At 68.0% G+C, this 56,682-nt stretch carries 48 protein-coding genes and 1 pseudogene (1 of these 49 only partly in view); 35 read left to right on the top strand and 14 right to left on the bottom strand.

What is annotated here, in order from left to right; genetic code table 11:
• Positions 1-944: the 5' portion of a DUF3108 domain-containing protein gene (locus tag ACTJLD_RS40105; protein ID WP_440661608.1), read on the bottom strand. Its footprint begins 349 nt before the window's first position; the window shows 944 of its 1,293 coding nt (coding positions 1-944); the start codon lies at positions 942-944; its stop codon lies beyond the left edge, outside the window.
• 113 nt (positions 945-1,057) lie between these two features.
• Complete coding sequence (locus ACTJLD_RS40100) at positions 1,058-1,933, bottom strand: IclR family transcriptional regulator (RefSeq protein ID WP_440661606.1); 876 nt, start codon at positions 1,931-1,933, stop codon at positions 1,058-1,060.
• Positions 1,934-2,090: 157 nt separating this feature from the next.
• Here ACTJLD_RS40100 and ACTJLD_RS40095 point away from each other — a divergent pair, with 157 nt between their 5' ends.
• The 6 genes from ACTJLD_RS40095 (at position 2,091) to rfaE2 (ending at position 8,141) form a co-directional block, all read left to right on the top strand.
• On the top strand, positions 2,091-3,083 hold the full coding sequence (locus ACTJLD_RS40095; RefSeq protein ID WP_060313630.1) for a fumarylacetoacetate hydrolase family protein: 993 nt from the start codon (positions 2,091-2,093) through the stop codon (positions 3,081-3,083).
• 117 nt (positions 3,084-3,200) lie between these two features.
• On the top strand, positions 3,201-4,028 hold the full coding sequence (locus tag ACTJLD_RS40090; RefSeq protein WP_021160148.1) for an enoyl-CoA hydratase/isomerase family protein: 828 nt from the start codon (positions 3,201-3,203) through the stop codon (positions 4,026-4,028).
• An 88-nt stretch (positions 4,029-4,116) separates the two neighbouring features.
• Positions 4,117-4,908, top strand: coding sequence for a PhaM family polyhydroxyalkanoate granule multifunctional regulatory protein (locus ACTJLD_RS40085; protein ID WP_440661604.1), 792 nt, complete (start codon positions 4,117-4,119; stop codon positions 4,906-4,908).
• A gap of 24 nt (positions 4,909-4,932) precedes the next feature.
• Positions 4,933-6,159, top strand: coding sequence for a patatin-like phospholipase family protein (locus ACTJLD_RS40080; RefSeq protein WP_027789015.1), 1,227 nt, complete (start codon positions 4,933-4,935; stop codon positions 6,157-6,159).
• Between the two features lie 465 nt (positions 6,160-6,624).
• Positions 6,625-7,503 carry a diiron oxygenase gene (locus tag ACTJLD_RS40075; RefSeq protein WP_034195849.1) on the top strand — a complete coding sequence of 293 codons (879 nt, stop codon included), beginning with the start codon at positions 6,625-6,627 and terminating at the stop codon, positions 7,501-7,503.
• A 152-nt stretch (positions 7,504-7,655) separates the two neighbouring features.
• Entirely contained in the window at positions 7,656-8,141 is a 486-nt protein-coding gene (gene rfaE2 / locus ACTJLD_RS40070) for a D-glycero-beta-D-manno-heptose 1-phosphate adenylyltransferase (RefSeq protein ID WP_012329309.1), read from the top strand.
• Between the two features lie 16 nt (positions 8,142-8,157).
• Here the strand turns inward: rfaE2 and ACTJLD_RS40065 are convergent, their stop codons facing one another.
• The 6 genes from ACTJLD_RS40065 to ACTJLD_RS40040 form a co-directional block, all read right to left on the bottom strand.
• A complete protein-coding gene (locus tag ACTJLD_RS40065) occupies positions 8,158-8,400 on the bottom strand; it encodes a hypothetical protein (RefSeq protein WP_027789017.1) in 243 nt (80 codons plus the stop codon).
• A gap of 197 nt (positions 8,401-8,597) precedes the next feature.
• A complete protein-coding gene (locus tag ACTJLD_RS40060; protein WP_060373579.1) occupies positions 8,598-9,383 on the bottom strand; it encodes a type III pantothenate kinase in 786 nt (261 codons plus the stop codon).
• On the bottom strand, positions 9,380-10,300 hold the full coding sequence (locus ACTJLD_RS40055; RefSeq protein WP_440661600.1) for a biotin--[acetyl-CoA-carboxylase] ligase: 921 nt from the start codon (positions 10,298-10,300) through the stop codon (positions 9,380-9,382). The genes ACTJLD_RS40060 and ACTJLD_RS40055 overlap by 4 nt, the downstream gene beginning before the upstream one ends.
• Positions 10,301-10,632: 332 nt before the next feature.
• Positions 10,633-11,184 (bottom strand): hypothetical protein, encoded by a 552-nt coding sequence (locus ACTJLD_RS40050; protein ID WP_060083208.1) that lies wholly within the window; start codon positions 11,182-11,184, stop codon positions 10,633-10,635.
• Between the two features lie 199 nt (positions 11,185-11,383).
• Complete coding sequence (locus ACTJLD_RS40045; RefSeq protein ID WP_440661599.1) at positions 11,384-12,229, bottom strand: tetratricopeptide repeat protein; 846 nt, start codon at positions 12,227-12,229, stop codon at positions 11,384-11,386.
• Positions 12,230-12,237: 8 nt separating this feature from the next.
• Positions 12,238-14,307, bottom strand: a complete 2,070-nt coding sequence (locus tag ACTJLD_RS40040) for a bifunctional 2',3'-cyclic-nucleotide 2'-phosphodiesterase/3'-nucleotidase (RefSeq protein WP_440661597.1) — start codon at positions 14,305-14,307, stop codon at positions 12,238-12,240.
• A 302-nt stretch (positions 14,308-14,609) separates the two neighbouring features.
• Between ACTJLD_RS40040 and ACTJLD_RS40035 the strand changes: the two genes are divergently transcribed.
• The 10 genes from ACTJLD_RS40035 (at position 14,610) to ACTJLD_RS39990 (ending at position 23,801) form a co-directional block, all read left to right on the top strand.
• Positions 14,610-15,734 (top strand): MlaE family ABC transporter permease, encoded by a 1,125-nt coding sequence (locus ACTJLD_RS40035; RefSeq protein ID WP_027789023.1) that lies wholly within the window; start codon positions 14,610-14,612, stop codon positions 15,732-15,734.
• Positions 15,731-16,645, top strand: coding sequence for an ABC transporter ATP-binding protein (locus ACTJLD_RS40030; RefSeq protein ID WP_021164214.1), 915 nt, complete (start codon positions 15,731-15,733; stop codon positions 16,643-16,645). The genes ACTJLD_RS40035 and ACTJLD_RS40030 overlap by 4 nt, the downstream gene beginning before the upstream one ends.
• An 18-nt stretch (positions 16,646-16,663) precedes the next feature.
• Positions 16,664-17,593: an MlaD family protein gene (locus ACTJLD_RS40025; protein ID WP_059687446.1), complete on the top strand. Its 930-nt coding sequence runs from the start codon at positions 16,664-16,666 to the stop codon at positions 17,591-17,593.
• A gap of 38 nt (positions 17,594-17,631) precedes the next feature.
• On the top strand, positions 17,632-18,255 hold the full coding sequence (locus tag ACTJLD_RS40020; RefSeq protein WP_440661594.1) for an ABC-type transport auxiliary lipoprotein family protein: 624 nt from the start codon (positions 17,632-17,634) through the stop codon (positions 18,253-18,255).
• Positions 18,256-18,274: 19 nt separating this feature from the next.
• The gene (locus ACTJLD_RS40015; RefSeq protein WP_060199480.1) at positions 18,275-19,426 is read left to right on the top strand and encodes a VanZ family protein; all 1,152 of its coding nucleotides are present in this window, start codon (positions 18,275-18,277) and stop codon (positions 19,424-19,426) included.
• A 317-nt stretch (positions 19,427-19,743) separates the two neighbouring features.
• On the top strand, positions 19,744-20,061 hold the full coding sequence (locus ACTJLD_RS40010; protein ID WP_011694422.1) for a (2Fe-2S) ferredoxin domain-containing protein: 318 nt from the start codon (positions 19,744-19,746) through the stop codon (positions 20,059-20,061).
• Positions 20,062-20,074: 13 nt separating this feature from the next.
• Positions 20,075-20,719 (top strand): alpha/beta hydrolase, encoded by a 645-nt coding sequence (locus ACTJLD_RS40005; protein ID WP_021157030.1) that lies wholly within the window; start codon positions 20,075-20,077, stop codon positions 20,717-20,719.
• A gap of 488 nt (positions 20,720-21,207) precedes the next feature.
• Positions 21,208-22,518 (top strand): D-alanyl-D-alanine carboxypeptidase family protein, encoded by a 1,311-nt coding sequence (locus ACTJLD_RS40000; protein WP_021157031.1) that lies wholly within the window; start codon positions 21,208-21,210, stop codon positions 22,516-22,518.
• A gap of 48 nt (positions 22,519-22,566) precedes the next feature.
• On the top strand, positions 22,567-23,493 hold the full coding sequence (locus ACTJLD_RS39995) for a D-amino acid aminotransferase (protein ID WP_027789029.1): 927 nt from the start codon (positions 22,567-22,569) through the stop codon (positions 23,491-23,493).
• Positions 23,493-23,801, top strand: a complete 309-nt coding sequence (locus tag ACTJLD_RS39990; RefSeq protein ID WP_440661591.1) for an HP0495 family protein — start codon at positions 23,493-23,495, stop codon at positions 23,799-23,801. The genes ACTJLD_RS39995 and ACTJLD_RS39990 overlap by 1 nt, the downstream gene beginning before the upstream one ends.
• Here the strand turns inward: ACTJLD_RS39990 and ACTJLD_RS39985 are convergent.
• Positions 23,785-24,771, bottom strand: a complete 987-nt coding sequence (locus tag ACTJLD_RS39985; RefSeq protein WP_059697008.1) for a transcriptional regulator GcvA — start codon at positions 24,769-24,771, stop codon at positions 23,785-23,787. The two genes, ACTJLD_RS39990 and ACTJLD_RS39985, sit on opposite strands and share 17 nt — an antisense overlap.
• 102 nt (positions 24,772-24,873) lie before the next feature.
• Between ACTJLD_RS39985 and ACTJLD_RS39980 the strand changes: the two genes are divergently transcribed.
• From ACTJLD_RS39980 to lipA, 3 genes are all read left to right on the top strand, one after another.
• Positions 24,874-25,200, top strand: coding sequence for a DUF2917 domain-containing protein (locus ACTJLD_RS39980; protein ID WP_059697016.1), 327 nt, complete (start codon positions 24,874-24,876; stop codon positions 25,198-25,200).
• An 84-nt stretch (positions 25,201-25,284) separates the two neighbouring features.
• The gene (gene lipB / locus ACTJLD_RS39975; RefSeq protein ID WP_027789031.1) at positions 25,285-26,043 is read left to right on the top strand and encodes a lipoyl(octanoyl) transferase LipB; all 759 of its coding nucleotides are present in this window, start codon (positions 25,285-25,287) and stop codon (positions 26,041-26,043) included.
• Positions 26,036-27,028, top strand: coding sequence for a lipoyl synthase (gene lipA, locus ACTJLD_RS39970; protein WP_011886137.1), 993 nt, complete (start codon positions 26,036-26,038; stop codon positions 27,026-27,028). Before lipB ends, lipA begins: the two co-directional genes overlap by 8 nt.
• A 134-nt stretch (positions 27,029-27,162) precedes the next feature.
• Here the strand turns inward: lipA and ACTJLD_RS39965 are convergent, their stop codons facing one another.
• Positions 27,163-27,576, bottom strand: a complete 414-nt coding sequence (locus ACTJLD_RS39965; RefSeq protein WP_272546113.1) for a hypothetical protein — start codon at positions 27,574-27,576, stop codon at positions 27,163-27,165.
• Positions 27,577-27,904: 328 nt separating this feature from the next.
• Here ACTJLD_RS39965 and tauA point away from each other — a divergent pair, with 328 nt between their 5' ends.
• The 3 genes and pseudogenes from tauA (at position 27,905) to ACTJLD_RS39950 (ending at position 30,721) form a co-directional block, all read left to right on the top strand.
• Positions 27,905-28,921 (top strand): taurine ABC transporter substrate-binding protein, encoded by a 1,017-nt coding sequence (gene tauA / locus ACTJLD_RS39960; protein WP_124674408.1) that lies wholly within the window; start codon positions 27,905-27,907, stop codon positions 28,919-28,921.
• Between the two features lie 38 nt (positions 28,922-28,959).
• Positions 28,960-29,756 (top strand): annotated as a pseudogene (locus tag ACTJLD_RS39955) (taurine ABC transporter ATP-binding protein).
• Positions 29,756-30,721 carry an ABC transporter permease subunit gene (locus ACTJLD_RS39950; protein WP_027789034.1) on the top strand — a complete coding sequence of 322 codons (966 nt, stop codon included), beginning with the start codon at positions 29,756-29,758 and terminating at the stop codon, positions 30,719-30,721. The pseudogene ACTJLD_RS39955 and the gene ACTJLD_RS39950 overlap by 1 nt, the downstream one beginning before the upstream one ends.
• A 51-nt stretch (positions 30,722-30,772) precedes the next feature.
• Here ACTJLD_RS39950 and ggt read toward each other — a convergent pair whose 3' ends face one another.
• Together ggt and ACTJLD_RS39940 are read right to left on the bottom strand one after the other, a co-directional pair.
• Entirely contained in the window at positions 30,773-32,650 is a 1,878-nt protein-coding gene (ggt, locus tag ACTJLD_RS39945; RefSeq protein WP_049098519.1) for a gamma-glutamyltransferase, read from the bottom strand.
• A 71-nt stretch (positions 32,651-32,721) separates the two neighbouring features.
• On the bottom strand, positions 32,722-33,684 hold the full coding sequence (locus ACTJLD_RS39940; RefSeq protein WP_021157042.1) for a LysR family transcriptional regulator: 963 nt from the start codon (positions 33,682-33,684) through the stop codon (positions 32,722-32,724).
• Positions 33,685-33,934: 250 nt separating this feature from the next.
• On the opposite strand from ACTJLD_RS39940, the gene ACTJLD_RS39935 reads away from it, so the two are divergent.
• From ACTJLD_RS39935 to ACTJLD_RS39880, 12 genes are all read left to right on the top strand, one after another.
• Positions 33,935-36,067, top strand: coding sequence for a 3-hydroxyacyl-CoA dehydrogenase NAD-binding domain-containing protein (locus ACTJLD_RS39935; RefSeq protein ID WP_060318561.1), 2,133 nt, complete (start codon positions 33,935-33,937; stop codon positions 36,065-36,067).
• 29 nt (positions 36,068-36,096) lie between these two features.
• Positions 36,097-37,305: an acyl-CoA dehydrogenase family protein gene (locus tag ACTJLD_RS39930; protein ID WP_440661589.1), complete on the top strand. Its 1,209-nt coding sequence runs from the start codon at positions 36,097-36,099 to the stop codon at positions 37,303-37,305.
• Positions 37,306-37,319: 14 nt separating this feature from the next.
• Complete coding sequence (locus ACTJLD_RS39925) at positions 37,320-38,456, top strand: acyl-CoA dehydrogenase family protein (protein WP_091923773.1); 1,137 nt, start codon at positions 37,320-37,322, stop codon at positions 38,454-38,456.
• A gap of 30 nt (positions 38,457-38,486) precedes the next feature.
• Complete coding sequence (locus tag ACTJLD_RS39920; protein ID WP_440661587.1) at positions 38,487-39,692, top strand: CaiB/BaiF CoA transferase family protein; 1,206 nt, start codon at positions 38,487-38,489, stop codon at positions 39,690-39,692.
• A gap of 288 nt (positions 39,693-39,980) precedes the next feature.
• Entirely contained in the window at positions 39,981-40,286 is a 306-nt protein-coding gene (locus tag ACTJLD_RS39915; RefSeq protein WP_333978657.1) for a DUF485 domain-containing protein, read from the top strand.
• An 11-nt stretch (positions 40,287-40,297) separates the two neighbouring features.
• Positions 40,298-41,992: a cation acetate symporter gene (locus ACTJLD_RS39910; protein ID WP_226157225.1), complete on the top strand. Its 1,695-nt coding sequence runs from the start codon at positions 40,298-40,300 to the stop codon at positions 41,990-41,992.
• Between the two features lie 269 nt (positions 41,993-42,261).
• Positions 42,262-44,340 carry a type VI secretion system Vgr family protein gene (locus ACTJLD_RS39905; RefSeq protein WP_440661585.1) on the top strand — a complete coding sequence of 693 codons (2,079 nt, stop codon included), beginning with the start codon at positions 42,262-42,264 and terminating at the stop codon, positions 44,338-44,340.
• 17 nt (positions 44,341-44,357) lie between these two features.
• Positions 44,358-47,018 (top strand): peptidoglycan DD-metalloendopeptidase family protein, encoded by a 2,661-nt coding sequence (locus ACTJLD_RS39900; RefSeq protein WP_440661584.1) that lies wholly within the window; start codon positions 44,358-44,360, stop codon positions 47,016-47,018.
• Between the two features lie 5 nt (positions 47,019-47,023).
• On the top strand, positions 47,024-47,761 hold the full coding sequence (locus ACTJLD_RS39895) for a hypothetical protein (RefSeq protein ID WP_440661583.1): 738 nt from the start codon (positions 47,024-47,026) through the stop codon (positions 47,759-47,761).
• A 484-nt stretch (positions 47,762-48,245) separates the two neighbouring features.
• Positions 48,246-49,535 carry a dicarboxylate/amino acid:cation symporter gene (locus ACTJLD_RS39890; protein ID WP_059489813.1) on the top strand — a complete coding sequence of 430 codons (1,290 nt, stop codon included), beginning with the start codon at positions 48,246-48,248 and terminating at the stop codon, positions 49,533-49,535.
• Positions 49,536-49,539: 4 nt separating this feature from the next.
• Positions 49,540-51,549: a sensor histidine kinase gene (locus ACTJLD_RS39885; RefSeq protein WP_440661582.1), complete on the top strand. Its 2,010-nt coding sequence runs from the start codon at positions 49,540-49,542 to the stop codon at positions 51,547-51,549.
• A gap of 94 nt (positions 51,550-51,643) precedes the next feature.
• Complete coding sequence (locus ACTJLD_RS39880) at positions 51,644-52,999, top strand: sigma-54-dependent transcriptional regulator (protein WP_027789045.1); 1,356 nt, start codon at positions 51,644-51,646, stop codon at positions 52,997-52,999.
• A gap of 97 nt (positions 53,000-53,096) precedes the next feature.
• Here ACTJLD_RS39880 and ACTJLD_RS39875 read toward each other — a convergent pair whose 3' ends face one another.
• Positions 53,097-53,633 carry a TlpA disulfide reductase family protein gene (locus tag ACTJLD_RS39875; RefSeq protein WP_027789046.1) on the bottom strand — a complete coding sequence of 179 codons (537 nt, stop codon included), beginning with the start codon at positions 53,631-53,633 and terminating at the stop codon, positions 53,097-53,099.
• Between the two features lie 160 nt (positions 53,634-53,793).
• On the opposite strand from ACTJLD_RS39875, the gene ACTJLD_RS39870 reads away from it, so the two are divergent.
• Positions 53,794-54,366: a hypothetical protein gene (locus ACTJLD_RS39870; RefSeq protein WP_440661579.1), complete on the top strand. Its 573-nt coding sequence runs from the start codon at positions 53,794-53,796 to the stop codon at positions 54,364-54,366.
• A 332-nt stretch (positions 54,367-54,698) separates the two neighbouring features.
• Here the strand turns inward: ACTJLD_RS39870 and ACTJLD_RS39865 are convergent, their stop codons facing one another.
• Positions 54,699-56,303, bottom strand: coding sequence for a YifB family Mg chelatase-like AAA ATPase (locus ACTJLD_RS39865; protein ID WP_440661577.1), 1,605 nt, complete (start codon positions 56,301-56,303; stop codon positions 54,699-54,701).
• Between the last annotated feature and the right edge of the window lie 379 nt (positions 56,304-56,682).

Below are 56,682 nucleotides of genomic sequence, written 5' to 3'. Positions count from 1 at the left end.
AAGTGCCGCGCGCCGATGATGCCGGCCTGCGTCTGCACCTGCTCGTCGCCGATCACGGTGATCGGCCAGGTCTCGCCGCTGTTGTTGTCGATCACGAAGAACTGCTGCGTGACGCCCGGCTTGTACGCAGACGGATTGCCGCGCACGAGCCCCGACAGCTGCATCAGCATGCTGAAGCGGTCCTGTATGCCGTCGGGCAACGGTGCGTTGTTCGGCGTGCGCGTGAACACGACCTGCCGGATCTCGCGATTGAAGATCGCGATGTCTTCCGGACGCTTGCCGCGCTTCTCGACGTAACGGTCGGGCGCGACGCCGAACGCGTCGATGCGGCCTGCGCTGCGATAGGAGAACGGGCCGACGAACGGCACGGGCATCGACACCGACAGGTCGTAGGTGCGCCCGTCGGTACGCCAGTGGATCGTGCCGATCATGTTCTGCATGCCGTTGTAGAACGTGTCGTACTGCAGGTCGCCGGAGGGCGGCGCGATGAACTTCACGCCGTTCGTCGCGGGGCCCGGTGTCGTGGCGCTGGCGGCACCCGCGGCCGACGCAGCGAGCGCGCCCGAGGCGCCCGGTACGCCACTCGCCGCGGACGCGGCGGCCGGCGGCTCGCCGTGTTCGGCCGTTTGCGTCGACGTGAGGATCGGCTCCGGCGCGGGTTTCGGCGCGGCGGCCCTGGGGGCGGCCGGTGCGGGCGCGGCCGGATGCTCGACCGGCTTCGGCGCTGGTGGCGCGGGCTGGCGCTCGATCGGCTGCGGTTTCAGCAGCTCGATCTGCACGGGGATTTCGGCGGGCGCGGGCGGCGTGAACGCGTCGCGGTTGCGCATCAGCCAGAACGCGGCGAGCGCGTGCAGCACCAGCACGACGACGAGCGCGATGCCCACGCGCAGCCAGCGGCGGGGCAAGGCGTGACTCGGGCGGATGTCGGCAGGCTGCATGGGCATCGGAACAGGATCGGGGCGCTCGCGTGATGTCGGGCGCGCGGCGCGCGCCACAGGAATCGGACTGTCGAATGCGCCGCGCGTTCGCGCGCGTGCCGTGACGGGGGCGGAATGCGTCAGGCGTCGCGCGCGTCGGGACTATAGCCGAGTTCGTAAGACAGTTTCTGCGTGCATGCGCGCAACGCCGTGTCGATCTCGCCGCCCCATGCAATGTCGAACGAGCCTTCCTGGCCGAGTGCGACGATGGCGAGCGCGAGTTCGCCGACCGCATCGAACACGGGCATGCAGAACGCGTGGATCGTCGGCAGCAGCATCCCCTCGACGCGCGCGGCCTCGTGCTTGCGCACGTCGGCGAGCACCGCCTCGACCTCGTCGAGCGTGCGCGGGCCGCCATGGTGCGGCGAGCGGCGCGTATCGGCGAGTTCGCGCTCGAGCATCGCGGCGGTCTTGCTGCGCGGCAGGTACGCGGCGAACAGCAGGCCCGTCGCGGAGCCGAGCAGCGGCATCACGTCGCCGAGCTTCAGCGACGCCTTCGCCGGGTGGCTCGATTCCATCCAGTGCACGATCGTCGGCCCCTGGTTGCCCCACACCGCGATGCCGACCGTCTGGTCGAGGCGGTCGCGGAATTCGGTCAGCGCGATCCGCGCGAGCTTCACGCCGTCGACGCGCGCGAGCCGCGCGAGCCCCATCTGCAGCGCGAAGCCGCCGAGCTCGTAGCGGCCCGAGACGGGATCCTGCGACACCACGCCGAGACGCGAGAAGCTGACCAGGTAGCGGTGCGCCTTCGCAGGACTCATGCCCGCGCGCTGCGCGAGGTCGCGCAGCATCATCGCGCGCGGCTCGCTCGTCAGCACGTCGAGCAGCCGGAAGCCGACCTCGATCGACTGGATGCCGGAACGGACTTTCTCGCTGTTTTCGCCGTGCTCGCCGGAAGCGGCGTCGTCGGTGTCGGAGTCGGCGAGATCGTCATCGGGAAGCGGGCTGGCGGGCATGGGCGGCGGGTGCGCGAAAATGCGGCAGGTATGGGGGTGAAAAATCGGGGGCGAAAAATCGGGGCGAAAACGGCGTGCACGATCGTGGCGCGCCGCCGGGATTCACCATCGTAAAATAGATTCCCTCCATCGTCACTACAACGGCAGAGTCCCCCTTATGAAACTTGCTTCGCTGAAGGACGGCACGCGCGACGGCCAGCTGATCGTCGTGTCGCGCGACCTGCACACCGCGGCGATCGCCGACGCGATCGCACCGACGTTGCAGCGTGTCCTCGACGACTGGGCGTTCTACGCGCCGCAGCTGCGCGACCTGTACGACGCGCTGAACCACGGCCGCGCGCGCAATGCGTTCGCATTCGATCCGGCCAACTGCATGGCGCCGCTGCCGCGCGCGTTCCAGTGGGCCGACGGCTCCGCGTACGTGAACCACGTCGAGCTCGTGCGCCGCGCGCGCGGCGCCGAGATGCCGCCCGAATTCTGGACCGACCCGCTGATGTACCAGGGCGGCAGCGACGATTTCCTCGGCGCGCGCGACGACGTCGTGTGCCCGTCGGAGGAATGGGGCATCGATTTCGAGGCGGAAGTCGCGGTGATCACCGGCGACGTGCGGATGAGCGCGTCGCCCGACGAAGCGCTGAAGGCCGTCCGGCTCGTCACGCTGGTGAACGACGTGTCGCTGCGCAACCTGATTCCGGCCGAGCTCGCGAAGGGCTTCGGCTTCTTCCAGAGCAAGCCGGCCACCGCATTCGCGCCGGTCGCCGTGACGCCCGACGAGCTCGGTGACGAATGGCGCGAAGGCCGCGTGCACCGGCCGATGATCGTCCACTGGAACGGCAGGAAGGTCGGCCAGCCCGATGCGGGCACCGACATGGTGTTTCACTTCGGCCAGCTGGTCGCGCACGCGGCGAAGACGCGCAACCTGCGCGCCGGGTCGATCGTCGGCTCGGGCACGGTGTCGAACAAGGACGCGAAGCGCGGCTACTGCTGCATCGCCGAGAAGCGCTGCCTCGAGACGATCGAGCACGGCGCGCCGCAGACCGGATTCATGCGCTACGGCGATACCGTGCGCATCGAGATGTTCGACGCGGCCGGCAAGTCGATCTTCGGTGCGATCGAGCAGTCGGTCGCCCCGCCCGACGGCGCGGCGTAAGCCGCGCGGCGCTTGCGCGAAACCCGGCTTCGGCCTGCGCGCCGGGTTTCGCCTGATGTTTGCCCGCGCGGGCTTGGCTACACTCGATTCAAGAGCCTCGACTCGAAGGAGCGGCACATGGCCGATCTCGCCGCATACGGCGGTTACGAAGCACTGAAGGTGACGCGCCGCGACCATGGCGTGCTCGACATCGTGATGAGCGGCGAGGGTGCGAACCGCAGCGGCCTCGCGACCGCGAACGCGCGCATGCATCGCGAGCTCGCCGACATCTGGCGCGACGTCGACCGCGATCCCGACACGCGCGTCGCGGTGATCCGCGGCGAAGGCAAGGGCTTCTCGGCGGGCGGCGATCTCGCGCTCGTCGAGGACATGGCGAACGACTTCGACGTGCGCTCCCGCGTGTGGCGCGAGGCGCGCGACCTCGTCTACAACGTGATCAACTGCAGCAAGCCGATCGTATCGGCGATGCATGGCCCGGCCGTCGGCGCGGGGCTCGTCGCCGGGCTGCTCGCCGACATCTCGATCGCCGCGAAGGACGCACGCATCATCGACGGCCACACGCGCCTCGGCGTCGCGGCCGGCGACCACGCGGCGATCGTGTGGCCGCTGCTGTGCGGGATGGCGAAGGCGAAGTACTACCTGCTGCTGTGCGAACCGGTGAGCGGCGAGGAGGCCGAGCGGATCGGGCTGGTGTCGCTCGCGGTCGAGCCGGCCGACCTGCTGCCGAAGGCGTACGAAGTGGCCGAACGGCTCGCGCACGGTTCGCAGTCGGCGATCCGCTGGACCAAGTACGCATTGAACAACTGGCTGCGCACGGCCGGGCCGACCTTCGATACGTCGCTTGCGCTCGAATTCATGGGGTTTGCCGGGCCCGACGTGCAGGAAGGCCTCCGGTCGTTGCGCGAGCGGCGCCCACCCGAGTTCCCCGGCGACGCCCCGTTCTGACACGCGCCGGCGCTATGATCGATCCAGGCGCGGCTCGCGCGACCCATGGCGGCCGCCTCGTCCTCACCCAGTCAACCAGGATGCCCGTATGACGACCGATGCCCCCGGCTCCAATCCTTTCGCCGGCTTTGCCGGCTTCAAGCCCGCCGACATGATGGACCGGATGTGGGACATGATGCGGATGTCGCCGTTCGGCGCGATGACGCCGTTTCCGGGCGGCGCGCATGGGCTGCCGCCGTCGCTGTCGAGCATGTCCGACATGATGGCGCCGCTCACGAGCGTCGAGGAACTCGACAAGCGCATCACCGACCTGCGCGCGGTCGAGCAGTGGCTGAAGCTCAATCTCGGGATGCTGCAGTCGGCGATCCAGGCGCTCGAGGTGCAGCGCGCGACGCTCGCGACGCTGCGTGCGTTCGGCGCGTTCGCGCAGAGCTCGATGTCGGCGGCCGAGGAAGCGGCCGTCGCGGCGGCGCATGCGGCGAAATCCGCGTCGGCTGCGCCGGGCGATGCGCCGGCGGCGGAGGATGCCGATGCTTCCGCCGCGGATGCAGCCGCGGGCGACGCCGCGCAGGCCTTCGATCCTGCCGGCTGGTGGAACCTGCTGCAGTCGCAGTTCAACCAGCTCGCGAGCCTCGCGATGGCGCAGCCGGGCATGCAGCCCGCCGCGCCGGGCGATGCGCCGCCGGACGCGGCCGCTGCGCCGGAGCAGGCCGCGAAGCCGGCACCGGCCGCCGCCGCGCCGCGCAAGCCCGCCGCGAAGCGTGCCAAATCGACCGGCGCGACCGGCGCGACCGGCGCGGCCGACGCGACCGGTTCGGCCGCGGCGCGCGCGGCGGCCGCATCGTCGCCCGAAACCCGTCCGCCGAAGCGTTCGACGTGACGCGGCGCAGATAGCAGGTCGATCATGCGGCTCGCGCTCGTTCTGATGGGAGGCGGCGCACGTGCCGCCTATCAGGTCGGCGTGCTCAAGGCACTGGCCGAGATCGCGCGCGAGGCCGATCCGCAGCGGCATACGCTGCCGTTCGCGGTCGTGTGCGGCTCGTCGGCCGGCGCGATCAACGCGACGTCGATCGCGAGCCACGCGGACGACTTTTCCCATGGCGTGCGGCGCCTGCTCGAATTCTGGGAGCCGTTGCGTGCCGACTACGTGTATCGCACCGACTGGCTCGGCATCGCTGCCGCCGGTGCGCGCTGGCTCGCGACGATGACGTTCGGCTGGGCGGCCCGCCGCTCGCCGCGCGGGCTGCTCGACAACGCGCCGCTCGCGCACCTGCTGCAGCGCGAGCTGAGCTTCCACCGGATCGAGCAGATGCTCGAGGCGCGCCTGCTGCACGCGCTGTCGATCACGGCGCTCAGCTATTCGAGCGGCCGGCACCTCACGTTCTACCAGGCGGCCGAGCCGATCCAGGCGTGGCGGCGCGCGCAGCGCACCGCGCGGCTCGTCGACCTGTCGGCGTCGCACCTGCTCGCATCGTCGGCGATTCCGTTCGTGTTCCCGGCCGTGCCGCTCGTGCTCGACGGGCAGATCGAGTACTTCGGCGACGGGTCGATCCGGCAGATCGCGCCGCTGTCGCCGGCGATCCACTTCGGCGCGCACCGGATCGTCGTGGTCGGTGCGGCCGACCCGCGGCCCGAGATTCCGGCCGCGAACGGCACGGGGCTGGTACGCGGCTACCCGACGCTCGCGCAGATCGGCCAGCAGGTGCTCGCGAGCGTGTTCCTCGACTCGATCGGCTCGGACATCGAGCGCATCGAGCACATCAACCGGATGATCGAGCACCTGCCGCACCAGGTCGAGGTGGACAGCGGCTGGCGGCACGTCGACGTGCTCGCGATCGCGCCGTCCGAGCGTATCGAGCTGATCGCCGCGAAACACCTGAAGCAGATGCCGGCGACGATGCGCGGGCTGCTCGGCGCGATCGGCGGCAGCCAGCCGGCCGGCGCGTCGTTTGCAAGCTACCTGCTGTTCGAGGAGGCGTTCACGCGCGAACTGATCGAGCTCGGCTACCGCGACGGGCGCGCGCAGCGCGACACGCTGGCCGGCTGGATCGCGCTGGCGGACGGCGGCAGCGCGCCGGCTGCCGGCATGCCGCGGGACGACGGTCTCGCGACCGGCGAAATACGGGTCTGATGCGCCGGGAGGGTGGCGGGGTTGCATTTTCGCGACGGCCGGCCGCGACCGATCGCCGCACCGCGATTGGCGGCGCGCGACCGGGCAGGCGTCTCGGAACCGTCATGCACGCGTGCTATCATGGCCGCCGCCGTATACACCATATCGAACAGCCCGCCGATCCGGCATCCGCACGGGGCCCTACGGGGAACCCGCCTGGGGCAGGGGACGGGCTCGTCAGCGAGCCGGCCAGCGCCGGCCCCCACTCAGGCAAGCGCGTAGCCGGTTCCGTTCGCACGGAGCGTGGCTGCGGCATGCCGCAACGGCGGCGCGGCCGCCCGGCTGCCGGACGAGCAATCGGCGTCCGGCCGGTCGGTTTCACGCGTAAAATTACAGTCTTGGCCGCAAAAAGCGCGCTTGGCGCGCCTTTGCGGCAACAGTCACGTTTAGAGAAGTCGCATTGCGCAGAACAGGGGTGGGACCATCATGAACACCATGCTTTATCCGGAACTTTACAGGTCGCTCGAAGCTGTCCGCTGGGACATGGAGAAGGACATTCCGTGGGACAAGTTCGACGCTTCGCTGCTCACCGACGAGCAGGCGAAGACGATCAAGATGAACGCGATCACCGAATGGTCGGCGCTGCCCGCGACGGAGATGTTCCTGCGCGACAACCAGCACGACAGCGACTTTTCCGCGTTCATGAGCGTGTGGTTCTTCGAGGAGCAGAAGCATTCGCTCGTGCTGATGGAATACCTGCGCCGCTTCCGGCCGGAGATGGTGCCGACCGAAGAGGAACTGCACGCGGTGCGCTTCGAATTCGACCCGGCGCCGCCGCTCGAGACGCTGATGCTGCACTTCTGCGGCGAGATCCGCCTGAACCACTGGTACCGCTGCGCGGCCGACTGGCACACCGAGCCGGTCATCAAGCAGATCTACGAAACGATTTCGCGCGATGAAGCGCGCCATGGCGGCGCCTACCTGCGCTACATGAAGAAGGCGCTGAACAACTGCGGCGACGTCGCGCGCGCGGCGTTCGCGAAGATCGGCGTGCTGATGGCGTCGGCGCGCCGCACCGAGAAGCCGCTGCACCCGACCAACCTGCACGTGAACCAGGCGCTGTTCCCGCGCGATACCGTGCAGTCGCGCCTGCCCGATCCGGAATGGCTCGAGCGCTGGCTCGACGAACAGATCCGGTTCGACGGCGAGTGGGAAAAGAAGGTCGTCGAGCGGATCCTGCACAACCTGTCGATCCTGTTCGAGCGCACGTTCGCGACCGCGCAGGAGCTGAACCGCTACCGCAAGGAAGTCACCGGCCGCCTGCAGGCCGAAAGCGGCCCGTCGTCGGCCGCGCAGCCGGCCTGAGGCCGGCAGGCGCCGCCGCCGGCGTGAATCGCGCCGGCCGGTAGCGCCGCCGTGCCGTATCCGTTGCATGAAGCCCGCCTGGCCAGCCCGGCGGGCTTTTTATCTGGCGCCGCCGTCGCGCGCGCCGTTGCTCATTTCGTCCGATCTCCACCATGTCCGCCACCTTCGAACGCAAGCTGATCACCCGTGATGCCCTCGTCGCGCTGCGTGCGTCGCTGCCGTCGCCCGTCGTGTTCACCAACGGCGTATTCGACATCCTGCACCGCGGCCACGTCACGTATCTCGCCGACGCGAAAGCGCTCGGCGCGTGCCTGATCGTCGGCGTGAACAGCGATGCGTCGGTGCGCATGCTCGGCAAGGGCGACGACCGGCCGATCAATCGCGAGGAAGACCGCGCGGCACTGCTCGCGGCGCTGGAAAGCGTCGACTGGGTCGTGACGTTCGGGGAAAAGACGCCGGTGTCGCTGATCGAGGCCGTCCGTCCGGACATCCTCGTGAAGGGCGGCGACTACGACATGGACGCGCTGCCGGAATCGGCGCTGGTGCGCGGCTGGGGCGGCCGTGCGCTGGCGATTCCGTTCGAGCACGACCGCTCGACCACCGCGCTGCTGAAGAAGGTGCGCGCGCAGCAGTCCTGAGTACGGCCCGGCGCCGTCAGGGCGCGGACGCCGCGAGCGGGGCGGTCGTGACGGCCGGCGGCGCGATCGGGCCACCGACGACGGGTTGGTCGGTCGCCTGCGCGAGCGGCGTCACGCGCAGCGCATCGGGCCGGACCTGCCGCGACAGCACGCCGGGTTCGCGCGGGCCGGCCGACGGCAGCGGCCCGAACACGCCGCGCGCCACCACGAACGCGAGCATGTTGGCGAGAAAGAGAACAGCGATCAGCCAGCGCAGCATCGTCGAACCTCCTTGTCGTCATCGACGTCGTTCACGTCATTCAGTCGAGCCGGCCGCATGGCCGGCTTTTTCATGGCTTCCGCCGGTCGATTGCACGGGCTGTTGCAGCCGCCCCGCGCGTACCGCTTCGTCAGCGTGCCGCATGTCCGTGCGGACCCGCGTCGCCGCACGCCGGCGCGATGCCCGCGCCGGTTCCGTCAATCCTGCGCGGCTTCGGCCGCAATCAGCGCAAGCCCGGACAGGATCAGTGCGTCGTGTCGCGTATGCGGCACCGTCAGCGCGCGCGCGACGTCGTCCGCCGCGCCGCCGGCCAGCACGAGCCGCACGGGTGCGTGCCACGCGTCGGCAAGGTCGCGCCACGCGCGCTCGATCAGCCCGGCCTGCGCGTACAGGCAGCCGGTCGACAGCGAGCGCGGCGTATCGACCTGGAACGGATCGGCCTGCGCACCCGCGAGCAGGCCGCTCGCGATATCGGTGGTCAGCGTCGGCAGCTGCGCGGTGTGCGTGCCGAGCGCACGCATCATCAGCGCCCAGCCCGGTGCGATCAGCCCGCCGGTGAAGCGGCCGTCCGCGCGCAGCGCCTCGAGTGTCGTCGCGGTGCCGAACGTCGCGATCAGCAGGTGCTCGCCCGGAAACGCCGCGTGCGCGCCGATCAGGCCGGCCCAGCGGTCGCTGCCGAGCTGTTCGGGTGTCGTATAGCCGTTCGTCACGCCGCATTGCGTGTGACGCGAGCGTATCGTCGTGCGCGGCAGGCCCGGCCAGCGCGCGTCGAGCAGCGCGTCGAGCCGGGCGGCCACGTCGGCGCCCGCGACGTTCGAGATCCACGCGCCGCGCGGATGCGGCAGGTTCGACCAGTCGGGATCGGCGCCGCCGTCGCGCGTGTGGCCGAATGCGCCCGTCTCGACGAGCGTGCGCTGCGCATCGGCGAGCGCCCACTTGATCCGGCTGTTGCCGGCGTCGATCAGCAGGTGCGGCTCGTTCATTGCGCTTCGCGCAGCGACACGTCGCCGGCCGCGATCGCCTGGATGCCGTCCGGCGTGTCGAGGAGCAGCTGGCCGGTCGCGTCGATGCCCGTCGCGATGCCGCGCGCGCGTTCGACGCCCTGTTCGAGCAGGACGACTTCGCGCCCCGCATACGCGTGCAACGCATGCCAGCGCGGCACGAACGGCGCGAGCCCTTCGGCGCCGAACTGCGCGAGCGCGGGCGTGAGCGCGTTCAGCGACGCGGCGAGCGTATCGGTGAGGTTGGCCGAGGCGCACGCGATCGACAGCGCAGCAGGCGGCAGCCCGCTCGCGAGCGTCGCTTCGCGCGCGCGCAGCGCATCGACCTGCGCGGCGACGGCTTCCGCGCCGCGGACGTTGATGCCGAAGCCGATCACGACGGCGGTCGCGTCGGCGCTGGCCCAGGCGGTTTCGATCAGGATCCCGCCGAGCTTGCCGACGATGCGCGGCGTGCCGTCGTCGGTGGCCGTCAGCAGCAGGTCGTTCGGCCATTTGAGCGCAACGCGCGAGCGGGCGTCGAGCGGCAGCGTGGCCAGCCCTTCCGCAAGCGCGACGCCGATCGCGATGCTGAGGCCGCCGAGCGCGTCGACGGGGCGCGGCACGATGCAGCCGACCGAGCACAGCAGCGCGTTGCCGGGCTGTGCGAACCACGGGCGGCCCTGCCGGCCGCGGCCGGCCGTCTGCTCGAACGCCACGCGCACGAGCGGCGCGGGCAGCGCGTTCGCGTGGCGCGGCAGCGCCTTGAGCCGGGTGGCGACGTCGGCGTTGGTCGAGCCGGTGGCGGCGACGATGTCGAGCGGCCACGCACGCGGCGCGGCGTCCAGGTGCGCCTCGAGCCGGTTGCGCGCGATGTGCGCGTCGCCGGAATCGGGCGTGTCGGAGGAGGTGGGGGCGTTCATGGCGCCTATTGTAGCGACAGGGGGCGGTGGCGCGCGTCGAGCGGCGCGCGCCACCGGCAGTGATCGATTGGCAGTGGTCGATTGGCAGTGATCGACCGGCAGCGACCGATCGGCAGTGATCGACCGGCAGCGATCGATTGGCAGCGATCGACTGGCAGTGATCGACCGGCAGCGACCGATCGGCAGTGGCCAATCGGCAGCGACCAATCGGCAGCGACCGACCGGTAGCGACGAACCGGCAGTGACCAACCGGCAGTGCCCGACCAGCATCCACCACCAAGGCGGCGCACGGCCGCCCGCATACGCGCGGCGCCGGCGTGCCGCCGCGCGACTCAATGCTTTTCCATCTGCTCCAGCGCCTTGATGTCTTCTTCGGACGTCATTTCGCACGCGAGCAGCGTCTTGCCCTTCAGCGCCGGGCCCTGGCGGGCCGACACGAGGATCAGCGCGCCGCCCGGGCCGCGCACCGTCAGGCGGCGCGAATAGCCTGCCGACGACGCGCCCAGCAGATGCCCCTTTTCAGGCGCGAGCTTGTAGCGTTGCGCGAGCTGGCCGGCGACTTCGCCGTCCACGAGCACGCCGATCCCGGTGCTGGTGAACACGACGTGCTGCGTCGTGAAGCCGTCCCGGTGGATCGGCTCCGGCAGTCGGAAGACCGCGGCGCCCAGCATCGATTCGTCCGGCTTCGGATCGGTGGCCTTGACGGTGTTGTAGATCGAGTCCATCAGGTCCGACGTGAACGGCGGATTGCAGATCGCGGCGTTGAAGATGTCGGGTTGGGCGGGCGGCGCGGCGAATGCAGCGAGCGGCACGGCGGAGAGGGCAATGGCAATGGCGGCGGCGCCGACGGCAGCGGCGCGACGCCCGGACAGGCGAAGGGACATGAATGCAGTTCTCTCAGGTTTTATTGTGAGGCTGCATGTTAATGCATCGCCGCACGCCGGCCGATCGACGGGGAGCGGCCGGGTGGCGGCAATGCAACAGGCCCGCGCCCGCGCGCCGCGATCGATTCCGTTGCCGGATGATCGATGCGCGGAGCGTCGGGGCTTGCCCGTCAGGCAGCCGGTGCGATGCGGGTTCGCGTTACGGCGCGACGACCGGATGCTTCAGCGCATGCGCGGTCTCGATCCACTGCGCGTGGAATTCGTCCGCGTCGGGCTTGAGCCCGAGCTCGCCGTTGCGGTAGGCCATCGCGAGCGTCTGCACGGCCTCCGGCAACTCGTGCTCGGCGGCCCGGCGATACAGCGCGAGCGCGCGTGCGTCGTCGCGCGGCACGCCGCTGCCGTCGCGGTACGCGTTCGCGAGCATGAAGTCCGCGGCCGGGATGTCCGCGCGCGACGCGACCTCGAACCAGTGCGCGGCCTGCACGGGATCGGCGGCGATCCCGTAGCCGCTGCGATAGATCAGCCCGAGGTAATACGCGGCGGCCGGGTCGCCCTGCGCGGCCGCTTCGCCGAGCAGCGTGCGGGCGCGTGCATAGTCCTTCGGCATGTCGCTGCTGCCGAGCAGCAACGCCTTGCCGAGCGCGAGCTGCGCCCGCCGGGCGGCCGGCGCGTCGGCCTTGCCGTTCGCCGTCGCGGCCGTTTCCAGCCAGCCGCGCCCCTCGTCGCGCAGCCCCGGTTCGCGCGCGTCGACGAGCGCGATGCCGAGCGCCGCCTGCGCGTCGCCCGAGCCGCGGCGCGCCAGCGTGCGCAATTGCGCGAGCGCGTGCGGCTCGGTGGCCTGCGTGACCATTGCCTGCCACTCGTCGAGCTGCGCGGCGCTCGGCGTGGAGCCCGCGCCGCGCAGGCCGGTCGCCGCGACGACGGCCGCGACGGTCACGGCCGCCGCCGTGAGGAGCGCGGCCGGCGGAAGTTTCGCGCGCAGCACGCGCCGCGCGGCAGCGGCGAGGCCGGATTCGGCCGGCCGCATCGTCCGGATCGGTTGCATCGCGTGTCTCATTGCGTGAGGTCGATCTCGTAGGTGGCGAGGTTCTTGCCCGAGCCGTCGTCGGCCGCGACCTGCGTGATGCCGGTCAGGCCGGCCGCCGCCGCGTCGCCGAGGCGGTTCGGTGCGGACGCGAACTGCACGTGCGCGACCGAGCTCGCGAGCTTCGTGAAGCGCCAGCTGCGCTGCGCGCCGTCCGCCGTGCGCGTGATCGCGCCGCGCTTCTTGATGAACGCGATCAGCACGTCGCGGTTCGCATCGGGCGACGCGAAGATCGTCTTGCTGCCGTCGAGGCCCGGGAAGTTGCCGCCGCCGCTCGCGCGGTAGTTGTTGGTCGCGACGATGAACTGCGCGTTCGGGTCGATCGGCGCACCCTTGTACGTCAGGTTCCTGATCCGGCTGCCGACCGGCTGCGTGACGTCGATTTCATACGCGAGATCGGCCGACGTGAACATGTCGAAGTTGTAGCCGGGGAAGGTGCTGACGAGCGGCTGCACGGTCGCCTTGGTCGGGTCGATCCGGTTGAAGCGCTTCGCGGCGGTTTCGAGCCAGTTCTTCACGTCGGCGCCGCTGACCTTCACCGCATACACGGTGTTCGGATACAGGTACAGGTCGGCCGCGTTGTTGATCGCGAGCGCGCCCGGTGCGACGTCGGTGTAGTCGGTGCCGCCGCCGAAGCCGCTCTTGAACGGCGCGCTGACCGACAGCACCGGCAGCGACGCGTATTGCGGCAGGTTCGCCTGCACGTAGGTCTTCACGTAGTCGGCCTGCGCCTCGTTGACGATCTGGATCGCGCCCGGATCGCCGACATCGGCGAAGTACGAGTTCATCCGGTAGTCGGTCGAGCCGATCGGCGTCTTCACGTAGTCGATCGTCGCCTGGTGCTCGGCGGCGATCGCGGCGGAAACCGACGGATCGGCCGCCACGTAGCTCTTGTCGGCGTTCTGGATCGGCCGCGCCTCGACGGTCGTCTGCGACTTGTCGACACTCCACGTCTTGCCGTCGAACTTCAGGCCGAGCTTGATCACGCCGAGGTGCTTGCCCCAGTAGTTGGCCATCACGGTCGGCACGCCGTTGACGGTGCCCTTGACCTTGTCGACGCCCGGCAGGTTGAACTGCGACACGGTGCTGTTCGCGTCCGGGAACACCTGGTGCGAGTGGCCGATCAGCATCGCGTCGATGCCGGTCACCTTCGACAGCCACCAGCTGCCGTTCTCCATCGTCGGCGAATACGCGGAATTGTCGAGGCCGCCGTGCGAGATCGCGACGACGAGATCGGCGCCCTTCGCGCGCATCTCCGGAATGTACTTCTCGGCCGCTTCCTTCAGGCCGGTCGTGTAGACCTTGCCGTCGAGCCAGCGCTTGTCCCAGTTCATGATCGCGGGCGGCGTGAAGCCGATGATGCCGATCTTCACGGGCGCGCTGACCGTCTTGCCGTCCGGCGTCGTGGCGGTCACGGTGCGGGTCAGGATCGTGTACGGCGTGAACAGCGGCGCGTTGGTCTTCGCGCTGATCACGTTCGCGAGCACCTGCGGGAAGTTCGGGCCCGCGCATTTCTTCTGCTGGGCCGGCGCCGGCAGGCCGTCGACCTCGAACGTGTTGCCGGTCACCTGCGACAGGTACGGCAGCCCGTAGTTGAATTCGTGGTTGCCGATCCCGCCGCCGTCGAATTTCGCGGCGTTCATCACCTTGTAGATCGCGAGCGTCTGGTCGCAGCCGACCGGCTTCACGAGCGCCTGGTAGTCGGACAGCGCGGTGCCCTGGATCGTGTCGCCGTTGTCGAGCAGCAGCGTGTTCGGGTACTGCTTGCGCGCCTGCGCGATCAGCGTCGACACGCGTTCGAAGCCGAGCGAATTGTCGGCGGCGAGCTTGAAATAGTCGTACGACAGCACGTTGGTGTGCAGGTCGGTCGTCTCGAGCAGGGCGAGCGTGGCCGTCGTGCCGACGGGCGCCTGGGCTGCCGGCGGCGTCGACGGCGGCGAGTTGACGTCGTCGCCGCCGCAGGCGGCGAAGATGAAGGCGAGGCTGGCGAGCGCGGCGATGGCCGGCACGCGACGGCGGGAAAGCAGGGGGAGACGCATCGGTTGTCCTGTTCGGTGTTCTGTTTTATGAAACGCGAGGTGCGCAACGATTGGCGGCGCGGAGCGCCGACGGCCTGATGTGCGGCGCGAGAGAGTATCGAAAGGAAACGTGACGGAAGAATGAAAGGTGGTGACGTCGGCATCGGGCGGCGAGCGGCGGCTTCCCCGCGCACGCGGGGGCGGGCGCCCGGCCGCCCCCGGCTGCGCGCCCCGAGATCGCCGCCCGCACGGAAATCCTCACGTCGCGGCGCCGGGCGGTTCGCTACAATGGCCGCTGTCACCTTTTTGCAAACAACCTGCCCTTGGACTTCGAGACTCCTCCCGGCCTGTCGGTCGACGCCGGCGGCCAGGGCCAGACGGTGCGCCTGACCGGCCAGTGGACCGCGCTCTCGCTTGCACGCAATCGCGGCGCGGTGGCGCGCCGTGTCGCGAGCATCGCGTCCGGGCGCGTGAGCGAATGGGATCTGTCCGGCATCGAGCGGCTCGACCACGTCGGCGGCCAGGCGCTGTGGCGCGTGTGGGGCCGCAAGCTGCCGGACGGCGTCGCATTGAGCGCCACGCAGCGCACGATCTTCGAGCGCATCGAGCGGCTCGACAGCGAGCGCGAGGCGCCCGAGCGCGTCGTGCGCGTCGATCCCGTCACGCGGCTCGGCCAGGCGATCTTCCGGTTCGGCGAGCATCTGCAGGGCGGCATCGCGCTGTTCGGCCTCGTGATCCTCGATGCGCTGTCGGTGTTGCGCCGTCCGCAGACGATGCCGTGGAAGGAGACCTCCGCGAACATCTACAGCGCGGGCGCCCAGGCACTGCCGATCACCGCGCTCGTCGCGTTCCTGATCGGCATCGTGCTCAGCTACCTGTCCGCGCAGCAGCTGCAGATGTTCGGCGCGAACCGCTACATCGTGAACATCCTCGGGCTGTCGGTGATCCGCGAGCTCGGCCCGGTGCTGTCGGCCATTCTCGTCGCGGGCCGCTCCGGCTCGGCGATCACCGCGCAGATCGGCGTGATGCGCGTGACCGAGGAGCTCGACGCGATGCGCGTGATGGGCATCCCGCACGGGCTGCGGCTGATCCTGCCGCGCGTGCTCGCGCTCGGCGTCGCGATGCCGCTGCTCGTGATGTGGACCAACATCATCGCGCTGACGGGCGGCGCGCTCGCCGCGAAGCTCGTGCTCGGGATCGACGTCAACTATTTCGTGCGCTCGCTGCCGGGCGTCGTGCCGATCGCGAACCTGTACATTGGGGTCGGCAAGGGCGTCGTGTTCGGCATGCTGATCGCGCTGGTCGCCTGCCATTTCGGCTTCCGGATCAAGGCGAACTCGCAGAGTCTCGGCGAAGGCACGACCACGTCGGTCGTGACGTCGATCACGGTCGTGATCCTCGCCGACGCGGTGTTCGCGATCCTGTTCCAGAACGTGGGGCTCGGATGAACGCATCGAACGAAACGACCGCGCACGCCGCGGCCATCGGTGCCGGGTCGGTCGGCGAGCGGCCGGCCGCGGCGGCCGCTCCCGGCGATCTCGTGATCGAGGTGCGCAACCTGACCAAGCGCTACGGGCGCAACATCATTCACCAGAAGCTCGACTTCGACGTGCGGCGCGGCGAGATCGTGTCGATCGTCGGCGGCTCGGGCTCCGGCAAGACCACGCTCGTGCGGCAGATCCTCGGCCTCGAGCGGCCGACGTCGGGCACGATCAAGGTGTTCGGCGAGGATACGGCGACGATCGACGACGCGAGCGCGCGGATGATGCGCACGCGCTCCGGAATGCTGTTCCAGCAGGGCGCGCTGTTCTCGTCGATGACGGTGTTCGACAACGTCGCGCAGCCGCTGCGCGAGCTCGGCCGCGTGCCGCCGGACCTGCTGCACGACATCGTGATGCTCAAGCTCGAGATGGTCGGGTTGCCGTGCAAGCACGCGTCGAAGATGCCGGCCGCGCTGTCGGGCGGGATGGTCAAGCGGGTCGGCATCGCGCGCGCGATCGCGCTCGAGCCTGAGCTGCTGTTCCTCGACGAGCCGACGGCCGGCCTCGATCCGCAGGCGTCGGACGAATTCGTCGAGCTGATCGCGACGCTCCACCGCACGCTCGGGCTGACCGTCGTGATGGTGACGCACGATCTCGACACGATGGTCGCGCTGTCGACGCGCGTCGCGGTGCTGGCCGACCGCAAGGTGCTGGTCGCCGCGCCGGTGGAGGAGGCCGCGAACGTCGACCATCCGTTCATCCACGAATATTTCCTGGGGCTGCGCGGGCGCCGCGCATTGCAGGCGCTGCCGCCCGAGCGGCGCGCGAAGCTGCCGAAGGCGGCCCTCGAACCGGCGCTGTCGAGCGTCGAGCTGTAGGAACGAAGGAATCCGCGAATGGAAAACAAATCACATGCGTTCTGGGCCGGCCTGTTCACGATCGCGCTGACGCTCGCGATCGCGGGCACCGTGTTCTGGTTCAACGTCGACCGCACCGTGCGCGTGCCGTACGACCTGCTCGCGCGCACCAACGTGACGGGGCTGTTCCCGGACGCGGCCGTGCGCTTTCGCGGCCTCGACGTCGGCAAGGTGCAGTCGATCGGCTTCGACCGCGCGCACCCGGGGCAGATCCGGATCCGGATCCTCGTCGACCACGACGCGCCGATCACGCAGTCGACCTACGGCAGCCTCGGCTTCCAGGGCGTGACGGGGATCGCGTTCGTGCAGCTCGAGGACACGGGGCGCGACCTGGCGCCGCTGCCGTCGTCGCCGAAGGCGATCGCGCAGATCCCGATGCGGCCGAGCCTGTTCGACCAGATCCAGGAGCGCGGCGACGTGCTGCTGCGGCAGCTCGAACTGGCCGCGAAGAGCGCGAATGCGCTGATGTCGCCCGAGATGCGCGAGCAGTTGCGCGCGACCGCCGAAAGCCTGCAGCACGCGGCCGACGGTGCCGCCACGCTGACGAAGCAGCTCGGGCCGGCGGTCACCGCGCTGCCGGAAACGATGCACGAGGTGAACCGCGCGATGGCGTCGGCGAACACGCTGCTGCAGCCGAACGGGCCGCTCGTGTCGAACCTGAACAAGGCCGGCACGGCCGCCGAGCAGGTCGGCGTCGCGCTGAACGATCTCAACGCGCGCGTGCAGTACGACACGCTGCCGCGCTTCAACGCGCTGGCCGGCAGCGTCGGCGATGCGTCGCGGCAATTGAAGGACGTGGCCGGTGAACTTGGCCGCAACCCGCGCAGTCTGTTGTTCGGTTCGCCCGGCGCGGCGCCGGGGCCCGGCGAGCCGGGCTTCGTCTGGCCGGGCGCGACGGCCGGGCAGTGACACTCATCGAAACCGGAAACATCATGCAGGAACACGCCATGCCACGATTCCTTGACCGCGCGCTGCGTCCGGCCGCGGCCGCGCTTGCCGTGCTGACGCTGACGCTCGCGGCCGGCTGCGCGGGCAACAGCGCGGCGCTGTCGAATGTCCGCTACGACCTCGGGCCGGCCACGCAGGTCGCGACCGCGGGCTCGGCCCCCGCGCTGAAGGTGCTCGACGTCGTCGTGCCCGATGCGCTCGACTCCGACAAATTCGCGTACCGCCTCGCGTACGTGGACGCGCAGCACGTGGCCGTCTATCGCGACAGCCGCTGGACGGCACCGCCCGCACAACTGCTCACGCAGCGGCTGCGCGGCGCGCTGTCGTCGCGCGGCACGGTGCTCGAAGGGGCCGACGGCGTGCGCGCGCCGACCCTCAAGGTCGACCTGAACGAATTCGAGCAGGTGTTCGACGGCCAGTCGCAGAGCTACGGCGCCGTCACCGCGCGCGCGACGCTGACGCTGGACGGCAAGGTGCTCGGCCAGCGCACGTTCGTCGCGCGCGCGCCGTCGAGCACGCCCGACGCGGCGGGCGGCGCCCGCGCGCTCGCGGCGGCGAGCAACGAGCTCGTGTCGCAGATCGCCGCATGGGTCGGCGTCCAGGCGTACGCGGGCACGCCGTGACGCGTGCCGCGCAGCCGCGATGAGCGCGACCGGCACGCCTCGCGCATCGCCGCTCGCGCGGCAGGCCTTTGCCGCTTACGCGGCGCTCATCGTCTACGCGTCGCTGTATCCGTTCGCAGGCTGGGTGTCGCTCGGCATCGGGCCGTTCGACTACCTGTTCGCGCCGATGCAGCGCTACGTGACCGCATTCGACGTCGTCACGAACGTGCTCGGCTACCTGCCGTTCGGCGCGCTCGGCGTGCTCGCGCTGCACCCGCGCTGGCGCGGCGTGGCCGCGACGCTGATCGTGGCCGGGCTCGGCGTGCTGCTGTCGGGCGCGATGGAGGCGCTGCAAACCTACCTGCCGGCGCGCGTCGCGTCGAATCTCGATCTCGCGGCCAACGCGCTCGGCGCGCTGCTGGGGGCGGCGCTCGTCGCGCCGGCCACCGGTGCGCTGCTCGATCGCGGCGCGCTGCGCCGGCTGCGCTTCGCGTGGTTCGAGGACGACGGTGCGACGCCGCTGCTGCTCGCCGGGCTGTGGCCGTTCGCGATCCTGTTCCCGTCGCCGTTCCTGTTCGGCATCGGCGACTGGCCGGCCGCGCTGTGGGAGCGTGCCGACGCGTCGATGCAGGATGCGCTGCTCGCGTGGCTGCCGGCCACGTGGCGCGTGGGCGAATGGCCCGAGCGCGTCGACGGCTGGCTGTCCGACTCCGGGTGGGAGGCCGCGCTCGGTGGGCTGATGCTGTTCGCCGCGCTGGCGATCGCGTCGCTCGCGATGCGGCCGCGCGCGCCGCGCATCCGGCTGCTGATCGCGCTCGTCGCCGCGACGCTCGTGCTGAAGGCGGCCGCGACCTTCATGCAGTCGGCCACCGGCCTCGTCGTCGTGTGGGCGACGCCCGGCGCGCGGCTCGGGATCGAGCTCGGCTTCGCGGCCGCGCTTGTCGCGCTGCACGTGCCGGCGACGTGGCGTGCGACGCTGGCGGCGCTCGCGCTGCTGGCCGGCGTGGCGCTCGTGAACCTGCTGCCCGTCAACCCGTTCTTCGACTTCACGCTGTCGGGCTGGCGGCAGGGCCGCTACGTGCACTTCAACAGCCTCGCACGCTGGCTCGCGTGGATCTGGCCCTACGCGGCGCTGATCTGGCTCGGCCAGCGCGTCGAGCACGCGTGGCTGCCGGCCGTGCTGCGCCGCTGACGCGAAGGTTGCGGCGGTTACGCCGCGATGGCCGCGGCGGCACCGCGGGCAGCGGCGTGCGCCCCTCGTTATAATCGTCCGCACGAGTGCAGTGTTCGGCACCAATCGGCACTTGTGTGCGGCGCCTTCGCACCCGTGGCCGCGTTGCAAATCCTCGCGATGCCGCCAGGCATCGCTGCGGTTTGCGCGTTGCCGCGAGCACGAATCCGCCGGCACGCAAGCGCCGCCGGGCACCGAACACTACACGCCCGTTGCCCCGCGCAGCGGCAACCGCTCCTCTTTCCGCACGGCCTCGCGCCGGGCAGCTCGCCACCACCATGGATTCCTACTACCAGCACCACGTCTTCTTCTGCCTGAACCAGCGCGAACCGGGCGCCGAACGCCCGAGCTGCGCGCAATGCGACGCGCAGACCATGCAGGAATACGCGAAAAAGCGCGTGAAGGAGCTCGGCCTCGCGGGGCCCGGCAAGGTTCGCATCAACAAGGCCGGCTGCCTCGACCGCTGCGAGGAAGGGCCGGTGATGGTCGTGTATCCGGAAGGCACGTGGTACACGTACGTCGACCAGGCCGACATCGACGAGATCGTCGAATCGCACCTGCGCGACGGCAAGGTCGTCGACCGCCTGAAGATCTGAGCGGGCGGGCCGAATGAACGTTCACACGCAGAAGTCGCTGATCGCGGGCCCGGTCGGGCAGATCGAAATCGCGGTCGACCTCCCCGATGCCGTGCGCGAAGGCGGCGCCGCGCCGCGCGGCATCGCGCTCGTCGCGCATCCGCATCCGCTGTTCGGCGGCACGATGGACAACAAGGTCGCACAAACGCTCGCGCGCACGCTCGTGCAGTTGAACTACGTGGTGTTCCGGTCGAACTTCCGCGGCGTCGGCGCGACCGAGGGCGTGCACGACAACGGCACCGGCGAGGCCGACGACCTGCTCGCGGTGCTCGCGCACATGCGCGCGCAGCCCGCATACGCGGACCTGCCGCTCGTGCTCGCGGGCTTCTCGTTCGGCACCTTCGTGCTGTCGCACGTCGCGAAGCGGCTGCGCGACGCGGGCGAGACGATCGAACGGATGGTGTTCGTCGGCACGGCAGCGAGCCGCTGGCAGGTGGCCGACGTGCCCGAGAACACGCTCGTGATCCACGGCGAAACCGACGACACGGTGCCGATCGCGTCGGTGTACGACTGGGCGCGGCCGCAGGAACTGCCGGTCGTCGTGATCCCCGGCGCCGAGCATTTCCTGCATCGCAAGCTGCACGTGCTGAAACGCATCATCGTCGACGCCTGGCGCTAGCCGACGCGCGGGAGGCCGGCGTGACGCCGGCGGCCCGCACGGTGTTGCATGCACGCGCTCCGGCCGGCGCCGGATGCGCATTTTCCCTTTCGCGACATCGCGCCGCGGCGTGCGGCGCGACCCGACTTCTCCTTCGCCTGCGCACACCTTTCGCGCACCTTCGCGTGCGATGACATGCAGCTTGCCGACACCCCGCGCCCGATGAAGACGGACGGCGATCCTGCGCCAGGTTCGCGAAAACGCGCTGCGCGGCCACGTATAATGGCCGGATTCCGCGTCGCCCGCGGCCCGGCTGGGCCCATGCGGCGCTCGTTTCGCCGCCTGTCCGCCCGCTCGCGACGGCCGCGAACCGAACGCGTCCGCACGAGTCCAACCGGCGCGTTTCGCGTCGCCCGACGATTTCGGGCGAGTGCCCGAAACGCCCGCCGCCTTGCCGTTCAACCCTGCGCGTTTCGCACCGCACTTTCTGCCATCAGCCTGAATCGATCATGCGTCTGTCTTCCCAAGGCCTCAAGTCCCTCGCTTCCTCCATCGCCTTCGGCACCGCCGCGCGCAACGTCGCGCTCGGCGTGATGCTGCCTGTCGCGCTCGCGTCGACGATCGTCGTTGCCGAGGCCAAGCCGGCCGCCAAGGCCAAGGCCGCGCATGCGGCGCCGGCCGCCGAGCAGTTCACCGGCGCGCCCGCGACCTACATGCCGGGCGCAGTGCCGCCGCCGGGCGTGAATGCGCGCTCGTGGGTGCTCGTCGATGCGACCAGCAACACGGTGCTCGCGTCGGGCAATGCCGATGAGCGCGTCGAGCCCGCATCGCTGACGAAGCTGATGACGGCGTACCTCGTGTTCGAGGCGCTCGACAAGAAGAAGATCTCGATGGAGCAGATCGTCACGCCGAGCGAAGCCGTGCGCCGCGTCGGCCGCGACGAGTCGCGCATGTTCATCGAGGCGAACAAGCCGGTGTCGGTGCACGACCTCGTGTACGGGATGATCATCCAGTCGGGCAACGACGCCGCGATCGCGCTGGCCGAACTGGTCGGCGGCAGCGAAGGGCAGTTCGTCACGATGATGAACGACGAGGCGGCGCGCCTCGGCATGAAGGGCACGCACTTCGCCGACGTGAACGGCATGCCCGACCCGAACCACTACACGACGGCCGGCGACCTCGCGAAGCTGTCCGCCCACCTGATCCGCGATTTTCCGCAGTACTACAGCATCTTCTCGGAAAAGGAATTCAAGTACAACAACATCCGCCAGGGCAACCGCAACCGCCTGCTGTGGCTGGATCCGACGGTCGACGGCCTGAAGACGGGCCATACGCAGGCAGCCGGCTACTGCCTGATCGCGTCGGCGAAGCGCGCGATCCCGGGTGTGGACGGCCAGCGCCGCCTGGTGTCGGTGATGATGGGCGAGCAGAAGGAAAGCGAGCGCACGCAGGACAGCATGAAGATGCTGAACTACGGCTACAGCGCGTTCGATTCGGTGCGCCTGTTCAAGGGCGGCCAGGCGATGTCGACGCCGCGCATCTACAAGGGCAAGGAAAACACCGTGCAGGTGGGCGTGAAGGGCGACCAGTGGGCGACCGTGCCGCGCGGCCTCGGCGACAAGGTCAAGACGGAAGTCGACGTCAACGCGCCGCTGATCGCGCCGCTCGCGGCAGGCCAGCAGGTCGGCACCGTGAAGATCGTCGCCGACGGGAAGACGCTGTCCGAATTCCCGGTCGTCGCACTGCAGGCCGTGCCGGAAGCGGGTATCTTCGGGCGTATCTGGGACTCGATCCTGCTGATGTTCAGCAAGAAGAAGTAAGCACGACGGGCCTTTGTTTTCACGACTTCATCCCCATCTGTCATAGCCATGAGCCAAGCCGAATTCGAACCGATCGTCTACCTCAGCGTGTCGTCGCAGGAGGAAATGGTGCCGCTGTCGGAAGCCCGTGTACCGGTGCTCGACCGCGGGTTCATCTTCGGCGATGGCGTGTATGAAGTTGTCCCCGTTTATGCGCACGACGGCGCGCACGTGCCGTTCCGGATCGAGCAGCATCTGGCGCGGCTCGAGCGCAGCCTGAAGAAGATCGGCATCGCCAGCCCGCACGACGACGCGGGCTGGCGCGCGCTGATCGAGCGCGTCGTCGCGGCGAATGCCGAAGGGCTCGGCGACGGCAACGCGCTCGTCTACCTGCAGGTGACGCGCGGCGTCGCGAAGCGCGGCCACGCGTTCCCGGCGAACGCGGTGCCGACGGTGTTCGTGATGACGAGCCCGCTGCGCCTGCCGTCCGCCGACGAACGCGCGCAGGGCGTGCGCTGCGTGACGGCCGAGGACCGCCGCTGGCTGCATTGCGACATCAAGTCGATCTCGCTGCTCGGCAACGTGCTGATGGCGCAGCATGCGGCCGAACGCGATGCGTTCGAGACGCTGCAGCTGCGCGACGGCAACCTGACGGAAGGTTCGTCGTCGAACGTGTGGATCGTGAAGAACGGCGAGCTGCTCGCGCCGCCGCGCAGCAACAAGATCCTCGAAGGGATCCGCTACGCGCTGATCGAGGAGCTGGCCGACGAATGCAAGATCCCGTTCGTCGCGCGCGAGATCAGCGAAGTGGAATTGCGCGCGGCCGACGAGATCATGATCACGTCGGCCACGAAGGAAGTGCTGCCCGTTACGTCGCTCGACGATCTGCCCGTCCATGGCGGCAAGCCGGGCCCCGTATTCGCGGCGTTGTATGACGCGTACCAGCGTGCGAAGGCACGCGAGTTTGAACAGTTTGACCTAACCCGGAGAAAATGATGAGCGAACCGACCAAAACCATCGAGGTGACCGGCGCGATCGATACCCGGAAGGAGTCGCTGCTGGAGTTTCCGTGCGATTTCCCGATCAAGATCATGGGCAAGGCGCACCCCGAGTTCAAGGACACGATCTTCAAGGTCGTGGCCGTTCACGACAACGAGATCGACGTCGAGAAGATCGAGGAGCGTGCGTCGAGCGGCGGCAATTACACGGGCATCACGATCACCGTGCGGGCGACCAGCCAGGAACAGCTCGACAACATCTACCGCGCACTGACCGGCCATCCGATGGTCAAGGTCGTACTTTAAGCGCCTTCCATCCTCCTTCCTGCGCGCACTCGGCGGGGGTCTTCCCCGCCGCGCGCCGCGCGTCCAGCTCGTCGCACAGCCGCTTGTATTCGGCGACTTCCTCAAGCAGCCAGGTCCTGAACGCCTGCACGCGCGGCGCGTTCAGCAGCGGCGGCGGACACACGAAAAAATAGTGCCACGGGCTCGGCCCGTCGATGTCGAACAGGCGCACGATGCGCCCGTCGAGCAGGTCGTGCACCGCGAGCGAGCGGCGCACGAGCGCGATGCCCTGGCCGTCGATCGCGGCCAGCAGCAGGTTCGACGAATCCTGGTACAGAATCCCCCGTTTCGGCTCGGTCAGCGTCTTGAGTCCGGCCGCGTCGAACCACGGCCGCCACAGCTCGTCGTCCGAGCGCAGCAGGTTGTAGTGCACGAGATCGGCGGGCGTTTGCGGCAGCTTGCCGCCGTTCAGCGTCGGCGCGCACGCCGGAAAGAACACTTCGTCGAACAGCGGCTCGACATGCAGCCCCGGATAACTGCCGTGGCCGAAGCGGATCGCGAGATCGACGTCGTCGCGCGCGAAATCGGTGAGCGAGTTGGTCGACTGCAGCTCGACGTCGATTTCCGGATGCCGTTCGATGAACGAGCCGATGCGCGGCGTGATGAAGCGCGCGGCGAACGACGACAGCATCGACACCACGAGCCGCCGGTCGCGGTCGCTCGCGCGCACGTCGCGCGTCGCGTCGGCGATGACCATCAGCGCGGTGCGGATCTGCTGCGCGTAGCGCATGCCGGCGTCGGTCAGGCACAGCCGCTTGCCGTTGCGCGTGAACAGCTGCACGCCGAGCTCTTCCTCGAGCGCGCGCACCTGGTGGCTGACCGCGCCGTGCGTGACGTACAGCTCGTCGGCGGCGCGCGAGAAATTCTCGTGACGGGCGGCGGCTTCGAACGCGCGAATCGCGTTCAGCGCAGGCAGCTGGCGGAGGTCCATTTGCTAATTTTCCTCACATCGACGTGAAAATTGGTCGTTTTGTCGGACGCCTTGAAGTGACTACGATTGTAGCCATCGAAGCACTTATTGGCGGAGTCGATCATGCAAGAAATTTCTTCAAGCATCACGTTCGAAATCCCGATGGGCGAAACCGTGCCGTTGAAGGTACAACGCAGCACGCGGCTGGTGGTGCAGTGCGGGCCGGTGTGGGCGACGCGCAGCAACGACGTCGACGATTACTTCCTGGTCGACGGCGAGACGCTGAAGCTGCGCCGCGGCGAGCGGCTGTGGCTCAGCGCGGAAGGCCGGGAGGGCGCGCGCGTGGCGTTCTCGGTGTCGCGGCCGCCCCGGGAAGTCGCGCTCGGCGGGCTGGCACGGCTGCGCGAACGCGTGAGCGCGCTGCTCCACGACGGATGGCGCACCGTCTGACCATCATTTCCTCCGACGGATACCGGCGATCCGTCCCCCCTCCGAGGCCGGCGAGACCGACGGGTTTTCGGTAAACTACCGCCCATGTCCGTTTCGCCGGTTTCCATCGTGTCCACGCCTGTTGCCGTTTCCGCATCGCCCGCCGGGTCCCCGGATCAGCCGGCCCCGCCGGTCACCGTGCGGTGGCGGGGCGTCGAGACTTACGAGACGAGCTTCGACGCGATGCGCGCGTTCACCGACACGCGCACGGCCGACACCGGCGACGAGATCTGGCTGGTCGAGCATCCGCCCGTCTACACGCTCGGCCAGGCCGGCGACCCGGCCCACCTGCTGGTGGCCGACAGCGGCGTGCCGCTCGTGAAGGTCGACCGCGGCGGGCAGATCACCTACCACGGCCCCGGCCAGATCGTCGCCTACCTGCTGCTGGACCTGCGCCGGCGCAAGCTGATGGTGCGTACGCTCGTGACGAAGATCGAGGAGGCCGTGATCGAAACCCTCGCGGCGTATAATCTCGCTTCGGTCCGCAAGGCGGGCGCGCCCGGGATCTACGTGGCGTCCGGCGCGCACGAGGGCGCGAAAATCGCGGCCCTCGGCCTGAAGATCCGCAACGGCTGCAGCTATCACGGGCTGAGCCTGAACGTGAAGATGGATCTGCGCCCGTTTCTTGCGATCAACCCGTGCGGCTATGCCGGACTGGAAACTGTCGACATGGCGAGCCTCGAGGTTGCCGCCGACTGGAACGACGTCGCCCATACGCTGGTGCGCCGTCTGATCGCCAACCTCGACGGCGCATCCGCGGCCGCCGACAAGCCGCAGGCACTGGAACAACATTCGAATGACTGACGTTACCGCTTCCCCCGCACCGGCCGATCCGGCCGCGACCCCTGCCTACGATCCGACCGCCAAGCAGAAGGCGCAGGCGAAGACGGCGCGCATCCCGATCAAGGTCATTCCGATCGAAAAGCTGAAGAAGCCCGAGTGGATCCGCGTGAAGGCGGCCACCGGCAGCTCGCGCTTCAACGAGATCAAGACGATCCTGCGCGAGCACAACCTGCATACGGTGTGCGAGGAAGCGAGCTGCCCGAACATCGGCGAATGCTTCGGCAAGGGCACCGCGACGTTCATGATCATGGGCGACAAGTGCACGCGCCGCTGCCCGTTCTGCGACGTCGGCCACGGCCGTCCCGATCCGCTCGACGCGGATGAACCGAAGAACCTCGCGCGCACGATCGCCGCGCTGAAGCTCAAGTACGTGGTGATCACGAGCGTCGACCGCGACGACCTGCGCGACGGCGGCGCCGCCCATTTCGTCGAGTGCATCCGCGAAACGCGCGCGCAGTCGCCGGACACGCGCATCGAGATCCTGACGCCGGACTTCCGCGGCCGTCTCGACCGCGCGATCTCGATCCTGAACGCCGCGCCGCCGGACGTGATGAACCACAACCTCGAAACGGTGCCGCGCCTGTACAAGGAAGCGCGCCCGGGTTCGGACTACGCGCACTCGCTGAAGCTCCTGAAGGACTTCAAGGCGCTGCATCCGGACGTCGCGACGAAGTCGGGCCTGATGGTCGGCCTCGGCGAGACCGAAGAGGAAATCCTGCAGGTGATGCGCGACCTGCGCGCGCACGACGTCGACATGCTGACGATCGGCCAGTACCTGCAGCCGTCGGAGCACCACCTGCCGGTGCGCGCGTACGTGCATCCCGATACGTTCAAGATGTACGAGGAAGAGGCGTACAAGATGGGCTTCACGCACGCGGCCGTCGGCGCGATGGTGCGGTCGAGCTATCACGCCGACCTGCAGGCGCATGGGGCAGGGGTGGTCTGAGCGTCGCGTTCGCGCGGCAGTCTCATGCAGTCGAAAAAAGCCCGCAGCGATGCGGGCTTTTTTGCTTTTTGTCCGGAGATATGGCGAAGCCGCGGTTTTCGAATCAAGCGATCGAAACATGCGTCCACCTATGTTTATCCGGGCTCTAATTGATCCGTCGTCACCCAGCCTTGGCATTTCTTCTCTTCATAACAAAGCGCGGCAATCTGCCACCGATCGTCGCTGATTATCCATAGCTCCAGGAAATCAAACCGGCTAAGTATCCTTCCGTCACGTTGCATCGAGCCAGTTCCTGAAATCGATGCCCAAAGCCGGCCTTCTTGGAATTCCGTGATCTCATCACGAACATGCAACGCAAAACCGCGCCAAGTTTTTTCGGACAGGTGCCGTTGTATAGACGATATTTGTTGGAGCCTGGTTAGTATCCGGTTTCCTCGCTTGACGAAGAAATGAGGGCTCTCTACAAAATTTAGTTGATCAATGTCGCCGTTCACGTAGGCATCGATCCAGACATCCCTCATTTCCAGTAAGCCGTACTTGGTATTCATGGAGCTCTATTGGATGGTAATTGAGGAGGCGATCCTCCCGGTTCGATATGGAAAACTAACGTTCTCTTTGGCGAATTGATATGGGACTTGTATGAAATGTTGCACGCTTGAAGTAGCGTGCAGGATTCCAGCGGGTGGTCAAGGGAGAACGGTGAGGGCATGTTTTCATGCGCCAATTGCTGCTCGATCGTCGCCTCCATTCACTCGAGCATGGAAAGCAAAGCTGAAACGGCATCGATAGCTTCGCAGGATAAGTTCGCTCCCGCCGCGCGCAAAGCTCCTATAGTCGGCTCTCCCGCAGCAATGCCCGCATTCGAAGGAGAGCCGCATGTCCCGTTTCAGCTTCATCCGCCGCGCCGTCGTCGCGCTGACCGCCTTTGCCGCGCTGGGCGCGGCGCACGCCGAATCGCGCGAAGTCGTGATCGCGTACCAGGACATGGTCGTGCCGTGGCGCTATGCGCAGGCGAGCGGTGAAGTCGAAAAGGCGACCGGCTACAAGGTCACGTTCCGCAAGCTCGACAGCGGCGCCGACGTGATCCGTGCGCTCGCATCGGGCTCCGTGCAGCTCGGCGAAGCCGGCTCGAGCCCGATCGCGGCCGGGCTGTCGCAGGGGCTCGACATCTCGCTGTTCTGGGTGCTCGACAACATCAACGACGCCGAGGCGCTCGTCGCGCGCAACGGTTCGGGCGTCACCAACATCGCCGCGCTGAAGGGCAAGAAGATCGGCGTGCCGTTCGTGTCGACGTCGCATTTCCATACGCTCGTCGCGCTGCAGGCCGCGGGCGTCAATCCGAACGACGTGAAGATCGTCAACCTGCGTCCGCCCGAAGTCGCGGCTGCGTGGGCGCGCGGCGACATCGACGCGACCTACATCTGGGATCCGGTGCTCGCGAAGGTCAAGCAGTCGGGCACCGTGCTCACGACGTCGGGCCAGGTTGCGAAGGAAAGCGGCAAGGCGACCTTCGACGGCTTCGTCGTGAGCCGCAAGTTCGCGCGCGAGAACCCCGAGTTCGTCACGCGCTTCGTGAAGGTGCTCGCGGCCGCCGATGCCGACTATCGCGCGCACGCTGCCGCGTGGAAGGTCGGCTCGCCGCAGGTCGCGGCGGTCGCGAAGGTGTCGGGCGCGAACGCGCAGGACGTACCGGCCAGCCTCGCGCTCTACGCGTTCCCGACGCCGGCCGAGCAGGCGTCGCCGACGTGGCTCGGCGGCGGTGCGCAGTCGGGCGCCGCGAAATCGCTCGCGGCCACGGCCACGTTCCTCAAATCGCAGGGCACGATCCAGACGGTGCTCGCCGACTACTCGGTCGGCGTCGATCCGCAGTTCGTGCAGAAGGCGGCGCGCTGAGCGCGGCCACTCAGCCCACCCGTCGCGGAGTCCTGAACATGAGCACGCTGGAAGTCCGTCAGGTATCGGTCGACTATCCGGGCGAACGCGGCCGGCCGACGACGCAGGCGCTCGCGCGCGTCGACCTGCGCATCGAGGCCGGTGAATTCGTCGTCGCGCTCGGCGCGTCCGGCTGCGGCAAGACAACGCTGCTGAACTGCATGGCCGGCTTCGTCGCGCCGACGACGGGCGACGTGCGCGTCGACGGCGTGCCGGTCACGGGCCCCGGCGCCGATCGCGGTGTCGTGTTCCAGAAATACGCGCTGCTGCCGTGGCTCGACGTGCTCGACAACGTCGCGCTCGGGCTGCGCTTCGCACGCGTGTCGAAGGCCGAACGCGAAGCGCGGGCGCGGGAGATGCTCGCGCTCGTCGGCTCGACAAGCACGCGCATGCGCGCGTGTACGAGCTGTCGGGCGGGATGCAGCAGCGCGTCGGCATCGCGCGCGCGCTCGCGAGCGACCCGCGCGTGCTGCTGATGGACGAGCCGATGGGCGCGCTCGACGCGATGACGCGCGGCACGATGCAGGCGCTCGTGCTCGACGTATGGGCACGCACCGGCAAGACGGTGTTCTTCATTACGCACGATGTCGAGGAGGCGCTGTTTCTCGCGACGCGCCTCGTCGTGATGACGCCCGGCCCCGGCCGGATCGCGGAAACCTTCGAACTGCCGTTCGCGCGCCGCTACGTCGAATCGCGCGATGCGCGCGCGGTGAAGTCTTCACCGGATTTCATCGCATGGCGCGAACGGCTGATCGCGTACCTGCATCGCGACGAGGCCGCCGAGGCGGCGGCGTGATGCACGAACTCGCGCGACAGGGCGCGTCGGTCGGACGCGGTCGGATCAGCACCTTGCACAGGCAGGACAGCATGAGCACGCAGGATTCTTGGGCGGCCGATCGCACGGCCGCGGAGCCCGGGCAGGATCAACGCGCGACGCAACGGCGTCACGCGGCGCGTCCGGCTCGCGCATCGCATCGCTACCGGCTGCCGGGGCAGGGGAAGACGGCCGGGCTGAGCGCGGCGACGGTCGCGGCACTGGCACTGCTGTGGTGGGTCGCGACCCATCGCCAGTGGCTGCCGCCGCTGTTCCTGCCCGCGCCGGAAGCCGTGTGGACGGCATTCGTCGACGCGTGGCACGGCCGCATCCAGGGCGGCCTGCCGTTGTCCGAGCATTTGTTGTGGAGCGCCGCGCGCGTGTTCGGCGCATTCCTGCTCGCGACCGCGATCGGCGTGCCGGCCGGCATCCTGATGGGCGTGAGCCGCATCGCGCGCGGCGTGCTCGATCCGCTGCTGGAGTTTTACCGGCCGCTGCCGCCGCTCGCGTACCTGCCGCTCGTCGTGATCTGGTTCGGCATCGACGAAACGGCGAAGCTCGTCGTGATCTTCCTCGCGTGCTTCGCGCCGATCGCGATGGCGGCCCGCGCCGGCGTGCGCGCGGCGACGGTCGAGCAGATCAACGCCGCGTATTCGCTCGGCGGGAGCTTCGCGCAGATCGTGCGCCACGTGGTGCTGCCGGCCGCGCTGCCGGAGATCCTCACCGGGCTGCGGATCGCGATCGGCTTCGGCTGGACGACGCTCGTCGCGGCCGAGATGGTCGCCGCGACAGCCGGGCTCGGGCAGATGGTGCTCAACGCATCGAGCTTCCTGCGCACCGATATCGTCGTGATGGGCATCCTGATCATCGGCGCGATCGCTTGGCTGTTCGACCTCGCGATGCGGTGGGTCGAGCGGCGGATCGTGCCGTGGAAGGGAAGGGGCTGACGCCACGCAGGCGCGCGGACGACGTCCGCGTGCCGCCACGGCCCGCCACCCTCACTCTCCCATCGCGATCCCTTCCCGCCGCGGATCCGCCCCGCCGAACCACACCGTCTGCCCCTGCACGTTCAGCCGCTGGATTCCCTGCAGCCCCGAGTTCATCTCGACCACCCGCACGTCGTGCCCGCGGCCCTTCAGCCCGTCGGCGAGCGCATCGGACACGCGGCCGCGTTCGAGTTGCGTCGGCCCGTTCATCGACCCGAAGTTCGGCAGCGCGATCGCCTGCTGCATCGTCATCCCCCAGTCGAGCACGCCGACCAGCGTCTTCGCGACGTGATTGATGATCGCGGGGCCGCCGGCCGAGCCGACGATCATCGTCACCTGCTTCGTCTTCTTGTCGAACACGAGCTCCGGCGACATCGCCGAGCGCGGCCGCTTGCCGGGCTGCACGCGGTTCGCGACCGGCCGGCCGTTGTCGTTCGACACGAACGAGAAATCGGTGAGCTGGTTGTTCAGCATGAAGCCGCGCACCATCAGCCGCGAACCGAACGCATCCTCGATGCTCGTCGTCATCGACAGCGCCTGGCCGTAGCGGTCGACGATCGCGATGTCGGAGGTCGACGGCAACTCGGGGCTGCGGTCGTCGGCCATCGCGAGCGTCGCGCCCTGCGGCGTGCCGGCCTGCGCGACGCCCATGCTGCTGTCGCCGATCAGGTGCGCGCGCTGCGCGAGATAGGTCTTGTCGGTGAGGCTCGCCCAGCTGCCGCCCGGCAGCGGCACGAAATCGGGATCGGCGACATAGCGCGCGCGGTCCGCATACGCGAGCCGCCCGGCTTCGCTGAACAGGTGTGCGGCGAACGGCGTCGGCTCGTAGCCAACGTCGTTGCGCACCGGCTTCTGCGCGCCGATCTGCTGCCAGTCGGGCATCGCTTCGAGGATGCCGAGCATCTGCGCGATCGCGAGGCCGCCCGACGACGGCGGCGGCATCCCGCACACCACCGAGCGCCGGTAATCCGCGCACAGCGGCGCGCGCACCTTCGCCTTGTAGCGCGCGAGATCCTGGAGCGACAGCAGGCCCGGGTTGGTCGGGTGCCTGCGCACCTTCGTGACGATGTCGCGCGCGATCGCGCCGCTGTAGAACGCGTTCGCGCCGCGGTCGGCGACTTGTCGCAGCACGGTCGCGAGCGCCGGGTTCTTCAGCACCGTGCCGGCCGCCTTCGGCGTGCCGTCCGGGTTGTAGAAGTACGCGCGCGCGGCCGGGTCGTTCTTCAGGTACTTGTCGTTCGCGATCAGCGTCGCGAGCCGCGGGCTGATCGTGAAGCCGCGCTCGGCGAGCCGGATCGCGGGCTGGAACAGCCGGCGCCACGGCAGCTTGCCGTGCGCACGGTGCGCGGCGTCGAGCATGCGCAGCACGCCCGGCGTGCCGACCGAGCGCCCGCCGACGACACCTTCGTAGAAGCTCATCGGCTGGCCGGTCGGCCCGTAGAACAGGCGGTCGGTCGCGGCGGCCGGCGCGGTTTCGCGGCCGTCGTACGCCTGCGTCGCCTTGCCGTCGAAGTACAGCAGGAACGCGCCGCCGCCGATTCCCGACGATTGCGGCTCGACGAGCGCGAGCACCATCTGCGTGGCGATCGCCGCGTCGATCGCGGTGCCGCCCGCCTTCAGCATGTCGTAGCCGGCCTGCGTCGCGAGCGGATTCGCGGCCGCGATCATGAAGTGCTGAGAGGTCCAGCCCGGCTTGTCGGTCCAGCCGGACGACAGCTCGGGCGCATGGACGCCGGGCAGCGGCACGGCGGCACCCGATGCGGCGGCGACGGGCACCACCGCGCCCGACGGCGGCGTGGACGGGGACGTGCAGCCGGCGTTGAACGCGACGAGCGCGACGGCGGCGAGCAGCGTCCAGGAGCGCGAATGCGGACGAATCCGGTCGAACATTGAACCCTCGGCAGCAGTGAATTCGAAGGAGGCGACGATGCCGGCGCAACGCGGCTGCCCGCCCCGGCGCGCTATTGTCGCCGCGCGGCCGGCGGGTTGTCACCCGACAGGAAACCCTGACGCATCGCGCCGGGCCCGCCCCGGCCGGTCTTTCCGGCCTGTTCGAGGATGAACTCTATGAACGTCGACGTCGCGCGCGTGTGGTGCCGGTTCGGCATGTAGAGCATGTACATGTGCGTGCCGAAGATGCTGAGCCGGTACGCGTCGAGCGACGTGACGACCGTGCCGCGCCGGATGTCGTCCTGCACCACGTAGTCGGGCACGATGCCGACGCCGATCCCGCCGAGGATCGCCTGCCGCAGGAACAGGAAGTTCTCCGAAATCAGCGTGGGCTCGAGCAGCACCTCGTGGCGCTCGTCGCCGAGATACGCGGCGATCCTGAGCTGCCGGCCCATCACCGTCGCGGTGACGACGGGGGAGGCCGACAACGCGCCGAGGCTCGCCGGCATCCCGTGCTCGGCCGCGAACGCGGCCGATGCGCACGCGACGTAGCGCACCGCGCCCATGTCGCGCGCGACGAGGTTCTGCGGCGGCTCGGGCATCACGCGCACGGCGATGTCGATTTCGTCGCGCATCAGGTCTTCCACGCGGTTCTCGAACACGACGTCGAGCACGATGCCCGGATGCAGCCGCTTGAACGCGAGCAGCCAGTCGGACATCACCATCTGCCCGTAGCCGCTCGGCACCGACAGCCGCACGCGGCCCTGCAGGTCCTGGCCGAGCGTCGTCACCGATTCCTGCGCGGCGAGCAGTTCGTTGCGGATGCGCCGCCCGTGCTCGTACAGCTTCAGCCCGATTTCGGTCGGCTCGATGCGCCGCGTCGTGCGCCGCACGAGCTGCTGGCCGATCGAGCGCTCGAGCTGGTTCAGCCGGTAGCTGACGTTCGCGCGGCTCATCTTGAGCCGCTGCGCGGCCTTGCTGAGATTGCCGGCGTCGAGGATCTCGACGAGCAGCGTCAGCGCGTTCAGGTCCATGCGTCGCGTCTCCTGATCCGTCCCGTTTAACGGTCGGAAAGCATTCAGTGTCAAGTCAGACTTGACAGCTTGTAAAAGCGGGAGGGAATTGTCAATGAATCTCGATCAATCGAGAATCGGGTCATGCCCGGCGTACGGCCGGATCTTGTCCCGCTTCGTGCGGGACCGGGGCAGGCGCCCCGGCGCCGCTCGCGTGGCCGCGAGCTACGAACCGGCGTCGACGCGCCTGCCGCCGCGTCAAGGAGACACGATGAACTCACCTGCTTCCCCCACCGGCCCGGCCGGCACCGTCACGCGCGAGCGGCGCGACAAGGTGCTCGTCGTCACGATCGACCATGCGCCCGTCAACGCGCTGTCCGCCGACGTGCGGCGCGGCCTCGCCGACGCGCTCGACGCCGCGCAGGCCGACGACGCGATCCGCGCGGTGCTGATCGTCGGCGCCGGCCGCAACTTCATCGCGGGCGCCGATATCCGCGAATTCGGCAAGCCGCCCGTGCCGCCGTCGCTGCCCGACGTGTGCGAGCGGATCGAGTCCAGCGCGAAGCCGGTCGTGGTCGCGCTGCACGGCGCGACGCTCGGCGGCGGCCTCGAAGTCGCGCTCGCCGCGCATTACCGGCTCGCGGTGCCCGGCGCGAAGCTCGGGCTGCCCGAAGTCACGCTCGGCCTGCTGCCCGGCGCGGGCGGTACGCAGCGCGCGCCGCGCCTGATCGGCGCGAAGGCCGCGCTCGACCTGATGCTGACGGGCCGCCACGCGAGCGCGGACGAAGCGCTCGCGCTCGGCCTCGTCGACCGCGTCGCACACAGCGACGACACGCTCGCCGAAGGCCTCGCCTACGCGCAGGAACTCGTGTCGCTCGGCGCACCGGTGCGCCGCACGCGCGACGCGCAGGGGCTGGCCGACCGTGCGGCCGCGCAGGCCGCGATCGACGCGGCACGGGCCGATCTGCCGAAGAAGTCGCGTGGCCTTTTCTCGCCCGCGAAGATCGTCGACGCGGTCGAGGCCGCGCTCACGCAGTCGTTCGACGCGGGGATGAAGCTCGAACGCAGCCTGTTCCTGCAGTGCATCGACAGCCCGCAGCGCGCGGGCCTCGTGCACGCCTTTTTCGCGGAGCGTGAAGCGGCGAAGGTGCCTGAGGCGCGTCGCGCGAGCGCGCGGCCGGTCGAGCGGATCGGCGTGGTAGGCGGCGGCACGATGGGCGCGGGCATCGCGGTCGCGGCGCTCGATGCCGGGCTGCCGGTGACGATGATCGAACGCGACGAAGCGTCGCTCGCGCGCGGCCGCGCGCACGTCGAGAAGGTGTACGACGGCCTCGTCGCGAAAGGGCGGATGACACCGGCCGCGCACGCCGCGCGGCTCGCGCGTTTCAAGGGCAGCACGTCGTACGACGCGCTCGCCCAGGCCGACGTCGTGATCGAGGCCGTGTTCGAGGACATGGCCGTGAAAAAGGCCGTGTTCGCCGAACTCGCGCGCGCGTGCAAGCCGGGTGCGGTGCTCGCGACCAACACGTCGTATCTGGACATCGACGAGATCGCCGCGAGCATCGACCGGCCGGCCGACGTGATCGGCCTGCATTTCTTCTCGCCGGCCAACGTGATGAAGCTGCTCGAGATCGTCGTGCCGGCGCGCGTGAGCGCCGAAGTGGTCGCGACCGCGTTCGCGCTCGCGAAGCAGTTGAAGAAGACGCCGGTGCGCGCCGGCGTGTGCGATGGCTTCATCGGCAACCGGATCCTCGCCGTCTATCGCACGGCGGCCGACTACCTGATGGAAGACGGCGCGTCACCGTACCAGATCGATCGCGCGGTGCGCGAATTCGGCTTCCCGATGGGGCCGTTCCAGGTCGTCGACCTCGCCGGCGGCGACATCGGCTGGGCGACCCGCAAGCGCCGCGCGGCGACGCGCGACCCGCGCGCGCGCTACGTGGAGATTTCCGACCGGCTGTGCGAGCGCGGCTGGTTCGGGCAGAAGACGGCGCGCGGCTACTACCTGTATCCGGACGGCGCGCGCGTCGGCACGCCGGACCCGGAAGTCGAGGCGATCGTCGCGCAAGAGCGCGCGAAGAAGGGCATCGCGCCGCGCACGTTTACCCACGACGAGATCATGCGCCGCTACCTCGCGGCGATGATCAACGAAGGCGCGAACGTCGTGCACGAGAAGATCGCGCTGCGCCCGCTCGACGTCGACGCGGTGTTCCTGTACGGCTACGGCTTCCCGCGTTATCGCGGCGGCCCGATGCATTACGCGGACACGGTCGGCCTCGCGAACGTGCTCGCCGATATCCGCGCGTTCGCGAAGGAAGATCCGCTGTTCTGGAAGCCGTCGCCGCTGCTCGTCGATCTCGTCGCGCGCGGCGCGGATTTCGCGAGCCTGAACCGCCTCGACTGAACGCCAACCGCATTCGCCACGGACTGACGATGGACCTCAATTTCACTCCCGAAGAGGAAGCCTTCCGCACGGAAGTGCAGCGCTTCCTGCAAGCCGAACTGCCTGGGCGCATCGCGCGCAAGGTGAAGGGCGGCCTGCATCTCACGCGCGACGACATGCGCGAATGGCACGCGATACTCAACGCGCGCGGCTGGCTCGCGAGCCACTGGCCGCGCGAGTACGGCGGCCCCGGCTGGAGCGTCGCGCAGAAGTTCCTGTTCGACAACGAATGCGCGCTCGCGGGTGCGCCGCGCATCGTGCCGTTCGGCGTGAACATGCTCGGCCCCGTGCTGATCAAGTACGGCGACGAAGCGCAGAAGCGCCGCTGGCTGCCGCGCATTCTCGACGGCACCGACTGGTGGTGCCAGGGCTATTCGGAGCCGGGCGCCGGCTCCGATCTCGCGTCGGTGAAGACGAGCGCGGTGCGCGGGCTCGACGCGCAGGGCGAGCACTACATCGTGAACGGCCAGAAGACGTGGACCACGCTCGGCCACTACGCGAACATGATCTTCTGCCTCGTGCGCACCGCGACCGACGTGCGCAAGCAGGAAGGCATCAGCTTCCTGCTGATCGACATGAACACGCCGGGCGTCGAGGTCCGCCCGATCATCACGCTCGACGGCGAGCACGAAGTAAACGAGGTGTTCTTCACCGACGTGCGCGTGCCGGCGGAGAACCTCGTCGGCGAAGAGAACCGCGGCTGGACCTACGCGAAATACCTGCTCACGTACGAGCGCACCAACATCGCGGGAATCGGTTTTTCGACGGCCGCGCTCGACCGGCTGCGCGCGGTTGCCGCGAAGGTCACGAAGAACGGCCGGCCGCTCGCCGACGACCCGTTCTTCGCGGCGCGCATCGCGCGCGTCGAGATCGAACTCGAGAACATGCACACGACCAACCTGCGCGTGCTGGCGGCGGTCGCGGGCGGCGGGGTGCCGGGCGCAGAAAGCTCGATGCTGAAGATCCGCGGCACGCAGATCCGCCAGGAGATCACCGCGCTGATGCGGCGTGCGATGGGGCCGTACGCGCAGCCGTTCGTCGAGGAGGCGCTCGATGCCGACTACGACGGCGAGCCGGTCGGCCCGGACGAAGCGGCGAGCGCCGCGCAGCAGTATTTCAACAACCGGAAGCTGTCGATCTTCGGCGGCTCGAACGAGATCCAGAAGAACATCATCGCGAAGATGATGCTCGGGCTGTAACGAGGAGCGCGACGATGGATTTCCAGCACACAGAAGACCGCCGGATGCTGGCGGACACGTTGAACCGCTTCATCGCCGAACAGTATGCGTTCCCGGTGCGAGACCGCATCGCGCAGTCGGCCGAGGGCTTCGATCGCGCGATGTGGCAGCGCTTTGCCGAACTCGGCACGGTCGGCGCGCTGTTCGCGGAAGCCGACGGCGGTTTCGGCGGCGCGGGCTTCGACATCGCCGTGGTGTTCGAATGCCTCGGGCGCGGGCTCGTCGTCGAGCCGTTCCTCGGCGCGCTGCTCGCGGGCCGCGCGCTGTCGCTCGCCGGCGGCGACGCGCATCGCGACAGGCTTGCCGCGCTGATCGACGGCAGCGCGAGCGCCGCGTTCGCGCACGACGAGCCGGGCTCGCACTACGAACTGACGACCGTGCGCACGCGCGCCGAACGCTCGGGCGACGGCTGGGTGCTCACGGGCGCGAAGGGCGTCGTCGACCAGGCCGCGCAGGCGGCGTTCTTCGTCGTCAGCGCGCGCGTGTCCGGGCAGGACGACGACGCGGCCGGCATCGGCCTGTTCGTCGTGCCGGCCGACGCGCCGGGCGTGTCGCTGCGCGACTACCGGAAGATCGACGGCGGCCGCGCGGCCGAAGTGCGCTTCGAGCGCGTCGTGCTGCCGGCCGATGCGGCGCTCGGCGCGCACGACGGCGAAGCGGGCGCCGAGTTGCTCGAACGCGTGCTCGGCTACGGGCTGCTCGCGCTGTCGGCGGAAGCGCTCGGCGCGATGGACGTCGCGAAGGAGCACACGCTCGAGTACCTGCGCACACGCAAGCAGTTCGGTTTGCCGATCGGCAGTTTCCAGGCGCTGCAGCACCGAATGGCCGACCTGCTGCTCGAAGTCGAGCAGGCGCGTTCGGCCGTGATCAACGCGGCCGCGCAGCTCGATGCGCCGCGCGTGGTGCGCGAACGCGCGCTGGCCGCGGCGAAATTCAGCATCGGGCGGATCGGCACGCTCGTCGCGGAGGAGAGCATCCAGTTGCACGGCGGGATCGGGATGACGTGGGAGCTGCCGCTGTCGCACTACGCGAAGCGCCTCGTGATGATCGATCACCAGCTCGGCGACGAGGATCACCATCTCGCGCGCTACATCGCGCTGTCGAAACAGTAAAGACGAACGACGCGAATGGAGGAGACAAGGATGACGAACGAATCGCGCGTTTTGCCGCTGGCCGGCGTGAAAGTGCTCGACTTCTCGCGCGTGCTCGCGGGGCCGTGGTGCGCGATGGTGCTCGCCGATTTCGGCGCGGAAGTGATCAAGGTCGAGCATCCGGCACGCGGCGACGATACGCGCGACTGGGGCCTGAGGATCGGCGACACCGAAACGACCTACTTCAACAGCGTGAACCGCAGCAAGCGCTCGATCTGTCTCGACCTGCAGACCGACGAAGGGCGGCGGCTCGCGCGCGAGCTGGCCGCGCAGGCCGACGTGGTGCTTCACAACTTCAAGTTCGGCGGCGCGGAGAAGCTCGGGCTCGGCTACGACGCGCTGGCCGAACTGAACCCGCGCCTCGTGCACTGCGCGATCTCCGGCTACGACCGCTCGGGCGCCGAGGCCGCGCGGCCCGGCTACGACCTCGTCGTGCAGGGCGAGGCCGGGCTGATGGCGCTGAACGGCGAAGCCGGCCAGCCGCCGCTGAAGTTCGGCGTCGCGGCGGTCGACCTGTTCACCGGCATGTATTCGGCGCAGGCGATTCTCGCGGCGCTGTACGAACGTCATGCGACGGGGCGCGGGCGGCGCATCGAGATGGCGCTGTTCGACTGCGGGCTGATGATCACCGCGTACTACGGGCTCGACGCGCTGCTGATGGGCGAGGACCCGCCGCGCTACGGCAACGCGCATCCGTCGATCGTGCCGTACGGCGTGTTCGACGCGGCCGACGGCCCGCTCGTGATCACGGTCGGCAACAACACGCAGTTCGCGCGCTTTTGCGACGCGATCGAGCGGCCCGACCTCGCCGCGGACGAACGCTACAAGACCAACCTCGGCCGCTCGGAGAACCGCGCCGACCTGCTGCCCGAGATTCGTCGCGAACTCGCGCGCCGTTCGCGCTCGACTCTGCTCGCGGCGCTGGCCGACGCGGGCATTCCGTGCGGCGAAGTGCTCGGGCTGCACGAAGCGCTGAAGTCGGAACGCGCGACGAGCGCGGGGCTCGTGACGCGGCAGCCGCATCCGGTCGCGGGCGGCGTCGACGTGCTGGCGCCGCCGTACCGGTTCGACGGCGCGCGGCTGCCGGTGCGCAGCGCGCCGCCGGTGCTGGGCGCCGATACGGACGCGGTGCTCGGCGGCTGGCTCGGGATGTCGGCCGACGAGGTCGCGCGGCTGCGTGCGGATCGCGTCGTGTAATTCGATTTGCCGCCACGGCGCGGGCGGGGGAGTCGACGCGCGCCGACCATTCCACACAACACCCTCGCAATGACGAGTTGGTTTGCCCTGCGGGGGCCTGAGTAGGCGCTGAAGCGCCAACTCAGGTCGACCGCGAAGCATGGGACCAGAGTAAGCGCTAAAGCGCTAACTCGGGTCGACCGCGAAGCATGGGACCAGAGTAAGCGCTAAAGCGCTAACTCGGGTCGACCGCGAAGCATGGGACCAGAGTAAGCGCTAAAGCGCTAACTCTGGTCGACAGGAGACACCATGGAGCTTTTCTTCATCGAATCGGTCACGGCGCGCCGCGACTATCAGCAGCTCGTGCGGGCGCGGCGCCGTTTCAGCTTCACGCTGACGGCACTGATGATCGCCACGTACTACGGCTTCATCCTGTTCGTCGCGCTCGCGCCGCACGTGCTCGCGGCGCCGCTGTATCGCGGCGCGACGACGACGGTCGGGATCGCCGCGGGCGTCGCGATCATCCTGGTCGCGATCGGGCTGACCGCGTGTTACGTGCTGCGCGCGAACCGTGCGTTCGACCGCCGCGTCGACGCGCTCCTGCAGCGTTCGTGAAGGAGGCCGACATGCGACGCATCTCGATCGCGCTCCGCGCGCTTGCCGTTCCCGCGGCCCTCGTGTCCTCCGCCGCGCATGCGGTATCGGTCGCGGGCCCGATGCCCGACAAGGTCGAACTGAACCCGGTCGCGATCGGGATGTTCTTCGCGTTCGTGTTCGCGACGCTCGCGCTCACGCGCTGGGCCGCGCGCCGCACGCGCTCGACGCGCGACTTCTACACGGCCGGCGGCGGCATCACCGGGCTGCAGAACGGGCTCGCGATCGCGGGCGACTATATGTCGGCCGCGTCGTTCCTCGGGCTGTCGGGGATGGTGTTCATGTTCGGCTTCGACGGGCTCATCTACTCGATCGGCTTTCTCGTCGGCTGGCCGTTCGTGATGTTCCTGATCGCCGAACCGCTGCGCAATCTCGGCAAGTTCACGTTCGTCGACGTCGTTGCGTACCGCTTCGCACAGCGGCCGATCCGGCTGCTGACGTCCGCGAATTCGCTGACCATCGTCGTGCTGTACCTCGTCGTGCAGATGGTCGGCGCGGGCAAACTGATCCAGCTGCTGTTCGGGCTGTCGTACGGCACGGCCGAGCTGATCGTCGGCGTGCTGATGGTCGTCTACGTGTTCTTCGGCGGGATGACCGCGACCACCTGGGTGCAGGTGATCAAGGCCGTGCTGCTGCTGTGCGGCGCGACGCTGCTCGTCCTGCTCGCGCTCGCCGAATTCGGCTTCAGCGTCGACGAGATGTTCCGCCGCGCGGTGGCCGTGCATCCGGGCGCGCTGTCGATCATGGGCCCCGGCAAGCTGATCCGCGATCCCGCCAACGCGCTGTCGCTCGGCATCGCGCTGATGTTCGGCACGGCCGGCTTCCCGCACATCCTGATGCGCTTCTTCACGGTGCCGAACGCGAAGGAGGCGCGCAAGTCGGTGCTCTATGCGACCGGCTTCATCGGCTACTTCTACCTGCTGACCTTCGTGATCGGCTTCTCGGCGATCGTGCTCCTCGCGCAGCATCCGGAATTCTTCAAGCTGGGCGCCGACGGGTCCTTCAACCTGACGCACGACCTGCTCGGCGGCTCGAACATGGTCGCGGTGAAGCTCGCGCAGGCGGTCGGCGGGAACTGGTTCTACGGCTTCATCGCGGCGGTTACGTTCGCGACGATCCTTGCGGTGGTCGCGGGCCTCACGCTCGCCGGCGCGACGACGATCTCGCATGACCTGTACGCGCAAATGTGGGCGCGCGGCAAGCCCGACGAGCGCCTCGAGATGCGCATCTCGCGCGCGGCGACGATCGCGTTGTCGGCGGTCGCGATCGGGCTGTCGATCCTGTTCGAGCACGTGAATGTCGCGTTCATGGTCGGCCTCGTCGCGGCGGTGGCCGCGAGCGCGAATTTCCCGGTGCTCGCGATGTCGATCTTCTGGCGCGGGATGACGACGCGCGGCGCGGTGCTCGGCGGCGGCCTCGGCCTCGTGTCGGCGGTCACGCTCACGGTGCTGTCGAAGTCGGTGTGGGTCGACGTGCTGCATCACGCGCACGCGGCGGTGTTCCTCGATAACCCCGCGCTCGTGTCGGTGCCGCTCGCGTTCGTCGGGATCGTCGTCGGCTCGCTCGCGGATCGCGGCGAGCGTGCGCGGCGCGAGCGCGCTGCGTTCGCGCAGCAGGAGTTTTATGCGCAGACGGGGGTGCTGGCGGGCGAGGCCGTGCAGCACTGATTCGTGGTTGAGGGCAGTGAAACTCCGAGGATCGAGATCTTTCGGAGTTTCGCTTTTTTGGGGCGAGGCGCAGAGGTAATCGCCAGTAGAGGCGGAATTTGCGACAAGGTGGCCGGGGCAGTCTGGCTCGGTCGCGGATAGGACCAAGGTAACCCACGGATATGGTGGGGGCCAGGTCGGGGGAAAGCGCTATTTTCAGATTCGTCCAATAGACGGGGATCTCGCAATAGTTAATCGTTGCCGCTGGGCGTTCAGCGAGCAGCTTAACTATGGCTATCCAATCTGACCTGCGCTTTACCTTCACCGCGGGCAACGAATCATTCGAGGTCGTCGAGTTCACTCTGCACGAGGGCCTGTCCGAGACCTTTCTCTTGCAGGTTGAATTGGCCAGCGCGAATCCCGCCATCGACTTTGGCGAGGTGCTCGACCGCAATGGCCTGCTCACGATTTGGCAGGGCGGGCAGCCGGTGCGTTACGTGCATGGCGCCATCTCATCGTTCGTTCAGCGTGATACGGGCTTTCGACGCACTCGCTATTCCGCGGTGGTCGAGCCGCGTTTGGCGCGTCTGAAGCTGTCCTCCGACTGGCGCATCTTCCAGACTTTGAGCGTGCCCGAAATCGCCACGGCCGTGCTCAAGGCACACCATCAAACGCTGGACTATGAGCAGCGTGTCACCAACGAGCATCTGGCGCGCGAGTATTGCGTGCAGGCAGGCGACACCGACTACGAGTTCATCGAATGTATCTTGCGCGAGGAAGGCTTCTTCTACGCTTTCCAGCACAAGGCCGATGGGCATCGGTTGATCCACTGCGATCGGCTGTTTATCTTCGGCCGTCAGCAGGGCGAGCCGGTGATCTACAACCCGACGCCCGGCGGCGACCAGCCGCAGCCATGCCTGCGCACCTTCGCCTATACGGAGAACGTGCGTACCGCGCGTCAGGTGCAGCGCGACTACACGTTCAAGAGTCCACGCTATCCGCACGAGTACCCGCGCGAAGGCACAGGCCTCGATCACCAGGGCCGCGGCTACGCGCGCTACGACTATCCAGGCCGCTACAAGCACGAGGGCAGTGGCAAGGCGTTTACGCAGGATCGCTTGCGCGGCCATCGCCGCGACGCATGCATTGCGCGGGTGAACGGTGACGATGCGCGCCTGCAACCGGGAGTCGCGTTCGACCTCACCAGCCACCCGCGTGAGGACATGAACCGCGGCTGGCGTCCGGTCAGCATCGTCCATCACGGCGTGCAATACACCAGCCAGGCGGAGGAGGGCGCCGACGCGCAACAAGGCACGCACTATCGTTACGAAGCGGTGCTGGTGCCCGACGATGCCGAATGGCGCGCCGAGCCGCTGCCGCGCCCGCGCATCGACGGCCCGCAGCCGGCGACGGTGGTCGGCCCCGAAGGCGAGGAGATCTATACCGACGCGTACGGCCGGGTAAAGGTGCAATTCCCGTGGGATCGCGAAGGCAAGTACGACGAGCACAGCTCGTGCTGGATCCAGGTCGCGCAGAACTGGGCGGGCGCGACTTGGGGACATATGGCGATCCCGCGTATCGGGCAGAAAGTGATCGTGGTCAACCTGGATGGCGATCCGGACCAGCCTCTCATCATCGGGCGGGCGTACAACCGCTTGCAGTTGCCGCCGTACGAACTGCCGCGGCACAAAACGCGGATGACGATCAAAAGTCAGACGCACAAGGGCGAGGGCTACAACGAACTGCGCTTTGAGGACGAGAAGGATCAAGAGGAAATCTACGTCCATGCGCAGAAGGACCAGAACATCCACGTCAACCACGACGAAACCACGTTCGTCGGGCATGACCGCAGCGAGCAGGTCGAACACGACGAAACCATCGCCATCGGTAACGATCGCAAAGAGACCGTGGGGCGCGACGAGCAGGTCACCATCGGCCAGGACCGCCGCCACGACATCGGGCAGGACGACTTCCTGAGCATTGGTCGCAACCACACGATCCACACGGGCAAGGACCGTACCGAGGAAGTCGGCAACCATCGTCGCGACAAGACGGCGGCTAACCACACGATGGATATCGGCGGACATCTGACGCAGCGCGTGCAGGGGCATGCCGAGCTGGAGGCGGGGCAGGCCATTCGGCATCGCACCAAGGTCGTTGAGTTGCAAGCCGGCGAGGTAATCCGCCTGCGCGGCCCCGGCGGCACGATCACGCTGGATGACGGCGGTATCACTTTCGACACCATGATGATTCGGTTGAAGGGTCCGCTGATAGCCGACAGCGTCGGTCGTGGCAACCGCGTCGGGATCGACGGCGACCCGCTGTCTGGCGAGCTCACCGATCCGACTGACCTGCCGCTCTCCGAGTAACCTCCAGGAACCCACCGATGCTCATCAGCTATCCATTCTTACGCGCGCCAAAACCGAAGACAGACGAGGCCCAGGATGAAGGTACCGTTGGCCTGGGAGAAAAGAGCGGAAAAGGCACATTTCCCGTCAGTCACCAGTTCGGCTGGCACGGTGGCGTGCATCTGGTGGCGCCGGGCGGCGACGCGAATCCAGAGCCGGTGCGCGCTATCGCCGACGGCGAAATCGTGTACGCGCGCCCCAGCACCCCTAAACCGAAGGCCACGCCCACCGGCGAAGAACGCGACGCCAACCCGCTGTACTACTACGCTGGCTGGACCAGCAACGGTGTTGTCATCCTCAAGCACCGGACTGAAGTCGGCGAGGGTGTCGAGGTTGTGTTCTATTCGATCTACCAACACCTGAGCACTGTGGCGAAGGCGGACTGGAAGAGCGGTGACAAGGTGTATCGCAAGGACCCCATCGGCAAGGCCGGCGACATTTATGGCAAGTCCAACCGTATCCACTTCGAAATCGTCGCAGACAAAGCGAACGTGGAGCGGTTAATGGGGCGTAGCGAAGGCAAGCTGGAGGTCGCCGAAGGGCGGCGCAACTGTGTCTGGGGCGACATGCACATCGTGGTTCCCGCCGGCGCGCCCCTCTACGCGGTCAATCCACGCACTGAAACCCGGAAATATGTGGTGCGGGCCTTCAATTCCACGGTAGGCGTCACTAACGATACGCTCGAAAGCGTCGCGCAGCGCTTCCACACTACGCCAGCGCGCATTCTCGCGCTTAATGGCAAGACAGCGGCGCAGGCCGGCACGTGGTGGCCGAAGGTCACCGGCGCTTACCAAATTGCGATGGCATCAGCCACGAAGCGGCCCCCTGTACCCACGGACGCGCAACGCACTATCCGCGTACCCGCGGTCTATGGGGCGGCGGCCGCGACGCTACCCGATGATCTGACCGCCGAGGTGTGGGCGCAGTGGACGGTACAGCCCATCGGACGAACCAAGGAAGCCCTGATCGTCACCCTGAGCGAGGCGAGCGGTGATATTACCGTGACCACGCGTGACATCGGCGGCGAGCGCAAGGGTAGCGAATCTGAGGCCCAAGGGGGCTACAACCTTTACAAGACGGCGGTGGGCACCTACCCGGGATGCCCCAGCGCCGGCTACGAGATGCTGCGCTTCGGACGCATTCTTGGGCCCGACGCGCCTGCCGCGATCGACCTGCACGAAGGCCGCCTGCCGCACTTTCGCAAGATCGCCGTCGGCGCGAGCACGACCGCCTTCGTCGACCTCAACTGCGCGGGTGTCAAGGTCTACAGCGACGCCGACTTTCCCCACTGGCAAGGCTGGACCTTTATCGATGACGATACCGACGGAAACAGCCGCTGCGACTCGATGCAATTGCTCGACCTGATCGAGCCCCGCTCCCCAACGCAGCCTCCCGTCCCGGACTTGCCCGGCTCTAGCGAAGTGGCGCAAGGCGCCGCCACGGTCATCGATGCCGCTACCCAGCATCGTGGTCGGCTGATTCGCGCCTACGCTAAAGCGCAGAGAGGCGAAATGCGCGAGCGCTTGAGCTACTGCGTGGTCAAGATGCCCAGCGAATGGGCACGGGACGATTTCGACAAGCGCTGGGATTGGCTGAAAGGCGTCGAAGGGCAGAGCCCGGTCGCCAATATCCTGTTCCCGATTTGTCTGGGCGATGCGGCCTATGAAAGGCTTAAGCGCCATCACCAGGCATTAGCGTTTTGGGAGGATGCGGTGGAGAACGGCCTGACTCTTGATAAAGAGCACTATCACTTTCATCCGATGAGGTTTGTTGATGCATTGAAGTGTTGCAGTTGGCGCAGTACACGTGAGTTGGCACAAACTTTACCTCGGCGTTCCTCTCAGAATGCCGGGGGCGCGATCCCATGGTCAGTTGCTTGGGATCGCTGGACGTGTGGTAATAGCGGAGATGGCTTCATGCCACAAAACATGCACATTGCTATAAATCGAATGTGGTTGAAATATGGATTTATTACACCGCTGCGGCAGGCTCATTTCTTGGCGCAAATATACAAGGAAAGCGGTGCTTTTAAATCGACCGCGGAGAAAGGCGATGAGCGCTACTTGCGGACCATGTACGAAGCTTTAACGCCAATAGAGGCTGGTGAGGATTACGACAATAAGCGAGCTTGGTTGCAGGCTATGGGGTTTCTGAGGGGCAGGGATCGTCCAACTTATGTCTTGCAGCGACCTGGGGAAATTCGCGAAAAAGCTCAAAGTTTGGGGAATGTCCAGCTTGGTGATGGCCCCCGCTTTCGGGGACGTGGGCTGATTCATCTTACTGGTCGGAATGGCTATAAAATCTACGGCGAGTTTCGTAATGTCGATTACACGAAAGATCCCAGCCCATCTCGGTTGTCAATAGATTCGTCTGTCGCGGCAGATTCGGCTGGATACTTTTGGGCAAGCAAGGTGATGGTGTCGCCAAATGCAGGTGCTCTCCGTAGTGGGATGAACATCCATCGTCGAGCCGATCTAGGTGCGGCCGACATCAATGTGTCAGCCATTACAACTCCGGTGAACGGCGGAAGTACAGGATTACAGGAGCGGCAGGAATTCTTTAAATACATTCACTTTATTCTTGATGATGTGGAAAGTATGCCACTGAGTTCGGCCTTAAAGAGACAGGTTGAGGACTGAGCTTCATGTTGCTTATTGATTGGTTTCATGGAGTGGCAATGCGCAAAAATGAATTGCATTTGCTTGATATGCGGCGATGTTTTTCGCGCCTTTCGGTAATCATTTTTCTGTTCCTTTTGGGGCTCCCCGCCTCGGAGGGCAGTGAGCCGATGCAGCGTTACGATTTTTATCAGAACTGCGGTCTGTCACTTAGCCTTCCGAGTGTCCTTGCTCCCGTTGTTGATTATGAGGTCAGTCCTTGTGCGAACTCGTATCGAGAGGAAAGTGGAGCAACGATGCTGATTGGTTCTTTAGTTGGTGGCCGGAAAAACCCAGATCTACTTGAGAAATTGCCAGCATTACACATCTACAGGCGGGATCTCGATCATGTTCTGAATTCGTTGAATGGAAGTGGCTTGCGTCGAATTGCAAATGGATCTGTCATCTCAACAAGCGAACTGGAAGAGGCAGAGTGTGGATTATCTGGGGTGGCGCATATATCAGAGGTCGCGGGGGTGAATTGGAGCGGTTGGATTGCGGAGGATTTTTACAAAAGCCGAGACGTCGCATCGAGTCGTGACCACTGCGAGCGATTTGACAATCGGCACCGATGTATCAGGTTGGTCATTGGAAACGCGAAAGAAACAGTGGCAATGAGTCAATATTGCCTGGTGCGTCGAGATGGAGACTTCGACCTGGATGAGGGGTTGAGCTACGAAATTTTTATGGAAATCCTCAAGTCTATAAAACTGCTTGAAGAGTGAGACAAGAACCAGGGGCCAAGTCACTGCTGCCATGATGGCCTCTAGAGCATGAACAGGGTCGGATTCGCTATCTGACGAGACACATCATTTCGGCAAATCGCGAATGTAGGCGCTTGCTCCCGTCGCTCAGGCTCCACCGGAACCCCCGCATCCGTCCGAATCCCCGGACGGATATTTTCCGGAAATCCGGAAAGCCGGATTTCCTTGCCTGCCGCATTATGAGAAATACAATGAAAACAACGGTTTGAGGGGTTACGGAAACCTGGCATCGACCTTGCGATATAAAGCGCACGGCCAACCCCCCGGCCGAACTACTACAGCAAGCAAGGAGACAATCGATGACCACTGCCTTCCTCCCCCTCCGGACGTCCTGAGGCATCGCTTGTTGCGGCACGGCAGCCGCGCGGGCGATTTGTTTCCCCTGACATTCGTCCGCGCGCGTGACGCCGTTTCCATCGGCTCATCTACTTCAGCAGGAACCATCGTGAAGAAGAAACCCTTCTACAAAGTGCTCTATGTGCAGGTGATCTTCGCCATCATCGTCGGCGTGATCCTCGGCCATTTCTACCCGTCGATCGCCACCGACATGAAGCCGCTCGGCGACGGCTTCATCAAGCTGATCAAGATGGTCATCGGCCCGATCATCTTCTGTACGGTCGTCACCGGCATCGCCGGCATGGAGGACATGAAGAAGGTGGGCCGCGTCGGCGGCAAGGCACTCCTGTACTTCGAGATCGTGTCGACCTTCGCGCTGGTGCTCGGCCTCGCGGCCACGCACATCCTGCGTCCGGGCGTCGGCTTCAACATCGATCCGGCGACGCTCGACGGCAAGGCCGTCGCGTCGTACGCGGCGAAGGCGCACGGGCAGTCGACGGTCGACTTCCTGATGCACATCATCCCGAACACGATGGTCGATGCGTTCGCGCAGGGCGAGATCCTGCAGATCCTGCTGATCGCACTGCTGTTCGGCAGCGTGCTCGCGCACCTCGGCGAGCGCGGCAAGGTCGTCACCGACTTCATCGACGGGCTCACGCGCGTGCTGTTCGGCATCGTGCACATCGTCACGAAGCTGGCACCGATCGGCGCGTTCGGCGCGATGGCGTTCACGATCGGCAAGTACGGCGTCGGCTCGCTGGTGCCGCTGCTCAAGCTGATCGGCACGTTCTACCTGACGTCGGTCGTGTTCGTGCTCGTCGTGCTCGGCACGATCGCCCGCGTCACGGGCTTCTCGATCATCCGCTTCGTGTCCTACATCAAGGAAGAGCTGCTGATCGTGCTCGGCACGAGCTCGTCGGAAGCCGCGCTGCCGCAGCTGATGGAAAAGCTCGAGAAGGCCGGCTGCTCGCGTTCGGTCGTCGGCCTCGTCGTGCCGACCGGCTATTCGTTCAACCTCGACGGCACCAACATCTACATGACGATGGCCGTGCTGTTCATCGCGCAGGCGACCAACATCGAACTGACGTGGATGCAGCAGCTCACGCTGCTCGCGGTCGCGATGCTGACGTCGAAGGGCGCGAGCGGCGTCACCGGCGCGGGCTTCATCACGCTCGCCGCGACGCTCGCCGTCGTGCCGACGATCCCGCTGTCGGGCATGGTGCTGATCCTCGGCATCGACCGCTTCATGAGCGAATGCCGCGCGCTGACCAACATCGTCGGCAACGGCGTCGCGACCGTCGTCGTGTCGGCATGGGAGAAGGAACTCGACCGCAACAAGCTGCGCCAGGCGCTGAAGGGCGGCGGCGAAGTCACGCCGACCGAGACGGCCGGCGTCTGACGTCATGAAGGAGCAGGCGGCGGCATCGCCCGCGGGCGGTGCGGCCCGCGGCGGCCAGGGCGGGCAGGCGGAGGCCTATGACACAATAGGCGATCCGCATCGCCAGGAAGCCTCGACCGTGACGCGCCGCCTGCTCATTCTCGTCGTGCTTGCCGCCGCGCTCGCCGCGGCGTGCACGCTGACGTGGACAATCACCTGGCGGCGCGGCGTCGCAGAGTTGCAGCGCAACGCCGCGGTGCGCGTCGACCGCACCACCAACGCGCTCAAGAGCACGCTCGACCGCTACGAATCGCTGCCTTATCTGCTCGGCAGCCATCCGTACGTGCAGGACCTGCTCGCCGAGCCGAAGCGCACCGACTACACCGCACGCGTCAACCGCTATCTCGAAGACCTCAACGAACACGCGCACGCGACCGTCACCTACGTGATCGGCGCGGACGGCCTGTGTGTCGCCGCCAGCAACTGGCGCGCACCCGACAGCTTCGTCGGGATCGAATACCGCTTCCGCCCGTATTTCCTCGATGCGATGAACGGCCAGGTCGGCCGCTTCTTCGGGATCGGCACGATCTCGCGCGATCCCGGCTACTACATCTCGCAGCCCGTGTGGCGCGACGGCAGGATCGCGGGCGTCGTCGTCGTGAAGCTCAACCTCGAGTGGTTCCAGGGCGCCGATGCGTCCGAGCCGCTCGTCGTCGCGGACGACCACGGCGTCGTGTTCCTGTCGTCGGTGCCCGCCTGGAAGTACCACACGCTGCGGCCGCTGACGGGGCCCATCGCCGCATCGATCTACGAGACGCGCCAGTACGCGCAGCAGCCCGTCACGCCGTTGCCGCTGCGCATCGAGCAGGTATTGGGCCCCGATGCGGAGATCGTGCGTCTCGGCGCGGGCCTGCGCGCGCCGCGCTACCTCGCGAGCAAGCGCCGGATCGGCGAGCCCGACTGGCTGCTCGTCACGCTGGCACCGATCGCGCCCGTCGACGCCGACGCGCGCAACGCGACGATCGTCACGGGCTTCGGCTTCGTGTCGGTCGCGCTGCTCGCGTTCTACTGGCGGATGCGCCGCGCGCGCGTGCGCGAAATGATTCGCGGCCGCGCGCTGCTGCAGCAGGCTTACGCGGAGTTGAACCGGCGCGTCGAAGAGCGCACGGCCGACCTGTCGGAAGCGAACGAGCAACTGCAGAAGGAGGTCGGCGACCGGATCCGCGCGGAACAGGAACTGCGCGCCGCGCACGACGAACTGATCCAGGCGAGCAAGCTCGCCGCGCTTGGCCAGATGGCGGCCGGCATCACGCACGAACTGAACCAGCCGCTCGCGGCGCTGCGCAGTTTCTCGGACAACACGCGTGTGCTGCTCGATCGCGGCGAGCAGGCGGCCGCGCGCGAGAACCTCGAGGCGATCGCCGCGCTCACGGAGCGGATGGGCAAGATCACGAACCAGCTGAAGCTGTTCGTCGGCCGCGCGAAGCCGCGCAACGAGCAGGCGCTCGTCGTGCGTGCGCTGCGCAGCGTGCTGTCGTTGCTCGACGAGCGCCTGCGCGGCGTCGCGCTCACGCTGACGTTGCAGGATGCGACCGTATCGCCCGCGCACGATGCGCCGCTCGACCTGGCGCGCGACTATCCCGAGCTCGTCGCGCGCTGCGAGGACCTGCGCCTCGAACAGGTGCTGATCAACCTGCTCGGCAACGCGCTCGACGCGGTCGCAGGCGTGGCGGCGCCGGCGATCGAGGTGACGATCGGGGTGTCGGCGGCGACGCTCGCGATCGAGGTGCGCGACAACGGCTGCGGCATTGCGCCCGACCTGCTGCCGCGCCTGTTCGAGCCGTTCTTCACGACCAAGGAAATGGGGCGCGGGCTCGGGCTCGGGCTCGCGATCTCGTCGTCGATCGCGAGCGACGCGGGCGGGGCGCTGACCGCGCGCAACGCGCCGTCGGGCGGCGCGCTGTTCGTCTTGACGCTGCGGCGCGCCCGCACGCATCATCCGGACTCCGTGTCCGAGCCGGCGGGCTCGCGCTAGGCGCGCCATGCCGCCCGCCCGATCGGTGCACGATCGGTATCAACGCCGCCGCGCGCGCTGCCGCCGCGCGGCCCGTCAGGAGCAAGTGAGTACGATGGCCAACCGCCTGCAAGTGATCTATATCGAAGACGATGCGCTCGTTCGCCGGGCAAGCGTGCAGAGCCTTCAGCTGGCGGGGTTCGACGTCGCCGGCTTCGAGTCGGCCGAGGCAGCCGAGAAGGCGATCGTCGCGGATACCGCCGGCGCGATCGTCAGCGACATCCGGCTGCCCGGCGCGAGCGGGCTCGACGTGCTCGCGCAGTGCCGCGAGCGCGTGCCCGACGTGCCCGTGATTCTCGTCACGGGGCACGGCGACATCTCGATGGCCGTGCAGGCGATGCGCGACGGCGCGTACGACTTCATCGAAAAACCGTTCGCGGCCGAGCGCCTGATCGAGACGGTGCGCCGTGCGCTCGAGCGGCGCGAGCTCGTGCTCGAGAACCACGCGCTGCGGCGCGAACTGGCCGGGCAGAACGTGGTCGCGCCGCGCATCATCGGCCGCAGCCCCGCGATCGAGCAGGTGCGCAAGCTGATCGCGAACGTCGCGCCGACCGACGCGTCGGTGCTGATCAACGGCGACACGGGTGCCGGCAAGGAGCTGATCGCGCGCAGCCTGCACGAGCTGTCGCCGCGTCGCGACAAGCCGTTCATCGCGGTGAACTGCGGCGCGCTGCCCGAGCCGATGTTCGAATCGGAGATGTTCGGCTACGAGCCCGGCGCGTTCACCGGCGCCGCGAAGCGCCGGGTCGGCAAGCTCGAGTACGCATCCGGCGGCACCTTGTTCCTCGATGAAATCGAAAGCATGCCGCTCGCGCTGCAGGTGAAGCTGCTGCGCGTGCTGCAGGACGGCGTGCTGGAGCGGCTCGGCTCGAACCAGCCGATCCGCGTGAACTGCCGCGTCGTCGCGGCCGCGAAGGGCGACATGAGCGAGCTCGTCGCGGCCGGCACGTTCCGGCGCGACCTGCTGTACCGGCTCAACGTCGTGACGATCGCGCTGCCGCCGCTTGCCGAGCGCCGCGAGGACATCGTGCCGCTGTTCGAGCACTTCATGCTCGATGCGGCCGTGCGTTACGCGCGGCCGGCGCCGGTGCTGACCGACCGGCAGCGCGCGAGCCTGATGCAGCGCGACTGGCCCGGCAACGTGCGCGAGCTGCGCAACGCGGCCGACCGCTTCGTGCTCGGCGTGGCCGACATGCCGCAGGAGACGGGCGCGAACGGCGGCGACGCCGACAACGAGCAGACGCTGAAGGAGCGCATCGAGCAATTCGAGCGTGCGGTGATCGCCGAGGCGCTGAACCAGACGGGCGGCGCGGTTGCCGCGACGGCCGACCGGCTGCATGTCGGCAAGGCGACGCTGTACGAGAAGATGAAACGCTACGGGCTGTCGGCGAAAGGCGAAACCGAGCGCTGAAAAGCGAACGGACCGCGAAACCGGGTTGCCCGGTCGTGCGGTCCGTCGTGCGGAGAAGGGCGCGGCGCGCGGCCCTTCGAGCCGGATCGGGAGGCGCTCAGGCCGCGTTGCTGTCGAGTGCCTTCTTGAGCAGTGCGTCGAGTTCCGCGAACTGCGGTGCGCCGACGTAGCGCTTCAGGATCTTGCCGTCCTTGTCGACGACGAAGGTCGTTGGCGTGAGCTGCACGTTGCCGAACTGCTTCGCGACGCTGCCGTCGTCGAGCGCGACCTTGAACGGCAGCTGGCGCGTCTGCGCATAGTTCGCGACGTACATCGGCGGATCGTAGTTCATCGCGACGGCGACGAACTCCAGCCCCTGACCCTTGAAGCGATTATAGGTATCGACCATCTGCGGCATTTCCTGCATGCAGGTCGCGCAGCTCGTCGCCCAGAAGTTCACGAGGTAGACCTTGCCTTTCAGGTCGCCTGCGGTCGAGACCTTCTGGCCCGACAGCAGCGTGAACGTGGCGTCCGGCACGGTGGACTTGCCGTTGAACGCGAAGAAGCCGGCCACGGCGATCGCCGCGACGACGGCGGCGGCGACGATGTAGCGGACGGGTCCGGCGCTGCGCCGGGCGGGAGGCGTGGTGTTCATCTGGAGCTCTCGGAGTCGGTCGATGACGCGGATCGAAGCAAAGGACATCGAAATTCGGCGCTCATTTTAGCGCGAATGCGGGATGTGCACCGACGGCGGCCACGCATCCCGGAATTCACGTTCGGCGGATAATGCCCGTTTTGCCTGCCCGCTCCACGCCATGCCGAAGGAAGTCACCGATTCGTTGCGCCCCCTTTTTCGTCCGCTGCGACACTTCGCCGCGCTCGCGTGCATGAGCGTCGCGCTGACCGCGTGCTCGCCGTCGTATGACTGGCGCACGCTGCACAACGACGCCGGCTACACCGTCGACCTGCCGGCGAAGCCGACCGTCGAGCAGCAGCCGGTGGCGATCGGCGGCGCGTCGATGCCGATGCGGATGCAGGCCGCGCACGTGGACGGCGCGGTGTTCGCGGTCGGCACGCTGACGCTGCCGGACGACAGCGACGACACGCGCCGCGCGGCGCTCGAGTTCCTGCGCACCGGGCTGTCGCGCAACCTCGACGGCGCGCCGCAGACGGCTGCGGTGCCGGTGCCGCTTGCGACCGGCGGCGCGGTGAATGGGCTCGAGCTGCGCATCGCGGGCGCGGCCGCCGGCGGCGATCGCGCGCGCAAGACGATCGTCGCTCGGCTTGTCGCTCGCGGCCGGCATGCGTACCAGGCCGTCGTGATTGCCGACGGGCCGCTTGCCCAGGAGCAGCTCGACCAGTTTTTCGGGTCGTTCAAGCTCGACTGAGGGCATCGGCGAGGGCGCCGGGGCACGTCGTGACAACTGAAAGTTCGTTCGCAACTTTCGGCGCTAGTCGCCGGATTTTGCGAGGTTTTTTCGGCTATCCACAGCGCATGTGGATAACTTTGTTGAAAAGTTTCCCGAATTTCCCGCCAAGCCGCGCGGGACGGCCTTCCGGCCCATTTGGTCGCTCGCTTGCGTTTTGTGAAAAGTCAATCAAAACAACGAGATACGGATTCCGTGCTGCAAAGGTCCCGCCGAGCCCCGATCCGGGGCCGGATTCGTGGAATTGTGCATAAGTCAAGTCTTGACAGCCGGATTTTGTCCTCCGAGGACGCTCACAGCGCCGTGAGCGCGCGCCGGTAGCGGATCGCTTCGGCGATCTGCGCGGCCGTCGGCAGCGGGTCGCCGGCCAGGTCGGCGATCGTCCGTGCGACCTTCAGCACACGGAAATACGCGCGCGCCGACCAGCCGAAACGTTCACCGGCCTCGCGCAGCAACCGCTCGCCTTCGTCGGTCGGCCGGCAGAGATCGTCGGTTTCTCGGCCGCTCAGCATGTGATTCGTCTTGCCCTGCCGGTCGAGCTGCAGCGCACGCGCGTGCGCGACCCGTGCAGCCACCGCGGCACTCGGCTCGCCGGGCGCCGTCGCGCGCGACGCGAGTTCGGCCGGCGACAGCGCGGGCAGGTCGATCTGGATGTCGATGCGATCGACGAGCGGCCCCGACAGCTTGCGCAGGTAGCGGGCGGCGACGTCCGGCGTGCAGCGGCAGCGTCCGGACGGATCGCCGTGCCAGCCGCACGGGCAGGGATTCATCGCGGCGATCAGCTGGCATGCGGCCGGGAAGTCGGCCTGCTGCGCCGCGCGCGAGATCGTGATGCGGCCGGCTTCCAGCGGCTCGCGCAGCATTTCGAGCACGTGCCGGTCGAATTCTGGGAGCTCGTCGAGAAACAGCACGCCGAGATGGGCGAGCGTGATTTCGCCCGGTTGCGGCGGGTTGCGGCCGCCGACCAGTGCGGCGGCGCTCGACGAATGATGCGGGGCACGGAACGGCCGCCGGCGCCACTGTGCCGGTGAAAAGCCGAGGCGGCTCGCGGAGAGGAGCGCCGCCGACGTCAGCGCCTCGTCGTCGGTCAGCGGCGGCAGGAGGCCCGGCAGCCGTGCGGCCAGCATCGACTTGCCGGCGCCCGGCGGCCCGATCATCAGCATGTGATGGCCGCCCGCGGCCGCGACTTCCAGCGCGCGGCGCGCACCGCGCTGGCCGACCACGTCGGCGAGATCGGGGGCGGCCGGCACCGGCAGGCCGTCGAGGCATGGCGCCGCGACCGGTGCGAGCCGGGCGTCGGGCGCCCCGGCGAGGTGGGCGCACAGCGCGGGCAGGTCCGGCGCACCGAACACGGTGACGCCCGGCACGAGCGCCGCCTCGGCGGCGCTGGTGAGCGGCAGGTACAGCTCGGGAGCGTTTGACGCGACGGCGGCCGGACCGGGGGCGGCCCGTTGATTACCGTTGCCCGAACCGGAAGCCGCACCGCTTTCCGCGACCTGCCAGTCCCGCGCGACCCCGCACGCCATCGCGAACGCGCCGCGCATCGGCCGCAGCGCGCCGGTCAGCGACAGTTCGCCCGCGAATTCGCGGCCGGCCAGCGCGTCGGCCGGGATCTGGCTGTTCGCGGCGAGGATGCCGAGCGCGATCGGCAGGTCGAACCGCCCCGACTCCTTCGGCAGGTCGGCCGGCGCGAGGTTGACGGTGATGCGGCGCACGGGGAATTCGAAGCCGCAGTTCTGCAGCGCGGCACGCACGCGCTCGCGGCTTTCGCGGACCTCGAGATCGGGCAGGCCGACGATCGAGAACGACGGCAGCCCGTTGGCGAGATGGACTTCGACGGTGACGTCCGGCGCACGGCCGGAGGCGGGCGCGCGACTGCGCACCACGGCGAGCGACATGGCGAGGCTCCTGTAAACAAGACGGACGGGCGACGGCCGTTCGTGGCCGCATGCCGCGGGAATCGGAGGAATCGGTGCGCGCTTGCCGGCGTGGCGCGGGAAAAGAGCGAGAGACTGCGAAGAACGGGGTGCTGCGAAGAGCGAGGGACTGCGAAGAACGGGGTGCTGCGAAGAGCGAGGGACAGCGAAGAGCGAGGGGCAGCGAAGAGCAAGGGACAGCGAAGAGCGGAGGTGCTGCGGAGAACGACTTACGACGAAGCGCGGTAGCGCGACTTCAGGGTTTCAGGTTTTCGGGGGCTGGCGGGCGCGGGCCGCACGAACCAAACCGAGGATCAGCGTGGTGAAGAGCACCAGTGCGCCGATGAAAACCCCATCCATT

It is taken from the genome of Burkholderia sp. 22088, assembly GCF_052045915.1.
GTDB lineage: Bacteria > Pseudomonadota > Gammaproteobacteria > Burkholderiales > Burkholderiaceae > Burkholderia > Burkholderia cepacia.
Note: the sequence above shows the minus strand (reverse complement) of the source record. Positions and strands in the feature narration are given on the sequence as shown.

What these genes read in the sequence shown, in the direction of transcription:
- ACTJLD_RS40100 (WP_440661606.1), bottom strand. Translation starts at nt 1,933, where the DNA reads ATGCCCGCCAGCCCGCTTCCCGATGACGATCTCGCCGACTCCGACACC.
- ACTJLD_RS40095 (WP_060313630.1), top strand. Translation starts at nt 2,091, where the DNA reads ATGAAACTTGCTTCGCTGAAGGACGGCACGCGCGACGGCCAGCTGATC.
- ACTJLD_RS40090 (WP_021160148.1), top strand. Translation starts at nt 3,201, where the DNA reads ATGGCCGATCTCGCCGCATACGGCGGTTACGAAGCACTGAAGGTGACG.
- ACTJLD_RS40085 (WP_440661604.1), top strand. Translation starts at nt 4,117, where the DNA reads ATGACGACCGATGCCCCCGGCTCCAATCCTTTCGCCGGCTTTGCCGGC.
- ACTJLD_RS40080 (WP_027789015.1), top strand. Translation starts at nt 4,933, where the DNA reads ATGCGGCTCGCGCTCGTTCTGATGGGAGGCGGCGCACGTGCCGCCTAT.
- ACTJLD_RS40075 (WP_034195849.1), top strand. Translation starts at nt 6,625, where the DNA reads ATGAACACCATGCTTTATCCGGAACTTTACAGGTCGCTCGAAGCTGTC.
- rfaE2 (WP_012329309.1), top strand. Translation starts at nt 7,656, where the DNA reads ATGTCCGCCACCTTCGAACGCAAGCTGATCACCCGTGATGCCCTCGTC.
- ACTJLD_RS40065 (WP_027789017.1), bottom strand. Translation starts at nt 8,400, where the DNA reads ATGCTGCGCTGGCTGATCGCTGTTCTCTTTCTCGCCAACATGCTCGCG.
- ACTJLD_RS40060 (WP_060373579.1), bottom strand. Translation starts at nt 9,383, where the DNA reads ATGAACGAGCCGCACCTGCTGATCGACGCCGGCAACAGCCGGATCAAG.
- ACTJLD_RS40055 (WP_440661600.1), bottom strand. Translation starts at nt 10,300, where the DNA reads ATGAACGCCCCCACCTCCTCCGACACGCCCGATTCCGGCGACGCGCAC.
- ACTJLD_RS40050 (WP_060083208.1), bottom strand. Translation starts at nt 11,184, where the DNA reads ATGTCCCTTCGCCTGTCCGGGCGTCGCGCCGCTGCCGTCGGCGCCGCC.
- ACTJLD_RS40045 (WP_440661599.1), bottom strand. Translation starts at nt 12,229, where the DNA reads ATGCAACCGATCCGGACGATGCGGCCGGCCGAATCCGGCCTCGCCGCT.
- ACTJLD_RS40040 (WP_440661597.1), bottom strand. Translation starts at nt 14,307, where the DNA reads ATGCGTCTCCCCCTGCTTTCCCGCCGTCGCGTGCCGGCCATCGCCGCG.
- ACTJLD_RS40030 (WP_021164214.1), top strand. Translation starts at nt 15,731, where the DNA reads ATGAACGCATCGAACGAAACGACCGCGCACGCCGCGGCCATCGGTGCC.
- ACTJLD_RS40025 (WP_059687446.1), top strand. Translation starts at nt 16,664, where the DNA reads ATGGAAAACAAATCACATGCGTTCTGGGCCGGCCTGTTCACGATCGCG.
- ACTJLD_RS40020 (WP_440661594.1), top strand. Translation starts at nt 17,632, where the DNA reads ATGCCACGATTCCTTGACCGCGCGCTGCGTCCGGCCGCGGCCGCGCTT.
- ACTJLD_RS40015 (WP_060199480.1), top strand. Translation starts at nt 18,275, where the DNA reads ATGAGCGCGACCGGCACGCCTCGCGCATCGCCGCTCGCGCGGCAGGCC.
- ACTJLD_RS40010 (WP_011694422.1), top strand. Translation starts at nt 19,744, where the DNA reads ATGGATTCCTACTACCAGCACCACGTCTTCTTCTGCCTGAACCAGCGC.
- ACTJLD_RS40005 (WP_021157030.1), top strand. Translation starts at nt 20,075, where the DNA reads ATGAACGTTCACACGCAGAAGTCGCTGATCGCGGGCCCGGTCGGGCAG.
- ACTJLD_RS40000 (WP_021157031.1), top strand. Translation starts at nt 21,208, where the DNA reads ATGCGTCTGTCTTCCCAAGGCCTCAAGTCCCTCGCTTCCTCCATCGCC.
- ACTJLD_RS39995 (WP_027789029.1), top strand. Translation starts at nt 22,567, where the DNA reads ATGAGCCAAGCCGAATTCGAACCGATCGTCTACCTCAGCGTGTCGTCG.
- ACTJLD_RS39990 (WP_440661591.1), top strand. Translation starts at nt 23,493, where the DNA reads ATGAGCGAACCGACCAAAACCATCGAGGTGACCGGCGCGATCGATACC.
- ACTJLD_RS39985 (WP_059697008.1), bottom strand. Translation starts at nt 24,771, where the DNA reads ATGGACCTCCGCCAGCTGCCTGCGCTGAACGCGATTCGCGCGTTCGAA.
- ACTJLD_RS39980 (WP_059697016.1), top strand. Translation starts at nt 24,874, where the DNA reads ATGCAAGAAATTTCTTCAAGCATCACGTTCGAAATCCCGATGGGCGAA.
- lipB (WP_027789031.1), top strand. Translation starts at nt 25,285, where the DNA reads ATGTCCGTTTCGCCGGTTTCCATCGTGTCCACGCCTGTTGCCGTTTCC.
- lipA (WP_011886137.1), top strand. Translation starts at nt 26,036, where the DNA reads ATGACTGACGTTACCGCTTCCCCCGCACCGGCCGATCCGGCCGCGACC.
- ACTJLD_RS39965 (WP_272546113.1), bottom strand. Translation starts at nt 27,576, where the DNA reads ATGAATACCAAGTACGGCTTACTGGAAATGAGGGATGTCTGGATCGAT.
- tauA (WP_124674408.1), top strand. Translation starts at nt 27,905, where the DNA reads ATGTCCCGTTTCAGCTTCATCCGCCGCGCCGTCGTCGCGCTGACCGCC.
- ACTJLD_RS39950 (WP_027789034.1), top strand. Translation starts at nt 29,756, where the DNA reads ATGCACGAACTCGCGCGACAGGGCGCGTCGGTCGGACGCGGTCGGATC.
- ggt (WP_049098519.1), bottom strand. Translation starts at nt 32,650, where the DNA reads ATGTTCGACCGGATTCGTCCGCATTCGCGCTCCTGGACGCTGCTCGCC.
- ACTJLD_RS39940 (WP_021157042.1), bottom strand. Translation starts at nt 33,684, where the DNA reads ATGGACCTGAACGCGCTGACGCTGCTCGTCGAGATCCTCGACGCCGGC.
- ACTJLD_RS39935 (WP_060318561.1), top strand. Translation starts at nt 33,935, where the DNA reads ATGAACTCACCTGCTTCCCCCACCGGCCCGGCCGGCACCGTCACGCGC.
- ACTJLD_RS39930 (WP_440661589.1), top strand. Translation starts at nt 36,097, where the DNA reads ATGGACCTCAATTTCACTCCCGAAGAGGAAGCCTTCCGCACGGAAGTG.
- ACTJLD_RS39925 (WP_091923773.1), top strand. Translation starts at nt 37,320, where the DNA reads ATGGATTTCCAGCACACAGAAGACCGCCGGATGCTGGCGGACACGTTG.
- ACTJLD_RS39920 (WP_440661587.1), top strand. Translation starts at nt 38,487, where the DNA reads ATGACGAACGAATCGCGCGTTTTGCCGCTGGCCGGCGTGAAAGTGCTC.
- ACTJLD_RS39915 (WP_333978657.1), top strand. Translation starts at nt 39,981, where the DNA reads ATGGAGCTTTTCTTCATCGAATCGGTCACGGCGCGCCGCGACTATCAG.
- ACTJLD_RS39910 (WP_226157225.1), top strand. Translation starts at nt 40,298, where the DNA reads ATGCGACGCATCTCGATCGCGCTCCGCGCGCTTGCCGTTCCCGCGGCC.
- ACTJLD_RS39905 (WP_440661585.1), top strand. Translation starts at nt 42,262, where the DNA reads ATGGCTATCCAATCTGACCTGCGCTTTACCTTCACCGCGGGCAACGAA.
- ACTJLD_RS39900 (WP_440661584.1), top strand. Translation starts at nt 44,358, where the DNA reads ATGCTCATCAGCTATCCATTCTTACGCGCGCCAAAACCGAAGACAGAC.
- ACTJLD_RS39895 (WP_440661583.1), top strand. Translation starts at nt 47,024, where the DNA reads ATGTTGCTTATTGATTGGTTTCATGGAGTGGCAATGCGCAAAAATGAA.
- ACTJLD_RS39885 (WP_440661582.1), top strand. Translation starts at nt 49,540, where the DNA reads ATGAAGGAGCAGGCGGCGGCATCGCCCGCGGGCGGTGCGGCCCGCGGC.
- ACTJLD_RS39880 (WP_027789045.1), top strand. Translation starts at nt 51,644, where the DNA reads ATGGCCAACCGCCTGCAAGTGATCTATATCGAAGACGATGCGCTCGTT.
- ACTJLD_RS39875 (WP_027789046.1), bottom strand. Translation starts at nt 53,633, where the DNA reads ATGAACACCACGCCTCCCGCCCGGCGCAGCGCCGGACCCGTCCGCTAC.
- ACTJLD_RS39870 (WP_440661579.1), top strand. Translation starts at nt 53,794, where the DNA reads ATGCCGAAGGAAGTCACCGATTCGTTGCGCCCCCTTTTTCGTCCGCTG.
- ACTJLD_RS39865 (WP_440661577.1), bottom strand. Translation starts at nt 56,303, where the DNA reads ATGTCGCTCGCCGTGGTGCGCAGTCGCGCGCCCGCCTCCGGCCGTGCG.